This window comes from Corallococcus terminator, assembly GCF_003611635.1.
Taxonomy (GTDB): domain Bacteria; phylum Myxococcota; class Myxococcia; order Myxococcales; family Myxococcaceae; genus Corallococcus; species Corallococcus terminator.
The window spans coordinates 1-44,551 of record NZ_RAVZ01000030.1 but is presented as its reverse complement, the minus strand read 5'-3'; the positions used below and the strand labels follow the sequence as shown (position 1 = coordinate 44,551).

Below are 44,551 nucleotides of genomic sequence, written 5' to 3'. Positions count from 1 at the left end.
GCTCCCGGCGAACCGCTGCCAGAGCTGCGTCTGGCACCGGCCGCACTGGGCGCCACGGTGAGCCTGACGCAGCGGCTGGAGTTCGCGCACGAGTCGGACCCGGGCGGCCCGCGTTCACTGGAGGCCCTGCTGGAGGTGGAGCCAGCGCTGATGCAGCTTGCCGGCTTCGCCCTGGGGCAGCGGCTCATCACGCTGCGCTGGAACGGCACCACGCTGGACGAGGAGCGCGACCCGCGCCTGCCTGCCCAGTTCCAGTCCGCGCCGGTGCTCCGGGACGTGCAGCTCGTCTACTGGCCCGCCGACGCCGTGCGCGCCGCCCTTCCCCCTGGCTGGACGCTGGAGGATGGGCCGGGGCGTCGCGCCCTGTCGAAGAACGGCAGGGAATGGGTGACGGTGCGCTACGATGGCGAGCCGCGCTGGGAAGGGCGCACACAGCTCACCAACCTCTCCGAGCACTACCGGCTCACCATCGAATCGCGCCTCGCGGACGAGTGACTCTTTCCATGATGCCCCCCGTCTTCCTCCACCAGCTCGGCCTCGTCTGCGCCCTGGGCTCCGGGAAGCGCGAGGTGGCGCGCGCCCTGTTCGCGTCCACCCCGTCCGGCGTCGCGGCCCATGAAGGGTACGCGGACCGCGCGCTGCACCTGGGCCTCGTCACCGCCCCGCTCCAGGCCCAGGACGCGCTGCCCGCGTCCTGGCACAGCCGCAACAACGCGCTCCTGCTGACCGCGCTCGCCGAAGTCCGTCCCGCCGTCGACGCGGCCATCGCCCGGTTCGGTCCGGAGCGCGTGGCCGTCGTCCTGGGCACCAGCACCTCCGGCATCGGGGAGAGCGAAGGCGCCATCGCCGCGCGGCTCGCCACGGGACACCTGCCCGCGACCTGGCACCTGCGCCAGCAGGAACTGGGCGCCCCCTCAAGCGCCCTGGCCCACGTGCTGGGACTCGCCGGCCCCGCCTATGTCATCTCCACCGCGTGCTCCTCCAGCGCCAAGGCCCTGGCGAGCGCGGCGCGGCTGTTGCGCGCGGGCACCGTGGACGCGGTGCTGACGGGCGGCGTGGATTCGCTGTGCCGCTTCACCGTGGCGGGCTTCCGCTCGCTGGAGTCGGTGAGCGAGGAGCGCTGCAACCCGATGAGCGTCCACCGCCACGGCATCAACATCGGCGAGGCCGCGGCGCTGTTCCTGATGACGCGCGAGCCGGGGCCGGTGCGTCTGTCCGGCTGGGGCGAGTCCTCCGACGCGCACCACATCTCCGCGCCGGAGCCCGGCGGCCGGGGCGCCATCGCCGCCATCCGCGAAGCGCTCGCGCGCGCGGGGCTCACGCCCGAAGGCGTGGACTACGTGAACCTGCACGGCACCGCGACGCCACAGAACGACGCGATGGAGAGCCGCGCGGTGCACGCGCTGCTGGGCCCGGACGTGAAGGCCAGCTCCACCAAGCCGCTCACCGGCCACACGCTGGGGGCCGCGGGCGCGCTGGAGGCGGCCTTCGCGTGGCTCACGCTCACGGACAACCCGGAGGGACGGCTGCCCGCGCACTTCTGGGATGGGGCGGCGGACCCGGCCCTTCCCGCGCTGTCGCTGGTGAAACCGGGCGAGGCGCTGGGGCGGCCGGTGCGCGCGGTGCTGAGCAACTCGTTCGCCTTCGGGGGCAGCAACGCCGCCCTCGTGCTGGAGCGCGCGTGATGCGCACCCCCATCGACCTGCCCATCGCGGACCTGGTGCCCCATGGTGGGCGCATGCGGCTGCTCGACCGCGCGCTGGAAGGCGACGCGGAGACGCTGCTCGCGGAAGTCACGGTGCGCGAGGACAGCCTCTTCTTCGTGGACGGCGCCGTGGGCGGCTGGGTGGGCATCGAGTACATGGCGCAGGCCGTGGCCGCCTGGGCCGGCTGGCATGCGCGGCTGCGCGGAGAGGTCCCGAAGGTGGGCTTCCTGCTGGGCACCCGCCGCTATGAATGCCAGCGGCCCCGCTTCGCGCTGGGGGAGTGCCTGCGCATCGAGGTCCACCGGCAGTTCTCCGCGGACAACGGGCTGGGCCAGTTCGACTGCACCATCACCCTCGGGACGCAGACGGTGGCCACGGCGGCGCTGACGGTGTTCGAGCCTCAAGCCGGGCACGACGTGAAGAGGAGCGACACGGATGGGTGACAAGACGGTGCTGGTGACGGGCTCCAGCCGGGGCATCGGCCGCGCCATCGCGCTGCGCCTCGCACGCGACGGCTTCGACGTGGTGGTGCACTGCCGCAGCCGGCGCGAGGAAGCGGACGCGGTGGCGGCGCTGGTGCGGGACGCGGGACGCGAAGCGCGCGTGCTCCAGTTCGACGTGGCGGACCGCGCCGCGACGCAAGCCGCGCTGCTCGCGGACGTGGAAGCCCACGGCTGCTACTACGGCGTCGTGTGCAACGCGGGCATCGCGCGCGACAACGCCTTCCCGTCCATGACGGCGGAGGAGTGGGACAGCGTCATCCACACCAACCTGGACGCCTTCTACAACGTGCTCAACCCGCTCACGATGCCGCTGGTGCGCCGCCGCAAGCCGGGCCGCATCGTCACGCTGGCGTCGGTGTCCGGCATCATGGGCAACCGCGGCCAGGTGAACTACAGCGCCGCCAAGGCGGGCATCATCGGCGCGACGAAGGCGCTGGCGGTGGAGCTGGCCAAGCGGGACATCACCGTCAACTGCGTGGCCCCGGGCCTCATCGACACGGAGATGGTGGACCCGCAGATATTGGAAGAGGCGCTGAAGATCATCCCCGCGCGCCGGGTGGGCAGACCGGAGGAGGTCGCCGCCGCGGTGAGCTTCCTCATGGCCGAGGACGCCGGCTACATCACGCGTCAGGTGATTTCCGTGAACGGGGGGATGGTCGGATGAAGCGCGTGGTGGTCACCGGCGTGGGTGCCCTGAGTCCCCTGGGGCACGACTGGGCAACGGTGGAGGCGCGGCTGCGCGCCCGGAAGAACGCCGTCCAGGTGATGGAGTCCTGGAAGCAATACGAAGGCCTGCACACGCGACTGGGAGCTCCCGCCGCGCCGTTCGAGCTGCCGTCGTCCACGTATTCGCGCAAGACGACGCGCACCATGGGCCGCGTGGCGCTGATGGCGACGCGGGCCAGCGAGCTGGCGCTCCTGGACGCGGGCCTGTTGGGCAACCCGCTGGTGAAGAGCGGCAAGATGGGCATCGCCTACGGCTCTTCGGCGGGGACGCCGGAGAACATGGGCGACTTCGGCAAGATGATCACCCACAAGACGACGGAGGGCATCACCGCGACGACGTACCTGCGGATGATGTCCCATACGGCGGCGGTGAACATCGGCGTCTTCTTCGGCATCACCGGTCGCATCATCACGACCTCCAGCGCGTGCACCTCCGGCAGCCAGGGCATCGGCTACGCGTACGAGGCCATCAAGCTGGGCCGTCAGGTGGCGATGCTCGCGGGCGGCGCGGAGGAGCTGGACGCCACCGGGGCCGCCGTCTTCGACACACTCTTCGCCACCAGCACGAAGCACAACGAAGCGCCCCACCTGTCCCCCCGCCCCTTCCACGCCGAGCGCGACGGGCTGGTGCTGGGCGAAGGCGCGTGCACGCTGGTGCTGGAGGACCTGGAGCACGCCCGGGCGCGCGGCGCGACCATCCACGCGGAGGTGCTGGGGTACGGCACCAACAGCGATGGCCGCCACGTCACCCAGCCCAACGCGGACACCATGGCGCAGGCGATGCGGCTGGCGCTGGAGGACGCGGACGTGCCGGCCTCCGCCATCCCGTACGTCAACGCGCACGGCACCGCGACGGACACCGGGGACGTGGCGGAGAGCGCCGCCACGCTGGCGGTGTTCGGGGAGAAGGTCGCTCTGTCGTCGCTCAAGAGCTACATGGGCCACACGCTGGGGGCCTGCGGCGCGCTGGAGGCGTGGATGAGCATCCAGATGATGCGCTCCAACTGGTTCGCGCCCACGCTGCACCTGGACACCGCGACGGTGGATCCGAAGTGCGCGCCCCTGGACTACGTCACCGGCGACGGACGCGCCCTGGAGACGGACCTGGTGATGAGCAACAACTTCGCCTTCGGCGGCATCAACACGTCGCTCATCTTCCGCCGCTGGCCGTGAGCGCCGGGCGGGCGCGGGCGTCCTACTTCCGCGCCGGCACCTCGATGCGGCAGACGCTTCCCGGGGCCAGCGAGTTCGCCTCCATCCACGCCGCCAGCTCGCGGTCGACGTGCTCGGCGGACGTCGCGTCGAAGCGGCGGGCGTCGTGGAGCTTCCAGCCCCGGGGCGCGTTGCCCGAATACCCGTTCACCGTGGGCACGTCGCGCGTGACGGAAGCCCACACCGCGTCGAGCTGGTACTTCCACCCCTCATCGCCGCCGGACGTGGGCGCGTAGAAGAAGCTCTGGCACTCCGGCCCCACGCGGGAGGCCACCGCGTCCACGTCCGCGCGGGACTCGAACCGGTCATAGGTGGAGATGCTCAGGCCCTGTTCCAACAGGCACAGCGCACCCAGTCCCGCCGCCAGCGCCACGCGCCCCTGCTGGACCTGCCGCTGGAGGAAGAAGGCCAGCCCGATGCTCGCGGGAATGAGCATCCACACGCCAATGCGCGCCAGCGCCCGGATGGCCGCCGCGCCGGGCACGGCCTTGAAGACGAGCTTCCAGGGAACCAGGCCCCCTGGATAGAACGACACGAGCAGCACGGTGACGATCCACATCACGAGCAGCATCCTCACCGCCGGCCGTGCGCGGGCCTGCCACAGCCCCACCACCGCCAGGACGGTCGTCACGAAGCCCATGCCCAACTGGTGTTCCCAACCCAATGGCAGACGCTGGAAGCGACGGAAGTCATTCGTCCAGCCATACAGCCAGCTCTTCGGGCCCACGTAGAACCAGCTCCAGACGCGGGGCACCATGGGGGTGACTTCGGCGAAGTCGCGCAGCCCCACCGTGCCGATGGCCTGACGCGAGTGCAGGACGAGGGGCGCCAGCAGCGCCAGGCCCACGACGCCAAAGGCCGCGAGCGCCGGAAGGTGGCGGCGCAGGGACTCGAAGAGGGTCCGGCGAGTGTCTCCGAAGTCGAGCGCGAGCAGGAAGCCGAGCAGCAGGAAGAAGAAGAGGAACCAGCCCCAGTAGAAGCCCGCGTAGAGCTGGGCCACGAAGGAGCCCACGAGCAGCGCGGACCACGCCACCCCGCGCCGCCGGTCCGTCTCCGGCCGGAGCAACACCAGCACCGCGCCCAGGGCGAGCAGCGTGAAGAACTGGCCGGTGAGCTGCGGATGGTTGAGCTGGTTGATGCGCGGGGCGCCCGCCGTGAAGAGCACCGCCCCCACCACCGCCGGCCCCGCGCGCAGGCCCAACCCGCGCATGAGCAGCCACACCGCCGCGGCGTAGTTGAGCGCGGACATCGTGAGGCTCCACGCCTGCCAGGACATGTCCTCGCTCAAGCCCAGCAGCCGCCACAGCCAGTAGAAGGGCGCCACACCCAGCAGCACGTCCGAGTACGCGGCGACGTTGGGCTCGGGGTGGAACATGGGCGGATCCCAGAAGCGCGCATGGAGCGCGTCCCCGGAGATGAACCGCCACCCGTGCTCCAGCACGTAGTGGTTGAAGCGCACGTCGCCCTCGTCCCCCTGGACCAGGCGGAAGCCCGACAGCAGGACGGGGTGGTGCGCGAGCAGCAACGCCAGGACGCCGCCCGCGAGGGCGAACAGGACGAAGCGGGTGCGTTCCGAGACACCGGTTTGCATGGGCGGCGGGAGCGTTAACACACCGGGTGCGTCCCCTGGAACCGGCGTGGCACCCCCGGCGGCGGCAAGCGTGCGTGTCGTTCCCGCGCGACTTCGCCCCGGGGAGACGGGCCTCAAGACGGACGCTGTGGCGGTGACGGGAAAGCCCGGCTGGGGCGCCGCGTCACCCGCTCCCGCCCGCGCCCCGGGGGCTTGCCCACGAAGCCCGGGATGAAACCGCCGTTTGCGCTGTTGGCGGCGCGCCCCCGTGCGCCAGAGTGCGCCAGCCCGTTGGGGGGCCCTTCCAGGAGCATTCATGACGTCCCGTTCCAGACCGCCCTTTGGCGCCGCGCGCATGACGTTTGGCGTCTGTGCGTCCGCGCTCATCACCGCCTGCACCTCCTCCGCGCCCGCCGAGAAGCCCGCGACGCCGCCCGCGGAGGCCGCCGCCGCGCCGACCCCGCCGCCCGCCCCTCCCAAGCCGGTGTACGGCACCTTCGGCATCGACACGCCGGGCATGGACACGGCCGTGGCGCCGGGCGACGACTTCTACCGCTACGTCAACGGCAAGTGGCAGGACACGACGGAGATTCCCGCCGACCGCTCCTCCATGGGCATGTTCACGCGGCTGGCCGAAGAGGCCTCGAAGCAGACGCGCGAGCTGCTGGAGACCGCCGCGAAGTCGGACGCCGCCCCGGGCAGCGAGGACCGCAAGCTGGGTGACTACTTCGCCAGCTTCATGGACGAGGCGGGCATCGAGGCAAAGGGCATCACCCCGCTGAAGCCGGAGCTGGAGCGCATCACGGCGGTCGCCACCCGCAAGGATTTGTCCACGCTCCTGGGCACCACCCTGCGCGCGGACGTGGACGCGCTCAACACAGGGCAGACCACCACCGAACGCCTCTTTGGCCTCTGGGTGGCGGAGGACCTGAACGAGCCCTCCCGCTACGCCGCGTACCTGCTCCAGGGCGGCCTGGGACTGCCGGACCGCGACTTCTATCTGGTGGACTCGCCGCGCTTCAAGGAGGTGCGGGAGAAGTACCAGCAGCACATCGCCGTGCAGTTGAAGAACGCGGGCATCGCCGACAGCGACGCGAAGGCCCGCGCCATCTTCGAGCTGGAGAAGAAGCTCGCCAAGGCCCACTGGTCCGCTCAGGACACGCAGGACGTGGCCAAGGTGAACAACTCCTGGAAGCAGGCAGACTTCACCAAGAAGGCCCCCGGCATGGACTGGGCCGCGTGGTTCGCGAGCGCGGGGCTTGCCCAGCAGGAGGCGTTCATCGTCTGGCAGCCGAGCGCGCTGAGCGGCATCTCCCGCCTCGTGGGCAGCGAGCCGCTCCAGACGTGGAAGGACTACCTGACGTTCCACGCCATCGCGCGCAAGACGGCCGTGCTGCCCAAGGCGTTCGTCGACGCGGGCTTCGAGTTCAACGGCAAGACGCTCTCCGGCGCGCAGCAACTGCGCGAGCGCTGGAAGCGCGGCGTGGACTCCACCAACCACGCCATGGGCGAGGCCGTGGGCAAGCGCTACGTGGAGAAGCACTTCCCGCCCCAGGCCAAGGCCGAGGCGGATGTCATGGTCCGCAACATCCTGGCCGCGCTGGGCCGCCACATCGAAGCGCTGGAGTGGATGTCGCCGGAGACCAAGGCGCGGGCCCAGGAGAAGCTGGGCACGGTGCAGGTGGGCATTGGCCACCCGGACACCTGGCGTGACTACTCCGCGCTGGAGATCATCAAGGGTGACGCCTTCGGCAACGCCGAGCGCGCGGAGCTCTTCGACTACCACCGCAACGTCGCCAAGCTGGGCAAGCCCGTGGACCGCAAGGAATGGTTCATGACGCCGCAGGAGGTCAACGCGCTCAACTCGCCGCAGCAGAACTCCATCATCTTCCCGGCCTCCATCCTCCAGGCCCCCTTCTTCGACCCGAACGCCGACCCGGCCGTGAACTACGGCGGCATCGGTGCCGTCATCGGCCACGAAATCATCCACAGCTTCGACGACGTGGGCGCGCAGTTCGACGCGAAGGGGAAGCTGGCCAACTGGTGGACGCCCAAGGACCTGCAGCGGTTCAAGGCCGCGGGCAAGGCGCTCGCCGCCCAGTACAACGCCTACCGCCCGCTGCCCGACATGACGGTGAACGGGGAGCTGACGCTGGGCGAGAACATCGCCGACGTGGCCGGCGTCTCCATCTCCCATGACGCCTACGTGATGTCGCTGGGAGACAAGCCCGCGGTCACGAAGGACGGCTTCACCGGCGAGCAGCGCTTCTTCCTCGGCTTCGCCCAGGTGTGGCGCAACAAGTTCCGTGAACCGCTGCTGCGCCGCCTGCTGGTGACGGACGGCCATTCTCCCGGCCCGTACCGCACCGCCACCGTGCGCAACGTGGACGCGTGGTACCAGGCGTTCGACGTGAAGCCCGGCCAGGGCCTCTTCCTCACGCCGGAGCAGCGCGTGAAGGTCTGGTAGTCATTGCCTGCACCGGGCGCACGAATGCAGTGCGCCCGGTGCACTGGTTGTCTTGAGGGCGGAGGCGCACGGTGGGGGGCATGACCACGACCCTCCATTCCCCTCCTGTCGCCGACCTGCTCACCCACCTCTTCGCCGACGCGCGCAAGACGGACACCGCCGTGCTCGCGCCCTACCGGACCCTGTCGCCCGAGGCCCGGGCGAAGGCGCTGCACCAGGACTACCGGACGTTCTACGCGCAGGTGGCGGACGCCTACCTGCCCGTGTCGGAGGCGCTGGGCCGGCTGCTCTATGCCCTGACGCGCGCGCGGCGGGCGAAGACGGTGGTGGAGTTCGGCACGTCGTTCGGCATCTCCACGCTCCACCTCGCCTCCGCGCTGCGCGACAACGGCGGCGGCCGGCTCATCACCACGGAGTTCGAACCCACCAAGGTGCGGCGTGCGCGGGAGCACCTCACCACCGCGGGGCTCGTAGACCTGGTGGAGTTCCGGGAAGGGGACGCGCTCGACACGCTGCGCACCGACGTGCCGGACGGCCTGGACCTGGTGCTCTTCGACGGCGCCAAGCCGCTGTACCTGCCCCTGCTGCGCTTGCTGGAGCCGAAGCTCGGGCCCGGGGCCATCCTGGTCGCGGACAACGTGAAGATGAGCCCGGACTTCGCGGCGCATCTGGAGCGGCCGGAGCACGGCTACCTCACCGTCCCCCTGCCCTGGGACGACGACGACTGCCTCCTCGCGGTGCGCACCGCGTAGCAGGCTCACGGCTAGTATCGCGCGGATGGCGGACCTGGACCTCAACCTGCTCGTGGCGCTCGATGCCCTGCTGCGCGAGGGCAGCGTGGCGCGCGCCGCCGAACGGCTCCACCTGAGCGCGCCGGCCATGAGCCGCACGCTCACCCGCATCCGCACGGCGCTGGGGGACCCCGTGCTCGTGCGCGCGGGACGCGGGCTGGTCCCCACGCCGCGCGCGCTGGCGCTCCAGGAGCAGGTGCGCGCGGTGGTGCGGGAAGCCACCGCCCTGCTCGCGCCCGGGACGCCCACCCCTCCGGCCCAGCTCACGCGCACGCTGACGGTGCGGGTGAACGACGGCATCATCCCGCTGCTAGGAGCCTCGCTCTACCAGCGGGCGCGCGACGAGGCCCCGGGGCTCACGCTGCGCTTCGTGGCGGAAGGCACGGAGGACGTGGAGGCGCTGCGCGATGGCGACGTGGACCTGGACATCGGCGTGCAGAACGCGCTGGGCCCGGAGATCCGCGTGCAGCGACTGGGCGAGGACACCTTCGCCGTCCTCGTGGCGCGCACGTCCCCGCTGGCCCGGGGCAAGCTGACGCTGGAGCGCTTCGCCCGCGCCGAATACGTCGTGGCATCCCGGCGCGGGATGACCCGAAACCCGCTGGATGCGCTGCTGGAGCGGCGGGGCCACGTCCGCCGGGTGACGGGCGTGGTGCCCAACCTGCTCGCGGCGGCGGCCCTCGTCGCCCGGACGCAGGCCATCGCCGTGGTGCCTTCGGTGTTCGCCCGGTCCGCGGCGGCGCTGATGCCCCTGCGCGTGCGCGCCGTGCCGCTGGAGACCGGCTCCTTCGTCGTCGCCCAGGCGTGGCATCCCCGCTTCGACCGGGACCCTGCGCACGTCTGGCTGCGCAGGAGCGTGAAGACGCTCTGGGACGAGCTGGTGCGGGACGCCAGACCGGTCAGCCCGTGACGAGCGCCAGCGAGAAGCCGTCATGGCCCTTGCTGCCCACCGTCTGCACGGCGGTGGCGCTCACGCGGGGTTCTGCGGCCACGGTCTCATAGAAGCGGCGCATGCCCTGGACGTTCGCGTCGGTGCTCGCCCCGTCGATGATGCCGCCCTTGCGCACGACGTTGTCGGTGAGGATGACGCTGCCCTTGCGCGACAGCTTGAGCGCCCACGCGAAGTACTCCGCCGTGTTCACCTTGTCCGCGTCGATGAACGTCAGGTCGAACGGCGCCTGCCCCTCCTTCGCCAACTGGGGAAGCGTCTCCAGGGCAGGGCCCACCCGCACCTCCACCACGTCGGACAGGCCCGCGCGGGCGAAGTTCTCCCGGGCCACCTCCGCGTGCTTCGGCACCGCCTCCAGCGTGACGATGCGGCCCCCGGGCGGCAGCGCCCGCGCGAGCCACAGGGTGCTGTAGCCCCCGAGCGTGCCCACCTCCAGGATGCGGCGCGCGCCGTGAATCTGGGCCAGGAGCATCAGCAACTTCCCCTGGTTGGGCGCCACGTTGATGGCCGGCAGCCCCGCCTTCTCGCTCGCGTCCAGCGCGGCCTCCAGCACTGCGTCCGGTGCCACCAGGCGGTCGGTGATGTAGCGGTCGACGGCGGTCCACTGCTCCTGGCTCATGCGTCCTCCTCCGTGGAATTTCGACCTTCTCTAACGCCCGGTTCCGCCCCAGGTGCACCCGGAAAACAAATGCAACGAAACTTAAAATCGGGACAGGCGACAATGTGGGAGTCAGTGGCCGCTCCGCATCCCCCCACGGAGGAACACCATGGAAATCAACCGCAAGTCGCCCGCTTCCGTCGCCCCCACGGCCCGCACCGGTGAGACCTCCCGCGCGGAAGCCCCGAAGGCCAAGCCCCTCACGGTGCGTGACGGCTTCGAGACCCGGGGTGCGCGTCCCAACAACTTCGTGGACCGCCCCACGGGCCGTCCCGCAGCCCCGACGGGCAGCGTGCCTGCGTCTGCCTTCGCCTTCGGTTCGTCCAACGTCGCGGTGAAGCCGGACGCGAACAAGGTCGTCGACGCGAAGAAGGTGGATCCGTCGCAGCCGAAGCCCAAGCCGTCGGGCGACCCGGTCATCGCGGTCATCGACGGTGGCGTGGACTTCAAGCACACGGACCTGGACGACGCGATGTGGACGAACCCCGGTGAAATCGACGGGGACGGCATCGACAACGATGGCAACGGCGTCAAGGACGACATCCACGGCTTCAACGTGGGCACCGGCGAAGGCAACCCGTTCAAGGGCGAGGGTACGGACCACGGCACGCACGTGGCGGGTATCATCGCGGCCGAGGACAACGGCGAGGGCAACACCGGCATCGCGGCCGGCAAGGCCAAGGTGCTGAGCGTGGGCGGCCTGTACGACGGCGCCGACCTGCTCACCAACTTCGAGCGTTCGGTGGACTACCTGGTCAACCTCAAGACGGAGCAGGGCGTGAACATCCGCGCCGCCAACGCGAGCTTCGGCAACACGTACCGCTCCCCGGCGGACCAGGCGCGCTGGACCGCGGCGGTGCAGAAGCTGGCGGACGCGGACATCCTGCTGGTCGCGGCCACGGCGAACGGCAACGGCAGCAACATGAACAACGTGGCGGACATGCCCGCCAACATCGACCTGCCCAACGTCATCACCATCGCGTCGATGGACAAGAACAACGACAAGCTGGCGCGCTTCTCGTCGCACGGCGACAAGGTCGTGGACCTGGCCGCGGTGGGCGAGGACGTGCTCAGCACCGTGCCGGGCAACAAGTGGGAGGAGATGAGCGGCACCTCCATGGCGACGCCGACCGTGGCCGCCACCGCCGCGCGCATGTTCGCGGAGAACCCGGACCTGACGGCCGTGCAGGTGCGCGACCTCCTGCTCAAGACGGTGGAGCTGGACACGGACCTCAAGGGCAAGGTCATCACCGGCGGCAAGCTGGACATCGACGCCGCCATCCAGGCCGCGAAGGACTCCGTCGTCGCGAAGCCCGAGCAGCCCGCCGTCGCCACGCGCTAATCCGAGACTGACGTCATGACTTTCCGGGCCGGGTGCGCTTCGAGCGTGCCCGGCCCGTTGTCTTTCGGCGGTGGGATGCCCGCGTCAGGGCCTGTAGAGCTCTGCGGTATTGAGAGGACCACTCGGGCCGTGCCCCCCCACCACCAACACCTTGCCCGACGGCAGCAGCGTGGCCGTATGGACGCTTCGCCCTGTGGAAAGGGGAAGCGTGGCAGTCCAGGTGCCAGTCACCGGTTCATACATCTGCGCAGTCACGCGAGGCGCATCGCCGTCCTTGCCATAGCCGCCTGTCACCAGCACCGTGCCTGAGGGCAGCAGCGTCGCCGTGTGGCCCTGGCTGCCAACGACCATCGAGCCGGTAAGCGCCCAGGTGCCCGACTCCGGATCATAGAGTTCCGCCCTGCCATCCTTGTCCGTGGTCACCAGTACCTTGCCAGAGGGAAGCAGCGTGGCAGTGAAGGAGATACGGTACGTGGACATGCTGCCCACGGAGTGCCAAGCGCCTGCCTCAGGATCGTAGATGTCCGCGGAGGATAGGGCGCCGGGACTGTTGCGACTGTTGAAGCCGCCCGCCACCAGAACCTGGCCCGAAGGCAACAGCAAGGCGCAATGGTAGCCACGCCCGCTGGGCATACTGCCCGTGGAGGCCCATGTGTTCGTCCCTGGATCATACAGTTGTGCGGTTGCGGTAGACATGGTGAGGTCGTGATCCGTGCCGCCCACCACCAGTACCTTGCCAGACAATAGCAGTGTCGCCGTGGCATAGGTGCGAGCAGTAGTCAGGCTGCCCGCAGGCCCCCAGGTGCCCGCCGCTGGATCATACACCTCCGCCGAAGACAGGGCTGCGGTGCCATTCGAACCGCCCGCCACCAGCACCTTGCCTGAAGGCAGCAGCGTCGCTGTGTGGTTGGTCCGGAGCGAGGACATGTTCCCGGTCGAGGCCCAGTTGCCCGTCGCCGGGTCGTACAACTCTGCGGAGGCAAGGGTCTCGATGGGGCCCGAGCGGCCTCCCGCCACCAGCACCTTGCCCGACTGCAACAGGGTGACCGTGGCACCCGAGCGCCCCACGGACATGCTGCTGGCGGAAGTCCACACCGGACAGATAGGGATGCCGGTGGCGGAGAACCGGGCGATGACCGCCAGATCAAATGCATTGCTCACTGTGAGCGTGAAGGAAGCCGTGACGCCCGGATCCAGACACGGTGGCGCCGTCCAGACAATCTGGCTTGTGGTGCTGGTGTCCTGCGCGGTATCCAAGGAGCCAACGGTCGCGGTCCAAGCGAAACGCATTGCACTGTCCTGCGGATCCTGAGCGCGCCCATTGAAGGTCAGACGGCCGCCCGCTGTCACCTCGAAGGAGGCCTGGGGTCGCTCAATGAGGAGCGGTGGAAGGAACGGCCCCGCGTCAGGATGGGTGCCGCTGCCGCCATCCTCGCCAGCACCTCCATCGCGCCCCTTCGCACCACATCGCTCCGGGTTGCGCAGGCAGAAGTCGCGCCCCTGCTGCTCGAAGTCGACGCACCCCATGAGGCCGATCAGCAGCCCGCCCGCCAGCAGTACACAACGCCCGAACACGCTCATGGCCACCTCCCGACAACAAAGGCAGACGTCCCATCTGTACTCATCCCCAGCTCTATCTGCCCTGAGGCCTGGGGCGCGCCCAGAAGATACATGCCTGCGGAGATTCCCAGCCCTGCCACACCCGCGCCCGTGAGGACCCAACCCACCGTCTGGAAGGTCCTTCCGCGAGACACGCTCCTGTCCACCTCTTGGGAGTTCGTCAAGCTTGCATCGTTGGTCTGGAGCTTGGAACGCTCACTCCGGGCTTGCAGGTAGGCCACACCACCGCCCACCAGCAATGCCCCACTCACCGTCGCGGGGATCCACGCCCGACCCCGCAGGCGACTTCCAGAAGTCTCCGCATGCGCAGACAGGGGCTCAGTAGGGGCCACAGACGTCGAAGGGGACGTGGACACGCTCATGGGCGCTGGCGCCCCCTCCATGGAATTGCCCTGCGCGTCGATTCCGGTCTTCGAGGCGTCGGCTTCTGGGGACTCCTTCCTCGCCACGCCGACGCGCGCGACTTGTTTCGCCCTCTCACGCTCCACCTGCCGTCGCAACTCCTCGAACCTGCGCTCCACCTTGGGCGAAACCTTCACAGGCAGCTTCGCCTGCGGTTGACGCTGGAGGGCCGCCTTGAACGCCACGGTGGACGCCTCGTTCCTGCCAAGGTCTGCCAGGATGACGCCCTCGTAGAGCGACAGGAGCACGTCGTCTGATTCACCGGTCGAAAAGCGCCGAGCCTGCGCGAGTTGCTCCAGCGCGCGTTCGTATTCCAGAGCGTCGTAGAACTGGTTCGCCAAGAGCAGATAGGTCCGCACGCCCTTCTGCTCCTGGGCATGGCCCGCTCGAGGAATGGACAGGAAGCCCCCCAACAACATCGCAGCGAGCAAGAGCCCGGTCCCTCGGACCCGGCACTCGACGAATGAACCCTGCTTGCACATGGAATGTCCCTAGCAATCGCTAGCTGCGACTCTAACCCGCAACAGGGGTTCCAGCGCTCCCAGCCACAAGGCTAGGGTTGGCGCCGAACCTTTCGTCTCCTTGAGTGGAAATCCCCATGTGCGCGCCCTCATTGATCCGCCTCGTCGTGCTCTCCGCCTCCTTGTCCGCCCTGCCCTCCTGGGCCGTGGAGGACTGCGCGTACAAGGGCGAATCCATCAACCTGAACAACGGCAACTCGACCGCGAAGCTCACCGGCACCGTGCGCTGCGTGGACCGGGACACGAAGAAGGAGACGCACACCGTCTCCTACCGCGACGGCAAGAAGGATGGCTGGGAGGTGCGCCGCTGGTCCGACGGCCGGGCCATCGAACAGGAGTACAAGGCCGACAAGCGACACGGCGGCTTCAAGCGCTTCGAAGACGGCCGGCTGGTGGAGACCTCCACCTACGCCGACGACAACGAGCGCGGCGAAGGCCAGCGCTACCACCCCAACGGCAAGGTGGCCCATCGCTACGACCGGCAGCCGGACGACGCGAAGAGCACCTACGCGGACTACGACGACACCGGGCGGTTGAATGAAGCCGGCTGTGGCCTCCAGTCCTCGCGCGAGGCGGGCATCAAGGACTGCGTCTGGAAGGGCGCGTCCCCGCTCGTGTTCTTCCACGCGAACGGCCAGAAGCGCTCCGTCATCCCCCTGAAGAACGGCCTGCGCGAAGGCGTGACGGAGTCGTTCGACGCCCAGGGCCAGCGCACCAGCACCATCTCCTACGCCGCGGGCCTGCGCGACGGGCTGAGCACCGAGTACTCCGGCACAACCCCTCGCCGCTCGACGACGTACGCCAAGGGGCAGATGGAGGGCGACGAGACGGAGTACTTCAAGGACGGAAGCAAGAAGCTCGTCACCACCTGGAAGGACCGCAAGAAGCTCAAGCGCGTGGAGTACTTCCAGAACGGCGAGCGCAAGAACGAGTTCGTCGTCACCGGCGAGCGCGCGGTGGACTCCCAGTTCAACGACGACGGCTCGCTGCGCCAGCGGCAGGCCCAGGCCCTGGATGACAGCAAGTACCGCTTCGAGCCCGACGGCGTGACGGAGTCCTTCTTCCCGGACGGAGGCGTGGAGTCGCGCGAGCACTACGTTGAGGGCCGGGCCGAGGGCCAGCGCCAGGTCTGGGCCGACAACGGCGTCCTCGTGGAGGACTCGCAGTGGGCCAAGGACCGCGTCACCGCGCGCAAGCGCTGGAACCCGGATGGCGGACTCGTGGAGGACGACACCTTCTACGAGGACGGCTCGCGCAAGAAGAAGCCCTGAGCCCGGCGTCTTGACGGAGGATGGGCGAAATATTACGCCCATCCTCCAATGACCCAGAAGACGGAACAGAAGCAGAAGTCCCACGACGCCATCCTCGCGTCCGCGGCCGCGTTGCTCCTGGAGCGGGGCATCCAGGCCAGCTCCATCATGGACGTGATGAAGGGCGCCGGGCTCACGGTGGGGGGCTTCTACGGGCACTTCGAGTCGAAGGAGCACCTGTTCACGGAGACGATCCGGGGCACCGCCCGCGCGGTGTGGAACAAGCTCTTGCACAAGGCGAAGGAGGATGCGCCGGAGGCGCCCGCGCTGAAGGTGCTGGAGCGCTACCTGTCGCGCAAGCACCGCGACGCCTTCACCCCCACCTGTCCCCTGCCCAGCATCACCGCGGACGTGTCCCGCACCGGGGAGCCGTACCGGGGCGCGCTGGAGGCGGAGCTGCAGGAGTTCGTCCAGTCATTCGCGGAGCTGCTGGGCCCGAACGCGAACGCTCGCCACCGGGAGAAGGCCCTGGCGGCCATCGCGCTCATGTACGGCGCCCTGTCCCTGTCACGCGCCATCCGGGGCACGAAGCTGTCGGATGACTTCCTGGAGGCGGCGAAGAAGGCGGGCGCGAAGCTGCTCGCGAAGCAGGACGCCTGAGCGCCACGAAAAAAGCCCGGTCCGTCACCGGACCGGGCTTCCTTGAATCACGACCTCACATCATCAGTCGCGCTGGATGGCGCCCTTCGGGACCAGGATGACGACTTCCTTGCAGTCCGAGTAGATGATGGACGGCATGTCCTTGTAGTTGTGCGTCGTCTTGCCGCCGTTGCGCACGACGCCCATGTCATTGCCCTTCGAGCCGCCGCTGTAGTCCCAACCGTGGCGCGACTGGAAGATGATGGCGCCGTCCGGGACCTTGCCTTCCGCGACGAGCTTCTTGTACTGGTCCGCCGTCACCACGTTCGCGGTGGCGTTGCCGTACGGGCTCTTGATGGTCTGCTGACGCGAGCCGGGGAACGGGATGGAGTCCCAGCCCTTGCGCAGCATCTGCGCCATGCCGCCGCGCGGGTTGTTCGGGTCATTGCCCGTCGCCGCGGGGGTGTTCGGGATGCCCAGGCGGGTCATGTTGTCCAGCGTCGTGCGCACGCAGTAACCCGTCGCGCCGTTGTTCAGGGGCGAGGTGGCCAGCTTCTTCAGCGTGGGGTCGTTCGTGTTGATGCGAACGCCGTTGCCCAGCACCGCGCCGTTGTTGTTCGTCGCGCCGGTGTTGTTGTTGGTGTTCGTGCCGGTCGTCGTGTTGCCGGGCTTCACGCCGCCCGTCGTGTTGCCGGAGGTCGTGTTGCCGGTGTTCGTGCCGCGGGTGTTCTGCAGCGTCTGGAGCGTGGTGGGACCCACGTGACCTTCCGCCGTGCCCGGGCGCAGGTCGTGGGCCTTCTGGAACGCCGCCACGGCCTTCGCGGTGACGGGGCCGTACTTGCCGTCCGCCGGGATGCCCAGCATCTCCTGGATCTGCTTCACCGCGGGGCCCTGCATGCCCTCGCTCAGCTTCACGCCGCCGGCCTTCACCTGCTCCAGCGTCGGCGCCGTCGTCCAGCGCTTGGGGCCCGCCTGCTCGAAGGAGTCCTTCGTCTGCGCGGGACGCTGCGTGGTGGTGGAGGGCTGCGTGGGGGTGTTCGTCCCCGTCGCCCCGCCGAAGCTCGGCGCCAGCGCCTGCGCGCGCGCCCAGACGTCGTTGGAGTAGTCGTTGCCCGTGGTGCCCTGGTCCATGCCGGCCTGGGTCTTCACGTTCTTGGGGCCGAAGTTGTAGGCCGCCACCGCGCCACGGAGCTGCTGCGCCTCGGACCAGTCCGGGTGCGCCTTCTTCACGTCGTTGACGTAGCCCTTGAGGATGCCCGCCGCCTGGTCGATGTGCGCGGCGCTGGTGGGCCCGCCCTTCGCCTGGTGATAGCGGTGATCCACCTGCATCAGGCCAAAGCCGTTGCCGGCGTCACCGTGGCCCGTGCGGTCCAGGGCCGCGCCACCGCGCGACTCGCGGCTCGCGATGGCCGCCAGCAGCGCCGGGGGCAGGCCGTGCTTCGCCGCCGCCGCCTCGATGCTCGCCTTGTAGGGCAGCAGCCGCGCCAGGTCCGTCTGCGCCATCTTCTTCGACGCCGCCACGCCCGGCTGCAGCCCGTCCTGACCCGCCGTGCGCGCCGAAGCGCCCGTCGGCGCGTACTGCGAAAGGATGGCGTTCGGGTTCGCGGCGCCATTGCGCGCGGACGTCGCCGTCACGGACTGGGAACGAGTCGAATTCGTTCGCTGGGACGTATTGGTCGCGGAGAGGCTCATGCGGGGATTCCTCGGTAGCGGCTGTGATTCCTGTCCCGATTATCCAGATCACTCCCAGCGAGTTGCGCGAGATCCGAAAATTAAGATCTGCCAGTTAAACCAGTGTGAAATTTTCCGCTCAAACGTGTCTGTTCTGTGTTGCCTGTCACAACTGAGTTACAGCCGGGTCATGAGCACACCGAGGGTCCGTCTGGATTCACATCCGATGACGCACCGCGATTAACGGAAAGATCCAGCGAGGCCCGAAAATGAAACGGGGCCTGCTCCCGGATTGGGAACAGGCCCCGTCAGGGCGGAAATTTACAAACGGGCTAGATGAAGGGGACGCCCGGGATGTCGTCGGGGATCAGGTCGTCCAGGAAGTCCTTCACGGAGTTGAAGGCGTCACCGGCCAGCTTTCCCACCTCGCCCGGCAGGTCCGCGAGGCCCTCCAGGGCGTCCTTGGCGGTTTCGAGACCCTTGCGCGCCAGATCATCCAGGTGCCCAACCGCAGCCTCCGCGAGCTGTCCGCCCGCGCCCGCCAGGTCCTTGAGCGCGTCCACGCCCGCGTCGCCCAGGTCCGCGACGGCGACGAGCAGCTCCTTGCCGCCTTCGGTGAGGTTGTCCTTCCAGGCCTTGGCGACGTTGGTGAAGGCCTCCACGCCGTCCTTGAGCAGGTCCTTGGCGAAGTCCTTGGCCCACGTCACGCGGTTGTCGACGAAGTCCTTGATGGCGGTGGCCGCGGCCTTGGCCGCCTCGCCGCCCTTGCGGGCCAGGGACGACAGTGTGCTGCCCACCCACTCCCCCGCCTTGGAGAGGGCCTCGCCCGGGTTGGCCGCGATGTACTTCAGCGTCTCCACGGCCTTCTCGCCCGCGTTGGCCAGGCCCTTGACCAGGCTCTCCGCCATCTGGACGCCCTGGGCGCCCAGGTCCTTCACGGAGTCCCAGGCCTTCTTCGCCAGCTCACCGCCCTTGGCCAGGGCGTCGGTGAGGGCCTCCTTGGCCTTGGTGGCGGCCTCGCCGGGGTTGGCGGCCGTCCAGGCCAGCAGCTCCAGGCCCTTCTCGCCCAGCTCCTTCGCCTTGTTCACCGTGTTGTTGACGAGCGTCGTCGCGCCGTTGATCAGCTCCTTCGCCTTCTCCTTCGCGGCGCCGGTGAGCTTGTCGTAGCCGGCCTTCAGGTCGTTCAGCGTGGAGACGGCCTTCTTGTAGAGGTCCTTGCCGGCCTGGGTGGCCAGGTCCACCCCTGAGTCGACGATGCTCTTGATGCCGTCGAGCGCCTTCTTCGCCGCCGCGCCCGGGTTCTGGGCGATGTACTTCAGCGTCTCCAGGCCCTTCTCACCCAGCTTCTTCGCCTCGTCGACGACGCTGCCCAGGACCTTCTGGGCCTCCTTCGCCAGCTCGCCGCCCTTCTCGATGGCGGTGTTGAAGGCCTGGGTGGCCTGCTGCACCACGGCCTCGCCGTACTTGGACGGGTTGCGCACCACGTCCGCCAGCTTGTGGATGACGGCCGCGCCCGTCTTCAGGCCATCCCCCACCGCCTCCGCCTGGGACACGCCCACGAACTCGGCGAGCTTCACCGCGCCCTTGGCCCCCTTCTCCACGCCCCACTGGAGCAGTTGCGCGGCGCCCTCCGGCCCGTAGTACGCGGCCATGTGCGCCAGCCCCGCCGGGCCCTGGGCCGCGGCGCCGGCGATGTTCACGGCCTTCATCCAGTCCGGGGCCTTGTAGCCCTTGGGGTCGGCGTCGTACTTCGCCTTCTCCTGGCTGAAGCCGATGTCCATCGCCAGTTCGGCGGCGCCCAGCAACACGCTTGCGCCCACGTCGACGGCCACGCCCACGCCGGTCAGGTCCAACGCGATACCCAGGGCCCCGTCCGCGGCGTTCAGCGCCGCGATGGTGTGCGCGAAGTAGCCCAGGTCGTTGTTCTTGCCGTGCAGGTCCAGCGATTCCTTCTCGTACTTCACCGCGTCGATGGCGTTGGGCAGCGCGCCCGCCACCGGGACGACCTTCGCCAGGTTCTTGAAGACCTTGCCGGCGACATCGGCGGTGATCTCCACGCCGACCTTGCCCAGCACCTTCTCCATCACCTTGAGGCCCTGGCCCACGAGCTTGCTGCCCGCCTTGTCCAGCAGCGGTCCCAGGCCCTTCATCGTCGTGTTGAGCGCGTCCGCGCCCACGCCGTCGGTGAACTTGAGCAGCGCCTTGAGCGCGCCGGAGTCCATCTGCGTCACGGCCTTGGCCAGCACCTTGCCCGCGTCGTCATCCAGCTTGCCGGCCAGCTTCGCCAACTGTTCGGCCGTCTTCGGGTCGGAGAGCGCCTCGTTGAGGACCTTGTGCTCCAGGCCGCCCAGGGTGCTCACCAGCCGCTTGCCCGCGGCGGCATCCAGCGTGTCCAACTGGCCCACCAGCGCGTCCAGCGCCTTGGGGTCGGTGATGCCCTTGAGGACGGACTCCAGCGACTCCGGGCCGCCCAGCTTCGTGGCGGTGGCGGTGAGCTTCTCCAGTTGCTGGGGCGTGAGCTTCGACGCCAGCGAAGGATCCAACCCCTTCACCGCCACCTCCGCCAGCCGGGTGCCCTGCTGGGCCACGTCCGCCGCGTTCTTCACGCCCGCGTTCTTCAGGAGCTCCGTGAAGCCCTTGAGGTCCTTCTTCAGGTCGGGCACCTCCGCGAGCAACTGCGCGGCGGCCATCGCCTTGTCCTGAATGGGGGCGTTGGGATCCGCCAGGGTGATGGCGGCGCCCGCGGCGCGCAGCGAACCGTCCAGCTTGCGCAGGTCATTGGCCAGGGCCGGGAACTTGTCCCCGGCGAAGTCCTTGAGCGCCTGGCCCAGCTCCAGCGTGGCCTTCGCCTTGTCCGTGGCGGACGCGTTGGGGTCCGTCCACTTGCCAATGGCACCCACCAGCTTCTCCGCGGCGGGCAGGCCCTTGAGCGTGGTGTCCAGCACGCCCTTCAAATCCTCCGGCTTGAGGATGTCCCCGGCCGCCTTCGCCAGGGTGAGGCTGGCCTGGGCCTTCTCCGTCACGCTCTTCTTGGGGTCGGCCAGCGTGCCCAGGGAGGAGAGCGCGTCCGGGCTGGTGGCCAGCTTCGCCAGCTTCTCGTCCTTGACGCCCAGGCGCTCCAGCGCGTTGGGGACCGTCTCCGGGAACTGCGAGGCCAGCTCGCCCAGGGCCGTGGCGCGTTCGGAGAACGTGCCGGTGCCCAGCTTGTTGAGCGCGTCGTAGGCCTTCTTGAGGTCCTCCTTGCCCTTGTCCTTCAGCTCCGGGAAGAGCTTGGGCAACTCCTCCGGCGTGGCGGGCAGCGCGTCCGCGCGGGGCGGCGGGGTCGCCTGCGGGCCCTGGTTGGCATTCGCCGCGTTGGCGGCGACAGGAGCACCGGAGGTGGGAGGAGCGAACGGCGCCGGGGACTCGCCCGTCAGCCGGTTCGCGCCACGGCTGTTGGCGTTGCCCGTGGCGAAGTCGTCCTTCTTGAAGAGCTGGACCTGGGGCTGCTTCGGCTGCTGCTTCGCGGCGTTCTCGGCGGCGGCACGGGCAGCGGCTTCAGCAGCGGCCTTCGCGGCGGCGGCACGGGCAGCGGCTTCAGCGGCGGCACGGGCAGCGGCGGCGGCGGCGGCAGCAGCAGCGGCGGCAGCGGCAGCGGCGGCGCCTCCATCGACAGGGCGGGACATGCGGAACTCTCCTACCTTTGGGGAAACCGAGAAAGGTTCCCGGGATTCTCTACATTTTGGGACGAATGTTGCTGGCAGGCCCCCCGTTGCGACAAGGCCCCCTCGGACAGGGGCGGTACGTCGCCACCGCTCGAACGGTTTCACCCTCCCGGTGTTTCCCGCATGACGCGCGAAGACATACCGGACGCAATGGGAGCCCCCCGGGTGGAGGGCACCTCGCGACGCGGCGCGGCAAGCACAAGGGAGGGAGTCGGAGGCGGGACGACCCTGGAGGTTTCGTGGCTCAGCCGGCCTGGAACTGCCGCGCCAGCTCATCCACTTCCTGGGACACGCCCTGCAACGTCTGGGTGGCGTCCCGGGTGGTCTCCGCGCGGTGGAGCGTCTCCTCCATGATGCGCGACAGGTCGGCGACGGCGGTGAAGACCTGGGTGAAGCCCGCGTTCTGCTGCGTGACGGCGCCAGCGATCTGCCGGGCCGCGCCAGCGCTCTCGCGCGACATGGCCAGCAGTTCGCGCAGGGACGCCCCCGACGTCCTCACCCCCTCCAGGCCGGTGGCGACCTGCTGTCCGCCCTGCTCCCCCATGAGGGACGCGGCCTGGATGCCCTGGCGCAGGTCCTCCAGCACGGAGCGGATGCGGTCCGTCGCCTGGGCGGACTGGTTGGCCAGCCCCCGCATCTCCCGCGCCACCACGGAGAAGCTGCGGCCCACGTCCCCTGCCCTCGCCGCCTCGATGGCCGCGTTGAGCGCGAGCACGTTGGACTGGTCCGCCAGGTCCTTCACCGACGCGGTGATGTCCCCGATGCGCGACGCGCTCTCCGTCAGGGCCGCGAGGCGCGCCTGGATGCCGTCCACCGCCTGCTGGATGGCGACCAGTCCCGCGAGGCTCGCCTCCACGGAGCGCTCGCCCTGGAGCCCCAGCGCCTCCGAGCGCTGCGCCACCTGGAGCACGGCCTCCGCGCGGTCCGCGGCGAGCCGGGAGGTGTGCTGGATTTCGTCGGACGTGGCCCGGGCCTCCTGGAGCGCCACGGCCTGCTTCGACAGACTCCCCTGCTGCTCCACCTGCGCGAGTCCCAACTGGTGGCCCGCCTCACCCAGCCGGTGGGCGGCGGTGTGCAGCGACCGGGGCAGCGCGGACAGCTTGAGCAGCACCGCGCGCATGCCCGCCGCCAGGTCGCCCAGCTCATCCGTGGACACCCAGGCCGGCGCCGTCACCCGGCCCGCCGCCAGCGATTCGATGGCCGCCTGGACCGCGCCGGCCCCCTTCGCCTGACGCCGGGCCATCATCCACAGCGTGAGGGCGGGGATGACCAGCATCACCCCGCAGATCCACGCCACCGCGACGGTGAACTCGCGCAGCATCTCGTGGCCCAGCGCATCCAGGTGCCCCACCGCATCCTGCGCGCCCAGCGCCCGCAGGTGCTCTTCCAGCATCGCCCGGGCGACGCGCAGCTTCACCCCCAGCATCCCGCCGCTCAAGAGCATCGTCAGCAACAGCGAGGTCACCGACGTCAGCGGCAGGAACCAGCGCTGCCGGGGCCAGAAGGGACCTCCGCCCCGGGGCGCTACCTCCGGAAAGCGCTGCTGTTCGGCCAGCACGAGCGGAAGCAGGCGCTGCTCCAGGCTGAGCGCGAAGGGCAGCGCCAGCAGCACCCCGAAACACGCCGCCACCGAACAGCCCATCACCACCTGGAAGGCGTCCTTCTGGTGCAGCCACGCGGCGATGAGGCTGAAGGTGAACCCACCCACCGCCCAGGCCCCCGCCGTGGTGGCGGCGGCCGCGCGCCACGGCAGGCGCAGCAGTCGCTCCAGCCGCTGCCCCGGCACATCCCCGGACCTCCGCGCCAGGGCATGCCGGCCCACCCACCACAGCGACAGCAGCGGGTATCCCGCGCCGAACACGAGGATGATGGGAGGCAGCACGGTGAGCACGACCTGCGTCGCCTGCGTGCCGCCCAGCCCCATCGCCACGGACACCAGATACCCGGCGATGAACGCGGGCAGCGACATCCACCGCAGGAACAGCCACACGCCCTGTTTCACAAAGGCCGACACCACGTCGCCTTCACCCGCCATGTCTTGGTTTGTCATTCGCGGGGCTCGGGCTCCAGGCCAACCGGAGAGGGCCGTCTCCCGGTCCCCCGAGCGTAGCGAATCCCCCCGGGACTTGCCCCACCGGGCCGCCATGGAGGCGCGGCCCGGTGTGCTTCCATGTTTCAGTTACCTGTCTTTCACGCGTTGCCCTGTTTGTCTCTCACGGAAGTCTGGCGTTCACCGGCTCCGGAGATGAAACAGAAGGGGAAGCTAGCGAAGGAGGACCCGGTTCGTGCCCAGCCCGTCGATGACGGCGATGACGTCGTTGGGGGCGCGCTCGAAGAGGCCGGGGGTGTAGTTGCGCGACGTGCCCGTCCACACGGGGCTGGGGGCGGACCAGGTCTCGAAGTTGGCCGTGGTGGTGACGAAGCCGACGTGGCAGTTGCGCTGGTCCACCGGCGCGCTGGACAGGTCGGGCGGGCCGGCCTTGTCCTCGTCGGTGCAGAACGCGACGCCCACCGGGCCCCCGCCCACGCGGATGGCGTAGGGGACGTAGGCGTTGTAGCGGCGGCCGGAGCCCGGGTCGATGCGAGCGCTGTACACGGTGCGGCGCAGTGAATCGTCCCACGTGCGGCCCCCGTCCCAGGACTGCACGGCGTTGATGACATTGGCCCGGGCGCCTCCGGAGGGAAAGCCCTCCACGCCCTCCACGACGGCCATGATGCGGTCCCCGGCGAGCTGCACCACCGTGGGCATGCCCTCGCGGCTGAGCGCGCCCGCCCGCTTGTCGCGCGACACGGTGACGGTGCCGTACGCGGTCCACGCCCCGGCGAGGCCCTGGCGGCCCTGCATGGCGATCCACTGGTGGCCGGGGAAGCCGCCCTGCGCGGCCAGCAACTCCGAATCGTAATAGACCTGCAGGTCGCCGTTGCCGCGCCGGAAGAGGAAGGGCGCGCCCACGAAGCGCGTCGTCGGTCCGGCGACGGTGCTGTCGTAGACCCAACCGTCACCGTCGTTGTCGCTGCGGGTGATGGTGACGCGGAACTGGCCGTTGGCGTACTCGCGGAAGGCGCAGAAGACGGTGCGCGTGCCCGGGATGGCGAGCATCGTCACGTCGCCGAACTCCACGTTGGGGTTGTTGGCGACGGAGCCGTGCAGGCTCCAGCTCGCGCCCCCGTTGGAGCTCGTCCACACATCGATGCCGTGGCCCCAGCTCGAACCGCCGATGAGCAGCCCGTCCGCGCGGCGGGTGATGCCCCGGATGGGGGCGCCGCCGGACGGCATCAACACCCGCCAGCCTCCCGCCGGGAGTTCAGACTCCACCCGGGCCACGGGCTCCGGAGCCTGCGCGTCCTCTTCCGGCGCGCAGGCCCCGAGCGAAGCCGTGAGCAGCGCGAACGTCATCAGGCGTCGGGCAGGACGCGGGCAGAGCCACCAGGAGGTTGGGTTCATGCCCACGAGCCTGCCGTCACGGGATTCCCCGTATCAAGCGCCAGAGCGGCAATGCTGGAGAAAATCGACGTCAGGCCCGTCGGGACTAGAACTGGATGCGACACGCCTTCTGGTCCGTGCCGCTCACACCGTTGCAGGCGTAGTTGTCACGGCAGTCGTCCTGGGAATCACAGACAGGCGAACACAGCAGGGATTCGGACTGACGCGCGCACAGCATGTCGGCCGGGCAGCCGGCCTGCGCCCCTTCCTGGGTGCACTCCTGGGCGCAGAAGCCTCCGGGGAAGTCCTGGAGGCATTCCAGACCGACGTCGCAGCCGTCCTTGCTGCAGGGCTCGCCAGCGGCACCGGTGCCTTCGCAGGCCATGAGGGGACGGACCGCCAGAGCCACCACCCACATCCAGACAGAGCGCATTCGCATCCACTCCAATGACAGGCTGGGACCATCCCCGCGACGCCCAGCATGAGCAGACCCAAAGACATCCGTCCAGCCACGGTCCTGGGTAATTGCGCGGTGGAAGGCATCGTCTGCCTCTGAAAGAAAATCGAGCCAGGTTCCAGGCCTCGCTCCGTATGGCGCCACTCCATGCCTTGGGGGCCGCGGGACAGGTCCCTCCCGTCCCGCGAGCCGCCAGGAGCACCCGCTTCAGAGCGCTTCGGTCCGCTTCAGCAACCAATCGCGCGCAGCGCCTTCCACGTGGGGCAGCAACCGCTCACGCACCATGGCGTGGTAGGCATTGAGCCAGTCGGACTCGGCCCTGGACAGCAGGCCCGGCTCCACCAGCCGCGTGTCGATGGGGCACAGGGTCAGCGTCTCGAAGCGGAGGAACTCGCCAAAGGCAGTCGTCTGGTCGGGCACGGTGGCGATGAGGTTCTCGATGCGGATGCCCCAGCGGCCTGGACGGTAGAGGCCGGGCTCGTTGGAGGTCACCATGCCCGCCTCCAGCGCCGTGTGCGGGTCGTTGGGCATCGTCTGGGAGATGCCGTGCGGCCCCTCGTGGACGTTGAGGAAGTAGCCCACGCCGTGGCCCGTGCCGTGGCCGTAGTCCAGTCCTTCGGCCCACAGGGGCGCTCGCGCCAGCGCGTCCAGTGCCGGCGACCGCGTGCCCCGGGGGAACCGGGCGACGGACAGGTTGATCATCCCGCGCAGCACCAGCGTGAAGTCGCGCCGCTGCTCCGCCGTGGGCTCGCCCACCGGGACGACGCGGGTGATGTCCGTGGTGCCCGTCGTGTACTGCCCGCCCGAATCGATGAGCAGCAGCCCCTGGGAGGGGCTCCCCGGCGTGCACACCGTCGCGTGCGACTCCTCCAGTGCGCGGTAATGCGGCATCGCACCGTTCGCGTTGAACGCGGCGATGGTGGAGAAGCTCAGCGACACGAAGCCCGGACGGCGCGCACGCGCGGCGGACAGGCGCTCGTCGATGGTCAACTCCGTGATGGACTCGCGACCGAGCGCCGACTCGAACCAGGCGAAGAACTCACACAGCGCCGCGCCGTCCTGCTCCATCGCGGAGCGGATGTGCGCGAGCTCCGCGGACGTCTTGCGGGACTTGGCCACCGTCGACGGGTTGAGCGCTTCAATCACCACCACGCCCTGCGCCACCGCCTGCCGCAGGCCGTGCGTCACGCGCCGGGGGTCCAGGAGCAGCTTCGTTCCCTGCGGCAGCGCGCCCAGCGCCGGGGCCGCCTCCGCGTAGGGGGCCAGCGCGATGCCATCCTTCTCCAGCGCCGCGCGCAGGGCGTCGGGCACCTTGCCCTCGGAGATGAACAGGCGGGCCTGGGTGGGCTCCACCAGCAGGTGCGCGAGGAACACCGGGTTGTAGTCCACGTCGGCGCCGCGCAGGTTCGTCAGCCACGCGATGTCATCCAGCGTGGAGATGAAGTGGTGCGTCGCCCCCAGCCGGCCCAGCTCCTCGCGCAGGGCCTGGAGCTTGTCGGCGCGCGAGCCGGGCGCCAGTTCGTGCGCGTACACCGGGGCCACGGGCATCACCGGACGGTCGGGCCAGGCCTCCGCCACCACGTCCAGGTCCGTGCGCAGCGTCACGCCCCTGGCCGTGAGCAGCGTGGACGCCGCCCTCGCCTGCCCCAGGCCCAGCACCGCGCCATCCACCGCCACCGCCTGCCCCTTGGCCACGTTCGCGGCGAGCCAGTCCAGGTACGGCTGACCGGGCGCGTTCGACGTGCGCACCGTCGCGATGCCGCTGCCCGAAAGCTGCGCGTCCGCCTGTTCCCAGTAGCGGCTGTCCACCCACAGGCCGGCGTAGTCGTGGGTCACCACCAGCGTCCCCGAGGAGCCAGTGAAGCCAGACATCCACTCCCGTCCCTTCCAGCGGCCGGGCAGGTATTCGGACAGGTGCGGATCGCTCGACGGCACCCACACCGCCGCCACGTCGCGGGCCTGCATCACCTGTCGCAGCCGGGCAATGCGCTCGCGCGCCGCGGCACCCTGACTCTCCTGAAGGCTCATGGCTTCCTCCGTCGTTCGTCGTTCCAAGGGGCTCCCTCATGCCGGAAACGGAGCGTCTTTTCGAGGACTCTGGTGACGCGTGACGCCTGCCTCGCCTCCCTCCTGTCCACTAGACTCGTCCGCTCAACCCTTGCGGAAGCTGACTTCGGGAGTCGTGGATGCGAAAGGCAATCGTCGCGGGACTGATGGCGGTCGGGATGCTGGCGGGCTGTGGTGGCGCGGAGGACATCGACGGCGAAGCGGCGGACGTCGCCGCGCGCGAGGACGGGCTTGTGGCGTGTCCGGGAGGCCAGGCGTTCAGCCGCGCCTACTACGCGGATCAGGATCTCCGGACCGTCGTCGGAGGCTACGGCTGTGACTGCACCACCGGCGGCTTCTCCTTCGGCCGCCGCTCCATGTACGTGGTGGAGCGCCTGGGCGCCCTCTGCACCACCCCCTGAGTCGCGACCGCGAGGCGCCCGGGCGTCCGTGGGATGACGCGGTGGGATGGCGCGATGCATTCCGGACGTGGCATCTGTTCGCCATTGACGGAAAAGCATCCCGCGACCGTTGGCCGCTTGCGAACGGGTGGTTACCAAGCCGGTGGCCTCGGCGAGGAGCCCGAGGCCACATCCACCTGTCTCCTGAAGCGGATCCGGCCTCTACCGTGCGACGCGTTCTCGCCATCCTTCCCTATGTCCCGCTGCCCTCGGATACGGGCGGCACCCTGCGCACGCTGGAGCTGGTGCGCGCACTCGCCTCGCGCTTCTCGCTGGACGTGCTCGCGCTGCACCGCCCGGGGAACGACGCCCAGGGTTTCACCCGCTGGCTGGGTGAACTGGGCGTTCCCGCCTCGCGCCTCCACCTGGTGGACATGCCGCGAGTCGCACCGGGTGAGACGCTGAGCAGCACCCGGGCCTTCCTGCGCGGGACGCCGCTCACCTACGTGCGCTTCACGCGCCAGCGACTCCAGGAAGCCTTCCGCCGCGTGATGGCTGAACGGGGCCCCTTCGACATCATCCACTTCGACCACCTGCACATGGCGCAACTGTTGCCGCTGGCGCGGGAGCTGAACCCGTCCGCGCACCTGGTCATCGACGAGCACAACGTGGAGAGCCAACTGCTCGCGCGCATGGCGCCCCTGAGCGCGGCGCCGCTGCGGCCCTTCCTGCGCTGGCAGTTCCGCCGGGTGGAGCGGCTGGAGCGCGAGTGCGTGAGTCAGGCGGACTCCGTGCTCGCGTGCTCGGAGGTGGACGCCGCGCAACTGAGAGCCCTGGGGGCGAAGCAGGTGCACGTGGTGCCCAATGGCGTGAAGCTGCCGGACTTCGTGCCCGCGGAGACGGCGGGAAATGACCTGGTCTTCGTGGGCTCCATGGACTGGTGGCCCAACGAGGACGCGGTGCTGCGGCTGGCCCGGGAGGTGTGGCCGCTGGTGTCGTCGGAGCTGGCGCCGGGCAAGCTCATGGTGGTGGGCCGCAGCCCGTCCGCGTCCGTGCGGGCGCTGGAAAACGAGCGGCTGGTGGTGACGGGCTCGGTGCCGTCGGTGGCGCCGCATCTGGCGCGAGCGCTGGCGACGGCCATCCCCCTGCGCGCGGGCAGCGGCACGCGCCTCAAGGTGCTGGAAGCGGCGGCGGCCGGTGTGCCCGTGGTGGCCACGCGGCTGGCGGTGGAGGGCCTGCCCATGGTGGAGGGCGAGGACGTCCTGCTGGCCGAGTCACCTCAGGAGTTCGCGGATGCCCTGCGCCGGCTGCGCAATGATCCGGACCTGTGCAGGAAGCTCGCGATGAACGCCCGCCGGCTGGCGGAGACCTTCGCGTGGGAAGGCATTGGCGCGGGCCTGGGGGAGATCTACCAGAGCGCGTCAGTGATGAGCGGGAACATGAAGAAGGCCGTGGACACCGACATCGTCCAGTAAGGCCTCACCGTCCGAAGGCTCTGGCTTTCGGACGAGGGTTCGAATCCCGCCGCTCCCAACATGAGGAGGCGGCAGGCGACGGGCCACTGCTGCTGCAGACTCAACACCACGCGTTCCGGAGCGGGCCCCTCCTCCAGTTCCGGGGGCATGGGCCCCGCGGCGACAGGCCGCGGTCCGTCAGGGTGCGGTCCAGATGGCGGCGATGCCCTCGTTCATCGAGGCGCCACCCGCTGTGTCGATGAAGATGGACCGGATGCGCTTGGAGGACTGGAACCCCACGAACTCGAAGGCATTGGCACCCGTATCGAGAACCGCGTCTTCGAAGACTTCCTGAGTAGCGTCCGTGAAGGTCAGGGTCACCTTGTGCAGGGCCTGGCTGTTCGTGAGCAGTTCGAGGCCCACGGCGGAGACGGGACGCAGGAAGGCGATCTCGAAGTCGTCCTCACCGTTGGCGAGGAGCGTGGGCTTCACGGGCAGGGGGCTGGTGTTGTTGTGGTTCCAGCCGGGTCCCATGAAGCAGAGCCAGGTCTTGGAGCGAGGCGCCTGGACGCTGACGGTGGGCGCATTGGAGCCCCACGGCAGGTCGACGCCCCGCTGCGTCTGGACGCAGCTCGACGCCGCGCCTGAGGGATGGTCGGGATACGCGTCGAACGCGTTCGCGGGGAATGAAATCTGGGTGGCCCCGGTGGCAGCGGTGAAGTCCGCCTGCAGGGTGAAGACCTGGGCAAGGCCCTCCTGCCGCGTGCCGAGCACCGCCGCCTCTTCGTCCTGCATCGGGGCGCCGCACGAAACCAGGATTCCACCGCCAAGGACACACATCGACCTGAACATGTTCATCGCCACTGCTCCTCTCACAATGTCTGAGCGTCCGGATTGCATGAACCCCATCGCGGTCACTCCCTCGCCAGGTCGATGCCACATGAGAAAAAGCAGGCATCCACCATGCCCGGCTTGGGCGCCGCACCTTGAGCGACGAACACACGCGCGGCGAGCGCCTGCTGCCCTACGACCCGGTTGAAGCTCAATATCCCCTGGGGTGTAGCCACCTGAGCCTGCTGATTGAGCCTCATCGCTGTTTGAAGGGCATTCCACCAGACCAGATTGACCACCACACTCGCCTGCTGACCGCGCTGGACCGAATACACGTAGCGGACCCCAGCCAGGTTCATCTGGTTGAGGCCTTGCTGGATCAACTGCGCGAGGAACCAGTTCAGGGATTGAGCACTGGGCTCGTAATGCCCGGAGTTGTTGTCGATTGAAGTCAGGTATCCATGGGCGTTCGTCGAGAAACAACCGACAGCCAGCGCCTGGCCTCCCGCCAGCATGCTGCTGTGCTTCTTCCTCGTGGCCGCGTCCACGCCCCTCGCCCCTTCGTCCTGCGTGACGAGGACCCGGCCGTCCATTCCAACCGCGAAGAGCCCATTGTAATTGATGAGTTCCCGGGTGCTGCTCCAGATGTGGCGATCCCTGGCGCGGACGATCTTTCCCCCCACGATCTCCACCTCGGCATGGGATTGCCGATCGGCATTGTAGTAGCGGATGTTGTCTCGCAAGATCCCCATCTGGTCCACCCGTGAGAGGGCCTGGTCCACCGTGAACGACGGATGGTCAAGGCTGGTACCGCCACGAAAGGCCAGGTCAAACAAGTTCCGCGCAGCAACGTTGAGACGCATCGGCATGGACGGCTCCCCCTCTGCAACACCTCTTCAAAAACAGGATTTCTGGTGTTCGTGGACTTCCAGCCTGAGGCAGCAACCCGGACATTGCAAGAAGATCAAAACATGACGAAGACACTGGAAAAGCAACCCCCAACCCATCCAGTCTGGTGGCTCAGGGTGACGATGAAACCCTGTCGGTCAGGTCTGGACGCAGGAAGGCGATCGCGAAGTCGTCCTGCGTCCGGATTGCGTCCTCAGGGCCTGTTGAGATGGAGCGAGCGGGCCAGGGCGTTGAAGGAACAAGATGCCCGACCTCCCAATGCTCACGCGCACTGCGGATCCGAGCGACCTGACGGACGAGCAGTGGGCCCTCATTGAAGTGGTGAATGCCATCCTCTACGTGACGAGGACAGAGGAACCTGTCAACGCGGATGAGACAGAGCATTCGTGAGATTACCGCGCGGTCCGCTGAGAGGTGGACAGCCGCGCGGGGTCGTTGATCCAGACGGCGTTCGGCAGCGTGTGAGGCTTGGGAGGGCCGCGCGGGAAGCGCTCGGGGTGAGGGGCGTAGGCGGCAGCGAGCACGGCGGCCAGACCGTGGTGCTGCACCACGCCGCAGTCCATCTGCTCGCTCGAGTTCTCCACCGAGGTCACTGGCCCGGGGCGAGTTCCTTCAGCCTTCAGGACAGTCGAAGTCAGTCTGGCCTTCTGGTGCCTCGGGCACGCATGCCTTGCGGAGCCCTGTCACGGCCCCGCAGTGCTTGCGGCCCCTGCCCGGTCACCGCGCCGCGTCACGGCCCGCCCATCACGAACGCTGGTCCTCGTACCAGGCATTCATCCCATCGACGGCCCGGTCCACATCGGCAATCGTGTTGTAGATGTGAGGGCACAGGCGGAACGTCTTGTCGTCCCCGGAGCCCGCGATGCGGTAGCGCGGGTTCTCGTAGAGCCAGTCGTACAGCGTCTTCTGCCGGTTCTCCCTCGGCGCCTCGACGCGCACCACTCCCCAACTGCGCGCCGGGTCGCTCGGCGTGACGAGCTTCCACCGGCTCCTCGTCTGCTGGAGCCGTGACATGAGGTGCTGGGCGAGCTGGGCGATGCGCTCGTAGGGCCTGCGCGGTTGCAGGGCCGTCCACATCTTCTGGGTGAGGTCGAGCGCGATGATGTTCACGTCGTCGCGCTGCCCGATGAGCTCGAACCTCAGCGCGTTCTCCGGCAGCTCCCGGTACGGCACGATGATGATGCGGTAGTCGTACCCGAAGATGCTTGGCATGAAGTTCCGGGCCTTCTCCTTGCGCATGAAGAGGATGCCTGTCTCCTTGGGCCCCAGGAACCACTTGTGGGCGCTGGAGGCGAGGCTGTGGCAGTACGCGTTCGCCAGGTTGAGCGGGCGCGCGCCCCACGCCATCGTGCCATCGATGTGGACATGGCAGTCCGGCCGGTTCGTCTTCACGTGGTCCCAGATGGCGCGCATCACCGATTCGGGCATGCGGAAGCCATTGCCGTTGGCCGTCTCCGTGTACGTCACGAAGCGCGTGCGCTCGGTGATTCGATTGATGAAGGCCGTCGCGATGTCCGCCTCCGGGGCGTTCGTCGGGAAGGACACCTCCTCCACCTTGAAGGCCGCCGGGCCGCCGGGCCACTCGGCTCGCACCTTCCAGGCCTCGCGATTGGTGGGGTGGTTCTCCGCCCACATCACCACGGTGTCATTACCGTCCGCGCTCCAGCCCCGGAAGCCGCAGTTGATGGCGTTGTTCGCCTCTGTGGCATTGCGCATGATGGCGAGGTCGGTCGGGTCGCTCAGGCCCAGGCCGAAGGCCAGGCTCTTGCGTGTCCGCTCCAACTGGAGAACCCGCTCGCCCTGCGCGGTGCGCATTTGCTGCGAGACATTGAGGTTGTATTCGAGGCGCAGCTCGTTGAGCGACTCGATGAGCGCCGTGGGCTCCGGGCAGAGGTTGGCGGCGTTCATCGGCGTGACGCGCTCGGAGGGCGCGACCGTAGCGAAGCCGAACTCCTGCTGGAAATCCGTCCAGAACGCCTCGTCGGTTTTCTTCGATGGGGCACGGACCGCCTCGAAGAAGCGGTTCAGCTTGTCCGCCAGCGCGCGTCCGCGCTCCTTGGAGAGGAGCCCCACGTCGGACAGCGACGTGAGGAGGGGGCGGCTGTCGAGGGACTCGGGGGCGTTGGCGGCCACGTCGGAATTGGGGGCTTTGAACATGGGGCGCTCCGGAAGGGGTGGGTCCGCCACCGTGCACCTGGCTCCAACTCCGGGACATCCCCCCGCAGGGCTCCACCCCAGTCGGGGACCGGACATATGCCGGCCCCTGTCCCGAGTCTTTGTCCTCACACCGGAGCGTTGTTGTAGGCCCGCCCGTTGAAGAACGGATGGGTCATGATGTCCCGAGCGAGCTGGTTGGCCCAGGCGCGGCCCGCGCCCTACCGCGAACGCCCGTGAGGATTCAGTAAGCGTGAAGCGGCTGGTGGCAGCGCGTGAGAAGAAGACAATCGCCCCACCACCCAGACGCACGCGAACGATTGCCTTTACCTGGGCGTGAGGATCTTTATCTACAAAGCTGTCTTTCCTTGCGACACTTACGCCTCGGTTACTCGCAGAGCGGAGGCAAGACCGAACGGGCTCGGAGAGCCCTGCTTGCGGATCTCCACGGCCCAGCCGTCGTCGTCCTCGTTCTTGATGACCTTCGCGCCCATCGAAGCCGGGCGGGGGCTCATCCACGCCCCGTCCAGATGGGGCGCGGCGAGCTGTTACCCATGGGCTTCCCTGGTGGTCTCCGCATTCCTGTAGTTGAGTCAGTCCATGCGAAAACTCCTCCTCCTCTGCTTGCCGCTGTTCGCCTGTGTGACGACGAAGTCCGTCCCGGTCCCGGCTTCTGCCGACTCCAGCGCGTTGCATCAGGTGAAGCGGGTGAAGGTGGCCGAGGGGGTCGAGCTCGAGCTGCTCGACTTCGGAGGCCAGGGACCCGCGCTCGTCTTCCTGTCGGGCCTGGGCAACACGGGCCACGTGTTCGACACCTTCGCGCCGCAGTTCACCGCGGCCCATCACGTCTACGCCGTCACCCGCCGGGGGTTTGGCTCGTCGAGCTGGCCCGAGCAGGGCTATGACACCGCCACCCTGGGCGAGGACGTCGTCCGGGTGCTGGAGGGGCTGGGAATCGCGAAGGCGTCATTCGTGGGCCACTCCGCCGCCGGGCCAGAGATCACCTGGGTGGCAACCCATCACCCGGAGCGCGTGGAGAAGGTGGTCTACCTGGACGTGAAGACCAACGGTGACCTGCTGGCGGAGCTCCTTTCGGTCCTGCCCATGCCTCCTCCGAGCGAGGCCGCTCCCGAGGACGTGGCCTCACGCGCCGCGGTCGCCGCCGCGCTCGCGCGTGACGTCGGAGGAGCGTTCCCCGCGCACGAGATCGACGAGGCGAACGAGTTCGATCCGAAGACCGGGCACTACCTGCGCGCCCGCAGGTGGCCGCACGCGGAGGAGCGGGTGATGAAGGGTTTCTCGAAGGTGGACTTCGCGGCCGTGACGGCGGCCGTGCTCTTCCTCTACGTGGATCAGCCTCGGTTCGGGCGGCCGGAGGACCTCCCAGGCTTCTCCCAAATGGACCTTCCCGTGCAGGAGAAGTTGAGGAACCTGAGGGCCAGGGCGCTCCAGCGGGACGCCGAAATGCTGAGCGTGATGAGCATGCCGAACTGGAAGGGCATCAAGCTCGAGCACGCGCAGCACTACGTCTGGCTCACCAACCATGACGAGGTGCTGCGCGAGATGAAGACCTTCCTCGAGACATTTTGAAAGGGCGGCGAAGGCGCGCTGGATGAGCGCATCTCCTGTTTCCACACTTCGAGCAAGCGAACACGTCCAGCGCTTTCCGTCCTGCGTAGCAGCCTGGCGAGAGTCCAATCGTGGTGTGCGCTCCTTCTTCGGCTCCTCCCTCGTCGCGGCAAAGGACGGGCTCTCTTCCTCCGGCTCCGGCCTCGCCCCTGCTTGGGGGAAATGGCTCGCCTGCGCGGTGAAGACCCGGGATGCTACCTGCTGCGCGCCGCCCTTGCCGCCATCGAGAATCCCGGTACCGTCACGCTCCCGGCCAGCTCCGACTGACGCCACCGCGCCGTGCTTCAATGCCCGGCGGGCTCATCCTCGCCCCGTCCAGACGGGGCGCGGCGAGCTGTTACGCTGCAGCGGCTGGCAGCTGACTGGGCGCCGTCCACCAGCAAGGCGAGGCCCGCCGCCTTCAAGTGGCACGCGCTGGTGTCGTTGCGCGACGAGTTGCCGGTGGCGGACGGCGTGACGTCCCAGCGCACCCAGGACACGCGCGCCCTGCCCGAGGAGGCGCTGAGTCCCGGCACGCTCACCTTCATGGACCTGGGCTGGTACCTGACGACGGTGGGCCGGCACGTGCTGACGGCACGCGAGGTGGCCGAGGCCTACCGTCTGCGCTGGAGAGTGGAACTGCTTTTCAATGCCCTCAAGTCCGGCGTGGGGTTGACGGCGCTGCGCGCCACGCGGCCTGGCGCGGTGCTCTCGCTGGTGTACGCCAAGGTGATTGCCCTGGCCCTCTCGCGCCTCCTGGAACTGTCGCTGCAGCAGAAGGCAGGCGAGTCGGGCCAGGAGCAGGCAACGGGGCGGCTCGCGCTGGTGCTGGCCCTCACTCGCTGCGCCCCCCTGCTGCTGTCGCATTCGATGATGAGCCGGGGCGTGACGCTCGAGCAGTTGGAGGAGCGCATCCTGCTCATCGCCGAGGTGACGGCGCGTTCACACCAGCAGCGCCGCGAGCGGGAACGGCGCAAACGCGAGGCTTCTTTCGGAGCGGACGCTAAACCGGAAGCGGATGATGGCCGACCCTACCGGGTCGCCGACGAGGCCGCGTATGCCGCGTGGGTGGACGGTCCCATCGAGTTCGTCCTCCCAGACCTGCCCCACTTCTGACGCGCCAGCCGTGCGCCGGCGCCTCACTTCTTCGGCGTCTCGAGGAAGCCCAGTTCGTTGATCGGCTGGACGCCGGGCTTCCCCACCTTCTGCTTGAGATAGCTGAAGGCCTCGTTCTGTCTCTCCGCTTCTCGCTTGGCGTAGCGCCCCTTCAAGAAGTTGGCGAGGAGGGGAAACTCCCGGGTCCTCGTAAAGATGGAGAGATGCAGCACCTCCGGACACCGGCCATCGAACTTGCAATCGGGGTCCTTGCTGATGGTGTAGACGCCGACGGTCTCGTCCTTCACCCGGTCGAACAGGAGATTCCAGATACCCACCGCGGACAGGCCGGTCTTCCCCACATACGCCATGAGCGCGCCGGCATTCGCGAAGTGCTTGTGCTCCCCGAATTCGTAGCCGTATGTGTAGGTGAACATCCGCTCGGCTTCCTGCTGCACCGCGTTCCAGAGCTCGGAGATGATGTACCACTGAATCTGGTGGGTGAACTCTCCGTGCTCGGGCCCGGCATTGAGGTCCTTGAAGTGCTGGCTCGTCTTCTGGAGGTTCGCGAAGGCCTTGATGTTCGCGAAGCCGCCCGTTGCGACTCCCGTCGACGCGATGGTGACCCGGTGCTCTACCGCGAAGCCATGGCGCGCCTGTGAGGCGGCCAGGACGCCCGAGAGGGCGCCCTTGAACTTGGGGTCGGCGCTCTCGTCCTTCGCGCCGATCCGCTCTTTCCACTGCCCGAAGTAATCGATGGCTTTCGCCGCGCGGCCTCCCCCGCCGATCCACGCCGTGAGCTCCGCTTCGAGCCGCGCGAGCCCCGTGAGGAGAAAGTCCCTGTTGGCAAGCAGGTGGTAGAGCGCCCGGACATAGCCATGAAAGACCGGATGCCCCCTGAGCGCGCCTGGGACTGGCTTGCACGGCTTTCCATTGAAGGTCGTACCCGTTTCGAGCTTCTTCCGATCCTCAATGAACTCGCTGGCAATCTTCATGTGGGCCGCCTCTTCCGCAATGGATGAAGGGCCAAAGGCATGAGTCATGCCAACGCAGCGGCCCGCCCTCATTCGAGTGAGGTGCGGGCGTCCTGGGGGTCTCACCGCGCTCGGGGCTGCTGAGCCGCCGAGGCCGCGTTCCCCGGGGACACAGGTGCGTCCATCCGGGACGAAGGCTCCATCGAGGACCCGCGCGCCAGGGCACTCCGAGCGCGTGGTGAGGCGTGGCTACTGCCGCGGCTCCGGCGCCGGCTGCATTCCCGGGGCCAGCTCCCGCGCCAGGGGCGGCGGCTGCTGCTGCGTCACCTCCGTGATGACAGGCTCGCGGCCGAACACGCCCACCGAGCGCAGCAGCCGCAGCGCCGACAGCGCCGCGTTGAGGCGCTCGGAGATGTAGCCCACCTCGGCGCCCGTCAGCGCGGCGTTGGCGTCCGCCACCTCCAGGTAGGTGGCCACGCCCGCCTTGAAGCTGATGTCGGTGAGGCGCTGCGTCTCGCGCGTCGGCTGGGAGCGTTGCAGCGCCAGCGCAAGGTGGCGCTGGTGGAGTCCACCGTGGCCGCGGTGAGTCCCGTGCCCGGCACACAGACGACGGCGTTCGCCAATTACATCGCGCTCACCGGGCAGAAGCTGTCGCCCAGCGCCTTCTTCGAGCGCTTCAGTCACGCCTTCGGGCAACTGTTGCGCGAGGTGGCGAGCCGGGCCGTCCAGGCGGTGCGCGAGGTGGCCGGCGAGGACAGGCCCTTCAACGAATTGGGGGCGCTGCTGGAGGAGTTCACGGACGTGCAAGCGGCCGACTCCACGTGGCAGCTGCTGCAGCGGCTGGCAGCTGACTGGGCGCCGTCCACCAGCAAGGCGAGGCCCGCCGCCTTCAAGTGGCACGCGCTGGTGTCGTTGCGCGACGAGTTGCCGGTGGCGGACGGCGTGACGTCCCAGCGCACCCAGGACACGCGCGCCCTGCCCGAGGAGGCGCTGAGTCCCGGCACGCTCACCTTCATGGACCTGGGCTGGTACCTGACGACGGTGGGCCGGCACGTGCTGACGGCACGCGAGGTGGCCGAGGCCTACCGTCTGCGCTGGAGAGTGGAACTGCTTTTCAATGCCCTCAAGTCCGGCGTGGGGTTGACGGCGCTGCGCGCCACGCGGCCTGGCGCGGTGCTCTCACTGGTGTACGCCAAGGTGATTGCCCTGGCCCTCTCGCGCCTCCTGGAACTGTCGCTGCAGCAGAAGGCAGGCGAGTCGGGCCAGGAGCAGGCAACGGGGCGGCTCGCGCTGGTGCTGGCCCTCACTCGCTGCGCCCCCCTGCTGCTGTCGCATGCGATGAGGAGCCGGGGCGTGACGCTCGTGCAGTTGGAGGAGCGCATCCTGCTCATCGCCGAGGTGACGGCGCGTTCACACCAGCAGCGCCGCGAGCGGGAACGGCGCAAACGCGAGGCTTCTCTCCGGAGCGGACGCTAAACCGGAAGCGGATGGGGCGAGAGCAGAGAGGCAGAGGAGGGCTGCTGACGAGTGCCAGAGCAGGTACAGCTCCGCCACGCCCCCAACTCCCCGCTGAAGCCCTTCGTGCCGAAGCCCTGAGCAGTGGGCTCAGGGGAACGCCGCGAACAGGGTGGCATCGGAACCGGCGGGAGTCCGGTAGAAGGTCCGCCATGAAGCCTCCTCGCGTCGTCGTCGTCGGTGGTGGACCCGCCGGAATGCTCCTCGCCTACCAGCTCGTGTCGAACGGCGTTCCGGTGCGCGTCCTGGAGCGCCACCTGGACTTCGAGCGCGAGTTCCGCGGCGAACTCCTGCAGGCGCCGGTCGTCGCAGCGCTCGAACGCGCAGGGCTCTTCTCCGCGCTGCTCGAACGGGGGCTGGCATTGCCAGACATCGAGCGCCGCATGTACGTGGGCAAGCGCCGCACGGTCCGCGTGCCAGGCCCACAGGAGCGCGGGGCCGTGGTGTCGCAGCCGGGAATGCTCGCGCTGCTGCACGGGCTGTGCATGCGTTATCCCCACTACCGCCTCGACTTCGGCACCACCGTGCTCGACGCCATCCAGGAAGACGGGCGCGTCGTCGCGATGAAGACCCGTCACGACGGAGTGGAGGACCGCGTGGACGGCGACCTCTTCATCGTCTGCAACGGACGCAACAGCCACCTGCGCAAGTCCTGCGGCCTGGAGACCGAACAGTTCGCGACGACCGCCGACGCGCTCTGGCTTCGCTTCGACCTCTCCGACGCGCCGGAGGCACTGCCCGAGTCGCTCCAGGTCCACATGTTCGGCAAGGGGCTCGTCGTCGTCTTCCAGCGCTCCACAGGCCACCGGCTGCACCTCGCCTACAGCGAGCCGGGCGACCTCAACCGGCTGCGCAAGGACCTCCCGGAGCTGCGACGGCGACTGCTGCCCACGCTGCCGGAGACACTCCGGCCCCACGTGGAGCGCAAGCTCGACGAACACACCGAGTGGCAGGTGTTGAAGATTGTCGTCGATCGCGTGCGCCACTGGCACGCACCGGGCGTCCTCTTCCTCGGGGATGCGGCGCATACCATGTCACCGTCGGGCGGACAGGGATTGAACCTCGCCCTGCGCGACACGTTCGTGGCCGCCAACCACCTGCTGGAGGCCCTCCAGGCGGAGCGCCCGCTGGATGCGGCGGTCTTCCAGCGGATCCAGGAGGAGCGCCAGCCGGAGATCGACCGGGTCCAGGCGGGGCAGACGCGCGCGGGACAGATGGTGCTCAAGCCCCTGGGCGTGCTGCACATGATGTTCACCCTTCTGGGCGCCGTGATGCGGTTCGCGGGCAAGAAGATGCAGGGCGCGGGGGCCGTGCCGACCGTCGAACCGCGCTACCTCACACCGCTCACGGGCGCCCCTGGCCTCCAGGGCCCGACCGCACCCTGATTCCGCGAGAAAGAATGCAAAAGAATCCCCTCGGGCCCTTCCCTGGATGAACGGCGGGCCGCACTGCCGCACCCCGCTTCCACCAGGAGCCCCCATGTTCCGCATTCCGTCCTTGTGTCTGTGCCTGTTCGCCTCGCTCGCCATCGCCGACGAGTCCTCGAAGCCCGCACGGCTCACCGTGGCCCAGAAGAACGGCTGGGCCGTCTACGACAAGGACCTGAAGGAGAAGGAGGACGCGGTCAACAAGGCCTGCGGGTCGGCCTTGAAGAGCAGCTACGACAAGGCGACCTATCCCGCCTTCGACCCGATGAAGGACCGGACCCAGAGCGCATGTCGGTCGGCCGTGAGCACCCTGGTCGAGGTCTGCGGCACCGCGGATGGCAAGGCGGCGGTGAAGGAGGCTGTCACCAAGACGGTCTGCCGACTGTCGACGGACGGAACCCGGGTCTCACTCGACGCGGGCGTGCTGACCATCCACATCGACCCGGTGAAGAGCTCCATCGCGGGCAAGGAGGCCGGGAACTACAGTTGGAAGGGTGCCCTCGAGGAGATTCTGTAGCCACGGCGTGCGCCCGCCGGCTCCGGTGCATCGGAGCCCGGGCTCGCACTGATCATTGAAACGCTTCAGCCCGAGACCTCCCGGCCGCTCACCGCCATCATCGTCGCGAGCATGGTGGCGACGGGTTTCAGGCCCGACTCGGTCTCCGCGACCACCTCACCCGTGGTGACCGTGAGCGTCCGGCCAGGTTTCATCACCCGCCCATACGCGATGAACCTGCGGCCCGCGGCAGGCGCGAGAAAGTTCACCTTGTACTCCACCGTCAGGACGGCGGCGTCCACTGGCATCAGGGAGTACGCGGCGTAACCACAGGCGCTGTCGACGATGGCCGTGACGATGGCCGCGTGCAGATATCCGTGCTGCTGCGTGAGGTCTTCCCGGAATGGCAGCTCGATGACGACCTCGCCCGGCGAAACGGAGGTCAGCGTCGCTCCCAGGGTATTCATGACGCGCTGGCGCGCGAAGCTGTCGCGCACGCGCTGCTCGAACGCGGTGTCCGCTGGCGTGAAGACCTGGGGTCCGAAGGGTGGCCTGGCTGCGCTCATCGAATGGCTCCTGCCCGAAAACATCCGGGGCCTTCAAGGTCAGCAGAGCCCCGTCCTCTTCCAGGTCTCTTGCATGAAGCGGACGCTAGCCTGTCAGCCGAGGACCTGGGCATGGGGCCCCGGCCGCCCTCCCGCCCGTTCCCCTGCCTGGCGGTCCTCGTCGCGGCCCGCGAGGAGCCCTTAGCTTATCCGCGTTCTTCACACCCACGGAGACGCGGATGGCCAGGAAGATGAAGGCGGTGCAGGTGCGGCAGGCGAAGGGCCCGCTCGAAATCGTCGAACGGGAGGTCCCCGAGCCGGGTCCTGGACAGGTGCGCCTCGCGGTGGAGGCTTGCGGCGTCTGTCACAGCGATGCCATCACCAAGGAGGGCTGGATGCCCCTCCAGTATCCACGCGTCCCGGGCCACGAGGTGGTGGGCCGCATCGACCGGGTAGGTCCCGGGGTGACGGCGTGGAAGGAGGGACAGCACGTCGGCGTGGGCTGGCACGGAGGCCACTGCGGTCAATGCACTGCCTGCCGCGAGGGTGACTTCGTCACGTGCGAGGTGCAGCAGGTGTGTGGCATCAGCTACGACGGCGGCTACGCGGAGTACATGGTCGCGCCCCAGGAGGCGCTCGCCCGGGTACCCGAGGGAATGAGCTCCGTGGACGCCGCGCCCCTGCTCTGCGCGGGTGTCACCACCTTCAACTCCCTGCGCCACATGGACGTGCGGCCGGGAGACCTGGTGGCGGTGCAAGGCATTGGCGGGCTCGGGCATCTGGCCATCCAATATGCCCGCAAGCTGGGCTACCGCACCGCCGCCATCTCACGGGGCGCGGACAAGCGGCAGCTCGCGCTCGAACTGGGGGCGCACGAGTACATCGACACGGAGCAGGGCCCGGTGGCCCAGGCGCTCCAGAAGCTCGGTGGGGCGCGCGTCATCATGATGACCGCATCGAGCAGCAGCCTCGCGGGCGAGCTGGTGGGGGGCCTGGGACGCAATGGCACCCTGTTGTTGCTGGGAGCGGGCGCCGAGCCCATTCCCGTCAGCAGCATGCAACTGATCATGAAGCGGCAGCGCATCCAGGGCTGGCCGAGCGGCGTTCCCCAGGACTCGCAGGACACGATGGCCTTCAGCGCCCTTGCGGGTGTGCGCTCCCGCAATGAAGTGTTCCCGCTCGAGCGCGCCTCCGAGGCCTATGAGCGGATGATGGGCAACCACGCCCGCTTCCGGGTGGTGCTCAAGCTGCGTTGAGCCATGCCCCGCCCTGATTCACGGCCCGGAAGAATCCGTCGTGTCTGCCGGGTTGTGAAGGGACGCCGCCCTGTCGTCGGCACCCGCGACTGCAAGGACGTGGTGCACACCTTCGCCTCCGGCAACCTCACCACGGGAGCGGTGACGAGCAGGCTTTACGGCAGCCGAACCCGCGCGCGTCGAAAGGATGGCCTCTCCAAGACGAAGCGCATGCAGGTGGCCTTCGCCCACCACCTGCTCGACGTCGCCCGTGCCTATCCCGCCACGGCGTGGCGGCAAGTCGTCCTCATCATCGACAACGCGCCCTGGCACCGCGGGCGCCCCGTGGATTGGGCCTTGCGCCGCTGCCCGCACCTTTCCCTGTACCGGCTGCCGCCCTACAGCCCTCAGCTTCAACCCATCGAACGGCTGTGGCGGCCCCTGCGCCAACGGGCCACGCACAACCTTCTCTTCGACGAGATGACCGAGTTGCAACAGGCGCTGCGCTCGGGCCTGGGCTACTTCCAGACACGACCTCACGTCGTCCTCAAACTCTTCGGCTCGCCTTGGACAACGACGGGATTACCCGAGGCGTGAATGAGGGGCCAGTTGGGCTGCGAACGGTGGGCGCCACCCCGCCCGACGTGGGGCGTGGGCGGATTAGAAATGAAGGGACGTGGCCACACCCGACCCGAGAGATGCGCGAATCACGGAGCAGGACGCCCGAACCGCGGAATTGGAGGCGCGGCTGCTGAGCACCTCGCGCAACTCCTCGAAGCCTCCCTCCTCGGACCCGCCCGAGCCCGCCTCCCAGGAAGTCGGAGCCGACCAGCCGAAAGCCCGGAGGCCAGCCCGGCCACAAGGGTCGCAAGCGCGAGCTGTTGCCACCGGAGAGGGTGAGTGACGTCGTCGAGGTGCCAGCACCGGAGCGCTGCACGAGCTGCACCGGGCCGTTGCTCCGCTTGGAAGAGGCGCCGCCCGCGCGGGTCCATCAGGTGGTGGAGTTGCCGCGAATCGTTCCCGAGGTGAAGCAGTACGAGCTCCACGCGGGCTGGTGTGCTGGCTGCAACGCCTGGCGCTGTGCGTCGCTGCCGGCGGGGGTGCCCGAGGGCAGCTTCGGCCCGCGCCTGACGGGCTTCATCGCGCTGTGCACCAGGCGTTTGCATCTGTCGAAGCGACTGGTGCAAGAGTTGGTGGAGGACGTGCTGGGCGTGGAGCTCGGACTCGGCAGCGTCAGCAACCTTGAGCAGACGGTGAGCCAGGCCCTGGCAGGTGCAGTGCACGAGGTGCGCGCGTACATCCAGACGCAGCCGGCCGTGCATCAGGACGAAACCGGCTGGTGGCAGAAGCACGCACGCGCCTGGCTGTGGGTGGCCAGCACCGCGGCCGTGGCGGTCTTCCTCATCGTCAAGAGTCGCGGCAAGGCCGTGGCCCAGTCCATGCTGGGAAAGGACTTCAGGGGCACGCTCATCTCCGACCGGTGGTGTGGCTACGACTGGGTGCCCGTCTTGAACCGGCAGGTCTGCTGGGCGCATCTGGTGCGCGAATTCGAAGGCTTCGTCGAGCGCGGCGGGGAGGCAAAGCGGCTGGGCGAGCTGCTGCTGGCGGAAGTCTTCGTTCTCTTCGAGTGGTGGCACCTGGCTCGCGATGGGCTCCTGAAGCGCGCCACCTTCCAGCGAAGGAGGCGCTCTGGACGTTTGTCTATACAGAGGGCGCCGAGCCCACCAACAACCTCGCCGAGAGAGACCTGCGCCATGCCGTCATCTGTCGCAAGACGAGCTTCGGCCCCCAGAGCGAGGACGGCAGCTTCTTCGTCGCACGCATCCTCACCGCGGTGATGAGTCTCAGGAAGCAGGAGCGCAACGTGCTCGACTCTCTCACGGCCTCCGTTGAAGCTCAGTTGCACGGCACTCCCGCGCCCTGGCTGCTGCCCGCCACGTAACCTCGGTTCACCTTTCTGGTGGCCTGCCCCGTGAGCGGTTACGGCAGGGCGGCACTGTGTCTGAGCGGTCACACGGTTCCCCGCATCCACGGGAACGCACCTGCGTCCTCGCTGGACGCAGACGCCGCGGACCCGAGCGAGAAACCCCAGGCGCTCCCTGGGATGGGCCCGCCTCCGTGAGTGGTCTCTGTGTTGCTAACGCAACAGCGCGATGACGCGCTCCATGCCGACATCAGGCCCAGACACCGCCGCGCGATTGGAACATCCATGTCCCTGTCTCTTATACCCATCTCCGAGCCCACGAGAC

General features: G+C 68.8%; 41 protein-coding genes and 1 pseudogene. 24 read left to right on the top strand and 18 right to left on the bottom strand.

The window, feature by feature from the left end; all coding sequences use genetic code 11:
* The 5 genes from D7V88_RS07145 to D7V88_RS07125 all read left to right on the top strand — a co-directional run.
* Window positions 1-495, top strand: a 495-nt coding sequence (locus D7V88_RS07145; RefSeq protein WP_147448651.1) for a DUF3261 domain-containing protein, incomplete at its 5' end; no start/stop codon positions are given.
* A gap of 8 nt (window positions 496-503) precedes the next feature.
* The gene (locus D7V88_RS07140) at window positions 504-1,685 is read left to right on the top strand and encodes a beta-ketoacyl-ACP synthase (RefSeq protein ID WP_120539850.1); all 1,182 of its coding nucleotides are present in this window, start codon (window positions 504-506) and stop codon (window positions 1,683-1,685) included.
* The gene (locus tag D7V88_RS07135; protein ID WP_167509821.1) at window positions 1,685-2,149 is read left to right on the top strand and encodes a hotdog family protein; all 465 of its coding nucleotides are present in this window, start codon (window positions 1,685-1,687) and stop codon (window positions 2,147-2,149) included. The genes D7V88_RS07140 and D7V88_RS07135 overlap by 1 nt, the downstream gene beginning before the upstream one ends.
* Window positions 2,142-2,873: a 3-oxoacyl-ACP reductase FabG gene (fabG, locus tag D7V88_RS07130; protein WP_120539848.1), complete on the top strand. Its 732-nt coding sequence runs from the start codon at window positions 2,142-2,144 to the stop codon at window positions 2,871-2,873. The genes D7V88_RS07135 and fabG overlap by 8 nt, the downstream gene beginning before the upstream one ends.
* Entirely contained in the window at window positions 2,870-4,108 is a 1,239-nt protein-coding gene (locus D7V88_RS07125) for a beta-ketoacyl-ACP synthase (RefSeq protein ID WP_120539847.1), read from the top strand. Before fabG ends, D7V88_RS07125 begins: the two co-directional genes overlap by 4 nt.
* 22 nt (window positions 4,109-4,130) lie before the next feature.
* On the opposite strand, the gene D7V88_RS07120 is transcribed toward D7V88_RS07125, so the two are convergent.
* The gene (locus tag D7V88_RS07120; protein ID WP_120539846.1) at window positions 4,131-5,738 is read right to left on the bottom strand and encodes a hypothetical protein; all 1,608 of its coding nucleotides are present in this window, start codon (window positions 5,736-5,738) and stop codon (window positions 4,131-4,133) included.
* Between the two features lie 295 nt (window positions 5,739-6,033).
* On the opposite strand from D7V88_RS07120, the gene D7V88_RS07115 reads away from it, so the two are divergent.
* The 3 genes from D7V88_RS07115 to D7V88_RS07105 all read left to right on the top strand — a co-directional run bounded on the left by D7V88_RS07115 (window position 6,034) and on the right by D7V88_RS07105 (window position 9,885).
* The gene (locus tag D7V88_RS07115) at window positions 6,034-8,184 is read left to right on the top strand and encodes a M13 family metallopeptidase (protein ID WP_120539845.1); all 2,151 of its coding nucleotides are present in this window, start codon (window positions 6,034-6,036) and stop codon (window positions 8,182-8,184) included.
* 80 nt (window positions 8,185-8,264) lie between these two features.
* Window positions 8,265-8,936, top strand: coding sequence for an O-methyltransferase (locus D7V88_RS07110; RefSeq protein ID WP_120539844.1), 672 nt, complete (start codon window positions 8,265-8,267; stop codon window positions 8,934-8,936).
* A 25-nt stretch (window positions 8,937-8,961) separates the two neighbouring features.
* Window positions 8,962-9,885, top strand: coding sequence for a LysR family transcriptional regulator (locus D7V88_RS07105; RefSeq protein ID WP_120539843.1), 924 nt, complete (start codon window positions 8,962-8,964; stop codon window positions 9,883-9,885).
* Here the strand turns inward: D7V88_RS07105 and D7V88_RS07100 are convergent.
* Complete coding sequence (locus D7V88_RS07100; protein WP_120539842.1) at window positions 9,875-10,543, bottom strand: O-methyltransferase; 669 nt, start codon at window positions 10,541-10,543, stop codon at window positions 9,875-9,877. The genes D7V88_RS07105 and D7V88_RS07100 overlap by 11 nt on opposite strands.
* 148 nt (window positions 10,544-10,691) lie before the next feature.
* On the opposite strand from D7V88_RS07100, the gene D7V88_RS07095 reads away from it, so the two are divergent.
* Window positions 10,692-11,924, top strand: coding sequence for a S8 family serine peptidase (locus D7V88_RS07095; RefSeq protein WP_120539841.1), 1,233 nt, complete (start codon window positions 10,692-10,694; stop codon window positions 11,922-11,924).
* Window positions 11,925-12,008: 84 nt separating this feature from the next.
* On the opposite strand, the gene D7V88_RS07090 is transcribed toward D7V88_RS07095, so the two are convergent.
* Together D7V88_RS07090 and D7V88_RS07085 are read right to left on the bottom strand one after the other, a co-directional pair.
* On the bottom strand, window positions 12,009-13,505 hold the full coding sequence (locus D7V88_RS07090) for a Kelch repeat-containing protein (RefSeq protein WP_120539840.1): 1,497 nt from the start codon (window positions 13,503-13,505) through the stop codon (window positions 12,009-12,011).
* Entirely contained in the window at window positions 13,502-14,305 is an 804-nt protein-coding gene (locus D7V88_RS07085) for a hypothetical protein (protein ID WP_147448650.1), read from the bottom strand. The genes D7V88_RS07090 and D7V88_RS07085 overlap by 4 nt, the downstream gene beginning before the upstream one ends.
* A gap of 239 nt (window positions 14,306-14,544) precedes the next feature.
* Here D7V88_RS07085 and D7V88_RS07080 point away from each other — a divergent pair, with 239 nt between their 5' ends.
* Window positions 14,545-15,738, top strand: a complete 1,194-nt coding sequence (locus D7V88_RS07080; protein ID WP_120539838.1) for a toxin-antitoxin system YwqK family antitoxin — start codon at window positions 14,545-14,547, stop codon at window positions 15,736-15,738.
* Window positions 15,739-15,786: 48 nt separating this feature from the next.
* A complete protein-coding gene (locus D7V88_RS07075; RefSeq protein ID WP_120539837.1) occupies window positions 15,787-16,377 on the top strand; it encodes a TetR/AcrR family transcriptional regulator in 591 nt (196 codons plus the stop codon).
* Window positions 16,378-16,440: 63 nt separating this feature from the next.
* On the opposite strand, the gene D7V88_RS07070 is transcribed toward D7V88_RS07075, so the two are convergent.
* Together D7V88_RS07070 and D7V88_RS07065 are read right to left on the bottom strand one after the other, a co-directional pair.
* Entirely contained in the window at window positions 16,441-18,048 is a 1,608-nt protein-coding gene (locus tag D7V88_RS07070; RefSeq protein ID WP_120539836.1) for a peptidoglycan-binding protein, read from the bottom strand.
* 311 nt (window positions 18,049-18,359) lie between these two features.
* The gene (locus tag D7V88_RS07065) at window positions 18,360-21,692 is read right to left on the bottom strand and encodes a Dauer Up-regulated (protein ID WP_167509820.1); all 3,333 of its coding nucleotides are present in this window, start codon (window positions 21,690-21,692) and stop codon (window positions 18,360-18,362) included.
* On the opposite strand from D7V88_RS07065, the pseudogene D7V88_RS45730 reads away from it, so the two are divergent.
* A pseudogene (locus D7V88_RS45730) lies at window positions 21,640-21,858 on the top strand (hypothetical protein); the annotation flags it as partial. The gene D7V88_RS07065 and the pseudogene D7V88_RS45730 overlap by 53 nt on opposite strands.
* 117 nt (window positions 21,859-21,975) lie before the next feature.
* Here the strand turns inward: D7V88_RS45730 and D7V88_RS07055 are convergent.
* The 4 genes from D7V88_RS07055 to D7V88_RS07040 form a co-directional block, all read right to left on the bottom strand.
* Window positions 21,976-23,781 carry a methyl-accepting chemotaxis protein gene (locus tag D7V88_RS07055; RefSeq protein WP_244238035.1) on the bottom strand — a complete coding sequence of 602 codons (1,806 nt, stop codon included), beginning with the start codon at window positions 23,779-23,781 and terminating at the stop codon, window positions 21,976-21,978.
* A gap of 213 nt (window positions 23,782-23,994) precedes the next feature.
* Window positions 23,995-25,176, bottom strand: coding sequence for an exo-alpha-sialidase (locus D7V88_RS07050; RefSeq protein WP_120539832.1), 1,182 nt, complete (start codon window positions 25,174-25,176; stop codon window positions 23,995-23,997).
* Between the two features lie 85 nt (window positions 25,177-25,261).
* A complete protein-coding gene (locus tag D7V88_RS07045; RefSeq protein ID WP_147448648.1) occupies window positions 25,262-25,588 on the bottom strand; it encodes a hypothetical protein in 327 nt (108 codons plus the stop codon).
* Between the two features lie 231 nt (window positions 25,589-25,819).
* Window positions 25,820-27,640 (bottom strand): aminopeptidase P family protein, encoded by a 1,821-nt coding sequence (locus D7V88_RS07040; protein ID WP_120539830.1) that lies wholly within the window; start codon window positions 27,638-27,640, stop codon window positions 25,820-25,822.
* A 158-nt stretch (window positions 27,641-27,798) separates the two neighbouring features.
* Between D7V88_RS07040 and D7V88_RS07035 the strand changes: the two genes are divergently transcribed.
* Together D7V88_RS07035 and D7V88_RS07030 are read left to right on the top strand one after the other, a co-directional pair.
* Complete coding sequence (locus tag D7V88_RS07035) at window positions 27,799-28,080, top strand: hypothetical protein (RefSeq protein WP_120539829.1); 282 nt, start codon at window positions 27,799-27,801, stop codon at window positions 28,078-28,080.
* A gap of 206 nt (window positions 28,081-28,286) precedes the next feature.
* The gene (locus D7V88_RS07030) at window positions 28,287-29,534 is read left to right on the top strand and encodes a glycosyltransferase family 4 protein (RefSeq protein WP_147448647.1); all 1,248 of its coding nucleotides are present in this window, start codon (window positions 28,287-28,289) and stop codon (window positions 29,532-29,534) included.
* 177 nt (window positions 29,535-29,711) lie between these two features.
* On the opposite strand, the gene D7V88_RS07025 is transcribed toward D7V88_RS07030, so the two are convergent.
* Both D7V88_RS07025 and D7V88_RS07020 read right to left on the bottom strand, forming a co-directional pair.
* A complete protein-coding gene (locus D7V88_RS07025) occupies window positions 29,712-30,371 on the bottom strand; it encodes a hypothetical protein (RefSeq protein ID WP_147448646.1) in 660 nt (219 codons plus the stop codon).
* 56 nt (window positions 30,372-30,427) lie between these two features.
* Window positions 30,428-31,213: an IQM protein middle domain-containing protein gene (locus D7V88_RS07020; RefSeq protein ID WP_147448645.1), complete on the bottom strand. Its 786-nt coding sequence runs from the start codon at window positions 31,211-31,213 to the stop codon at window positions 30,428-30,430.
* Between the two features lie 283 nt (window positions 31,214-31,496).
* Here D7V88_RS07020 and D7V88_RS42550 point away from each other — a divergent pair, with 283 nt between their 5' ends.
* Entirely contained in the window at window positions 31,497-31,643 is a 147-nt protein-coding gene (locus tag D7V88_RS42550; RefSeq protein WP_147448644.1) for a transposase, read from the top strand.
* A gap of 2 nt (window positions 31,644-31,645) precedes the next feature.
* Here D7V88_RS42550 and D7V88_RS07015 read toward each other — a convergent pair whose 3' ends face one another.
* From D7V88_RS07015 to D7V88_RS42935, 3 genes are all read right to left on the bottom strand, one after another.
* A complete protein-coding gene (locus tag D7V88_RS07015) occupies window positions 31,646-31,837 on the bottom strand; it encodes a hypothetical protein (protein WP_147448643.1) in 192 nt (63 codons plus the stop codon).
* 160 nt (window positions 31,838-31,997) lie between these two features.
* Window positions 31,998-33,410 carry an aminotransferase class V-fold PLP-dependent enzyme gene (locus tag D7V88_RS07010; protein ID WP_120539824.1) on the bottom strand — a complete coding sequence of 471 codons (1,413 nt, stop codon included), beginning with the start codon at window positions 33,408-33,410 and terminating at the stop codon, window positions 31,998-32,000.
* Between the two features lie 374 nt (window positions 33,411-33,784).
* Window positions 33,785-33,922 (bottom strand): hypothetical protein, encoded by a 138-nt coding sequence (locus tag D7V88_RS42935; RefSeq protein ID WP_158625023.1) that lies wholly within the window; start codon window positions 33,920-33,922, stop codon window positions 33,785-33,787.
* Between the two features lie 85 nt (window positions 33,923-34,007).
* On the opposite strand from D7V88_RS42935, the gene D7V88_RS07005 reads away from it, so the two are divergent.
* Window positions 34,008-34,997: an alpha/beta fold hydrolase gene (locus D7V88_RS07005; protein ID WP_244238034.1), complete on the top strand. Its 990-nt coding sequence runs from the start codon at window positions 34,008-34,010 to the stop codon at window positions 34,995-34,997.
* Window positions 34,998-35,453: 456 nt separating this feature from the next.
* Window positions 35,454-36,131, top strand: a complete 678-nt coding sequence (locus tag D7V88_RS07000; protein WP_120539823.1) for a transposase — start codon at window positions 35,454-35,456, stop codon at window positions 36,129-36,131.
* A 23-nt stretch (window positions 36,132-36,154) separates the two neighbouring features.
* On the opposite strand, the gene D7V88_RS06995 is transcribed toward D7V88_RS07000, so the two are convergent.
* The gene (locus D7V88_RS06995; protein ID WP_120539822.1) at window positions 36,155-37,105 is read right to left on the bottom strand and encodes a LirA/MavJ family T4SS effector; all 951 of its coding nucleotides are present in this window, start codon (window positions 37,103-37,105) and stop codon (window positions 36,155-36,157) included.
* Between the two features lie 228 nt (window positions 37,106-37,333).
* Window positions 37,334-37,561: a hypothetical protein gene (locus tag D7V88_RS44295; protein WP_244238033.1), complete on the bottom strand. Its 228-nt coding sequence runs from the start codon at window positions 37,559-37,561 to the stop codon at window positions 37,334-37,336.
* A gap of 57 nt (window positions 37,562-37,618) precedes the next feature.
* On the opposite strand from D7V88_RS44295, the gene D7V88_RS06985 reads away from it, so the two are divergent.
* The 3 genes from D7V88_RS06985 to D7V88_RS06975 all read left to right on the top strand — a co-directional run bounded on the left by D7V88_RS06985 (window position 37,619) and on the right by D7V88_RS06975 (window position 40,543).
* The gene (locus D7V88_RS06985; RefSeq protein ID WP_244238032.1) at window positions 37,619-38,560 is read left to right on the top strand and encodes a transposase; all 942 of its coding nucleotides are present in this window, start codon (window positions 37,619-37,621) and stop codon (window positions 38,558-38,560) included.
* A 191-nt stretch (window positions 38,561-38,751) separates the two neighbouring features.
* Window positions 38,752-39,984: an FAD-dependent monooxygenase gene (locus D7V88_RS06980; protein ID WP_120539820.1), complete on the top strand. Its 1,233-nt coding sequence runs from the start codon at window positions 38,752-38,754 to the stop codon at window positions 39,982-39,984.
* Between the two features lie 94 nt (window positions 39,985-40,078).
* Window positions 40,079-40,543: a hypothetical protein gene (locus tag D7V88_RS06975; RefSeq protein ID WP_120539819.1), complete on the top strand. Its 465-nt coding sequence runs from the start codon at window positions 40,079-40,081 to the stop codon at window positions 40,541-40,543.
* A 65-nt stretch (window positions 40,544-40,608) separates the two neighbouring features.
* Here D7V88_RS06975 and D7V88_RS06970 read toward each other — a convergent pair whose 3' ends face one another.
* Window positions 40,609-41,088: a PaaI family thioesterase gene (locus D7V88_RS06970; protein WP_120539851.1), complete on the bottom strand. Its 480-nt coding sequence runs from the start codon at window positions 41,086-41,088 to the stop codon at window positions 40,609-40,611.
* A 218-nt stretch (window positions 41,089-41,306) separates the two neighbouring features.
* Between D7V88_RS06970 and D7V88_RS06965 the strand changes: the two genes are divergently transcribed.
* The 4 genes from D7V88_RS06965 to tnpC all read left to right on the top strand — a co-directional run bounded on the left by D7V88_RS06965 (window position 41,307) and on the right by tnpC (window position 44,140).
* Complete coding sequence (locus tag D7V88_RS06965) at window positions 41,307-42,323, top strand: alcohol dehydrogenase (RefSeq protein ID WP_120539818.1); 1,017 nt, start codon at window positions 41,307-41,309, stop codon at window positions 42,321-42,323.
* A gap of 54 nt (window positions 42,324-42,377) precedes the next feature.
* Window positions 42,378-42,899 carry a transposase gene (locus tag D7V88_RS06960; RefSeq protein WP_244238031.1) on the top strand — a complete coding sequence of 174 codons (522 nt, stop codon included), beginning with the start codon at window positions 42,378-42,380 and terminating at the stop codon, window positions 42,897-42,899.
* Window positions 42,900-42,978: 79 nt separating this feature from the next.
* Window positions 42,979-43,206, top strand: a complete 228-nt coding sequence (locus tag D7V88_RS45465) for a DUF6444 domain-containing protein (RefSeq protein ID WP_372241072.1) — start codon at window positions 42,979-42,981, stop codon at window positions 43,204-43,206.
* Entirely contained in the window at window positions 43,199-44,140 is a 942-nt protein-coding gene (tnpC, locus tag D7V88_RS06955; RefSeq protein WP_372241071.1) for an IS66 family transposase, read from the top strand. Before D7V88_RS45465 ends, tnpC begins: the two co-directional genes overlap by 8 nt.
* Window positions 44,141-44,551 lie beyond the last annotated feature (411 nt).

Bases quoted from the DNA above. Each gene is read 5' to 3' on its own strand.
- D7V88_RS07140 (WP_120539850.1), top strand. From the start codon at position 504: ATGATGCCCCCCGTCTTCCTCCACCAGCTCGGCCTCGTCTGCGCCCTG.
- D7V88_RS07135 (WP_167509821.1), top strand. From the start codon at position 1,685: ATGCGCACCCCCATCGACCTGCCCATCGCGGACCTGGTGCCCCATGGT.
- fabG (WP_120539848.1), top strand. From the start codon at position 2,142: ATGGGTGACAAGACGGTGCTGGTGACGGGCTCCAGCCGGGGCATCGGC.
- D7V88_RS07125 (WP_120539847.1), top strand. From the start codon at position 2,870: ATGAAGCGCGTGGTGGTCACCGGCGTGGGTGCCCTGAGTCCCCTGGGG.
- D7V88_RS07120 (WP_120539846.1), bottom strand. From the start codon at position 5,738: ATGCAAACCGGTGTCTCGGAACGCACCCGCTTCGTCCTGTTCGCCCTC.
- D7V88_RS07115 (WP_120539845.1), top strand. From the start codon at position 6,034: ATGACGTCCCGTTCCAGACCGCCCTTTGGCGCCGCGCGCATGACGTTT.
- D7V88_RS07110 (WP_120539844.1), top strand. From the start codon at position 8,265: ATGACCACGACCCTCCATTCCCCTCCTGTCGCCGACCTGCTCACCCAC.
- D7V88_RS07105 (WP_120539843.1), top strand. From the start codon at position 8,962: ATGGCGGACCTGGACCTCAACCTGCTCGTGGCGCTCGATGCCCTGCTG.
- D7V88_RS07100 (WP_120539842.1), bottom strand. From the start codon at position 10,543: ATGAGCCAGGAGCAGTGGACCGCCGTCGACCGCTACATCACCGACCGC.
- D7V88_RS07095 (WP_120539841.1), top strand. From the start codon at position 10,692: ATGGAAATCAACCGCAAGTCGCCCGCTTCCGTCGCCCCCACGGCCCGC.
- D7V88_RS07090 (WP_120539840.1), bottom strand. From the start codon at position 13,505: ATGAGCGTGTTCGGGCGTTGTGTACTGCTGGCGGGCGGGCTGCTGATC.
- D7V88_RS07080 (WP_120539838.1), top strand. From the start codon at position 14,545: ATGTGCGCGCCCTCATTGATCCGCCTCGTCGTGCTCTCCGCCTCCTTG.
- D7V88_RS07075 (WP_120539837.1), top strand. From the start codon at position 15,787: ATGACCCAGAAGACGGAACAGAAGCAGAAGTCCCACGACGCCATCCTC.
- D7V88_RS07070 (WP_120539836.1), bottom strand. From the start codon at position 18,048: ATGAGCCTCTCCGCGACCAATACGTCCCAGCGAACGAATTCGACTCGT.
- D7V88_RS07065 (WP_167509820.1), bottom strand. From the start codon at position 21,692: ATGTCCCGCCCTGTCGATGGAGGCGCCGCCGCTGCCGCTGCCGCCGCT.
- D7V88_RS07055 (WP_244238035.1), bottom strand. From the start codon at position 23,781: ATGACAAACCAAGACATGGCGGGTGAAGGCGACGTGGTGTCGGCCTTT.
- D7V88_RS07050 (WP_120539832.1), bottom strand. From the start codon at position 25,176: ATGAACCCAACCTCCTGGTGGCTCTGCCCGCGTCCTGCCCGACGCCTG.
- D7V88_RS07045 (WP_147448648.1), bottom strand. From the start codon at position 25,588: ATGCGCTCTGTCTGGATGTGGGTGGTGGCTCTGGCGGTCCGTCCCCTC.
- D7V88_RS07040 (WP_120539830.1), bottom strand. From the start codon at position 27,640: ATGAGCCTTCAGGAGAGTCAGGGTGCCGCGGCGCGCGAGCGCATTGCC.
- D7V88_RS07035 (WP_120539829.1), top strand. From the start codon at position 27,799: ATGCGAAAGGCAATCGTCGCGGGACTGATGGCGGTCGGGATGCTGGCG.
- D7V88_RS07025 (WP_147448646.1), bottom strand. From the start codon at position 30,371: ATGAACATGTTCAGGTCGATGTGTGTCCTTGGCGGTGGAATCCTGGTT.
- D7V88_RS07020 (WP_147448645.1), bottom strand. From the start codon at position 31,213: ATGCCGATGCGTCTCAACGTTGCTGCGCGGAACTTGTTTGACCTGGCC.
- D7V88_RS42550 (WP_147448644.1), top strand. From the start codon at position 31,497: ATGCCCGACCTCCCAATGCTCACGCGCACTGCGGATCCGAGCGACCTG.
- D7V88_RS07010 (WP_120539824.1), bottom strand. From the start codon at position 33,410: ATGTTCAAAGCCCCCAATTCCGACGTGGCCGCCAACGCCCCCGAGTCC.
- D7V88_RS42935 (WP_158625023.1), bottom strand. From the start codon at position 33,922: ATGAGCCCCCGCCCGGCTTCGATGGGCGCGAAGGTCATCAAGAACGAG.
- D7V88_RS07005 (WP_244238034.1), top strand. From the start codon at position 34,008: ATGCGAAAACTCCTCCTCCTCTGCTTGCCGCTGTTCGCCTGTGTGACG.
- D7V88_RS06995 (WP_120539822.1), bottom strand. From the start codon at position 37,105: ATGAAGATTGCCAGCGAGTTCATTGAGGATCGGAAGAAGCTCGAAACG.
- D7V88_RS06980 (WP_120539820.1), top strand. From the start codon at position 38,752: ATGAAGCCTCCTCGCGTCGTCGTCGTCGGTGGTGGACCCGCCGGAATG.
- D7V88_RS06975 (WP_120539819.1), top strand. From the start codon at position 40,079: ATGTTCCGCATTCCGTCCTTGTGTCTGTGCCTGTTCGCCTCGCTCGCC.
- D7V88_RS06970 (WP_120539851.1), bottom strand. From the start codon at position 41,088: ATGAGCGCAGCCAGGCCACCCTTCGGACCCCAGGTCTTCACGCCAGCG.
- D7V88_RS06965 (WP_120539818.1), top strand. From the start codon at position 41,307: ATGGCCAGGAAGATGAAGGCGGTGCAGGTGCGGCAGGCGAAGGGCCCG.